General features: G+C 70.4%; 66 protein-coding genes and 2 tRNA genes (2 of these 68 only partly in view). 29 read left to right on the forward strand and 39 right to left on the reverse strand.

What is annotated here, in order from left to right:
• From ACIGXW_RS06775 to ACIGXW_RS06785, 3 genes are all read right to left on the reverse strand, one after another.
• Positions 1 to 536 carry the 5' portion of a hypothetical protein gene (locus ACIGXW_RS06775; RefSeq protein ID WP_399570597.1) on the reverse strand. It extends 34 nt beyond the left edge of the window, so 536 of the gene's 570 nt are visible here — the first part of the coding sequence; the start codon lies at positions 534 to 536; its stop codon lies off the left edge, out of view.
• A gap of 169 nt (positions 537 to 705) precedes the next feature.
• A complete protein-coding gene (locus ACIGXW_RS06780) occupies positions 706 to 1476 on the reverse strand; it encodes a hypothetical protein (protein WP_399570599.1) in 771 nt (256 codons plus the stop codon).
• On the reverse strand, positions 1473 to 2450 hold the full coding sequence (locus ACIGXW_RS06785; RefSeq protein WP_399570602.1) for a mucin-2: 978 nt from the start codon (positions 2448 to 2450) through the stop codon (positions 1473 to 1475). The genes ACIGXW_RS06780 and ACIGXW_RS06785 overlap by 4 nt, the downstream gene beginning before the upstream one ends.
• Before the next feature lie 144 nt (positions 2451 to 2594).
• On the opposite strand from ACIGXW_RS06785, the gene ACIGXW_RS06790 reads away from it, so the two are divergent.
• Positions 2595 to 2810, forward strand: a complete 216-nt coding sequence (locus ACIGXW_RS06790) for a type II toxin-antitoxin system prevent-host-death family antitoxin (protein WP_399570604.1) — start codon at positions 2595 to 2597, stop codon at positions 2808 to 2810.
• A gap of 68 nt (positions 2811 to 2878) precedes the next feature.
• Here ACIGXW_RS06790 and ACIGXW_RS06795 read toward each other — a convergent pair whose 3' ends face one another.
• The 15 genes from ACIGXW_RS06795 to ACIGXW_RS06865 form a co-directional block, all read right to left on the reverse strand.
• The gene (locus ACIGXW_RS06795) at positions 2879 to 3250 is read right to left on the reverse strand and encodes a helix-turn-helix domain-containing protein (RefSeq protein WP_399570606.1); all 372 of its coding nucleotides are present in this window, start codon (positions 3248 to 3250) and stop codon (positions 2879 to 2881) included.
• A gap of 25 nt (positions 3251 to 3275) precedes the next feature.
• Positions 3276 to 3350, reverse strand: a tRNA-Leu gene (locus ACIGXW_RS06800).
• 10 nt (positions 3351 to 3360) lie between these two features.
• On the reverse strand, positions 3361 to 4086 hold the full coding sequence (locus ACIGXW_RS06805; protein WP_399570608.1) for a helix-turn-helix domain-containing protein: 726 nt from the start codon (positions 4084 to 4086) through the stop codon (positions 3361 to 3363).
• A gap of 102 nt (positions 4087 to 4188) precedes the next feature.
• On the reverse strand, positions 4189 to 4386 hold the full coding sequence (locus ACIGXW_RS06810; RefSeq protein ID WP_399570612.1) for a hypothetical protein: 198 nt from the start codon (positions 4384 to 4386) through the stop codon (positions 4189 to 4191).
• Positions 4383 to 4865: a WhiB family transcriptional regulator gene (locus ACIGXW_RS06815; protein ID WP_399570614.1), complete on the reverse strand. Its 483-nt coding sequence runs from the start codon at positions 4863 to 4865 to the stop codon at positions 4383 to 4385. Before ACIGXW_RS06815 ends, ACIGXW_RS06810 begins: the two co-directional genes overlap by 4 nt.
• Positions 4865 to 5386 (reverse strand): hypothetical protein, encoded by a 522-nt coding sequence (locus ACIGXW_RS06820; RefSeq protein WP_399570616.1) that lies wholly within the window; start codon positions 5384 to 5386, stop codon positions 4865 to 4867. The genes ACIGXW_RS06815 and ACIGXW_RS06820 overlap by 1 nt, the downstream gene beginning before the upstream one ends.
• Before the next feature lie 624 nt (positions 5387 to 6010).
• Entirely contained in the window at positions 6011 to 6517 is a 507-nt protein-coding gene (locus ACIGXW_RS06825) for a hypothetical protein (RefSeq protein WP_399570618.1), read from the reverse strand.
• On the reverse strand, positions 6507 to 7058 hold the full coding sequence (locus tag ACIGXW_RS06830) for a hypothetical protein (protein ID WP_399570620.1): 552 nt from the start codon (positions 7056 to 7058) through the stop codon (positions 6507 to 6509). Before ACIGXW_RS06830 ends, ACIGXW_RS06825 begins: the two co-directional genes overlap by 11 nt.
• Positions 7055 to 7879, reverse strand: coding sequence for a Rad52/Rad22 family DNA repair protein (locus ACIGXW_RS06835; RefSeq protein ID WP_399570622.1), 825 nt, complete (start codon positions 7877 to 7879; stop codon positions 7055 to 7057). Before ACIGXW_RS06835 ends, ACIGXW_RS06830 begins: the two co-directional genes overlap by 4 nt.
• Before the next feature lie 115 nt (positions 7880 to 7994).
• Complete coding sequence (locus ACIGXW_RS06840; RefSeq protein WP_399570625.1) at positions 7995 to 8243, reverse strand: hypothetical protein; 249 nt, start codon at positions 8241 to 8243, stop codon at positions 7995 to 7997.
• On the reverse strand, positions 8236 to 8436 hold the full coding sequence (locus ACIGXW_RS06845; protein WP_399570628.1) for a hypothetical protein: 201 nt from the start codon (positions 8434 to 8436) through the stop codon (positions 8236 to 8238). Before ACIGXW_RS06845 ends, ACIGXW_RS06840 begins: the two co-directional genes overlap by 8 nt.
• On the reverse strand, positions 8433 to 8816 hold the full coding sequence (locus ACIGXW_RS06850) for a hypothetical protein (RefSeq protein ID WP_399570629.1): 384 nt from the start codon (positions 8814 to 8816) through the stop codon (positions 8433 to 8435). Before ACIGXW_RS06850 ends, ACIGXW_RS06845 begins: the two co-directional genes overlap by 4 nt.
• A complete protein-coding gene (locus tag ACIGXW_RS06855) occupies positions 8813 to 9049 on the reverse strand; it encodes a hypothetical protein (RefSeq protein ID WP_399570632.1) in 237 nt (78 codons plus the stop codon). The genes ACIGXW_RS06850 and ACIGXW_RS06855 overlap by 4 nt, the downstream gene beginning before the upstream one ends.
• A gap of 434 nt (positions 9050 to 9483) precedes the next feature.
• Complete coding sequence (locus tag ACIGXW_RS06860) at positions 9484 to 9753, reverse strand: helix-turn-helix domain-containing protein (protein WP_399570634.1); 270 nt, start codon at positions 9751 to 9753, stop codon at positions 9484 to 9486.
• A complete protein-coding gene (locus ACIGXW_RS06865) occupies positions 9750 to 9986 on the reverse strand; it encodes a helix-turn-helix domain-containing protein (protein ID WP_399570850.1) in 237 nt (78 codons plus the stop codon). Before ACIGXW_RS06865 ends, ACIGXW_RS06860 begins: the two co-directional genes overlap by 4 nt.
• A gap of 314 nt (positions 9987 to 10300) precedes the next feature.
• On the opposite strand from ACIGXW_RS06865, the gene ACIGXW_RS06870 reads away from it, so the two are divergent.
• Entirely contained in the window at positions 10301 to 10720 is a 420-nt protein-coding gene (locus tag ACIGXW_RS06870) for an XRE family transcriptional regulator (protein ID WP_399570636.1), read from the forward strand.
• 166 nt (positions 10721 to 10886) lie between these two features.
• Positions 10887 to 11138 carry a hypothetical protein gene (locus ACIGXW_RS06875; protein ID WP_399570639.1) on the forward strand — a complete coding sequence of 84 codons (252 nt, stop codon included), beginning with the start codon at positions 10887 to 10889 and terminating at the stop codon, positions 11136 to 11138.
• On the opposite strand, the gene ACIGXW_RS06880 is transcribed toward ACIGXW_RS06875, so the two are convergent.
• The 3 genes from ACIGXW_RS06880 to ACIGXW_RS06890 all read right to left on the reverse strand — a co-directional run bounded on the left by ACIGXW_RS06880 (position 11135) and on the right by ACIGXW_RS06890 (position 13793).
• On the reverse strand, positions 11135 to 12397 hold the full coding sequence (locus ACIGXW_RS06880) for a tyrosine-type recombinase/integrase (protein WP_399570641.1): 1263 nt from the start codon (positions 12395 to 12397) through the stop codon (positions 11135 to 11137). The genes ACIGXW_RS06875 and ACIGXW_RS06880 overlap by 4 nt on opposite strands.
• A 153-nt stretch (positions 12398 to 12550) precedes the next feature.
• A tRNA-Trp gene (locus ACIGXW_RS06885) sits at positions 12551 to 12625 on the reverse strand.
• Positions 12626 to 12803: 178 nt separating this feature from the next.
• A complete protein-coding gene (locus ACIGXW_RS06890) occupies positions 12804 to 13793 on the reverse strand; it encodes an ornithine cyclodeaminase family protein (protein ID WP_399570644.1) in 990 nt (329 codons plus the stop codon).
• Between the two features lie 502 nt (positions 13794 to 14295).
• Here ACIGXW_RS06890 and ACIGXW_RS06895 point away from each other — a divergent pair.
• Positions 14296 to 14418, forward strand: coding sequence for a hypothetical protein (locus ACIGXW_RS06895; RefSeq protein ID WP_399570647.1), 123 nt, complete (start codon positions 14296 to 14298; stop codon positions 14416 to 14418).
• A 66-nt stretch (positions 14419 to 14484) separates the two neighbouring features.
• Here ACIGXW_RS06895 and ACIGXW_RS06900 read toward each other — a convergent pair whose 3' ends face one another.
• Positions 14485 to 14691, reverse strand: coding sequence for a hypothetical protein (locus ACIGXW_RS06900; RefSeq protein ID WP_399570649.1), 207 nt, complete (start codon positions 14689 to 14691; stop codon positions 14485 to 14487).
• 101 nt (positions 14692 to 14792) lie between these two features.
• A complete protein-coding gene (locus ACIGXW_RS06905) occupies positions 14793 to 15014 on the reverse strand; it encodes a hypothetical protein (RefSeq protein ID WP_399570652.1) in 222 nt (73 codons plus the stop codon).
• A 313-nt stretch (positions 15015 to 15327) separates the two neighbouring features.
• Between ACIGXW_RS06905 and ACIGXW_RS06910 the strand changes: the two genes are divergently transcribed.
• The 3 genes from ACIGXW_RS06910 to ACIGXW_RS06920 all read left to right on the forward strand — a co-directional run bounded on the left by ACIGXW_RS06910 (position 15328) and on the right by ACIGXW_RS06920 (position 17786).
• On the forward strand, positions 15328 to 16425 hold the full coding sequence (locus tag ACIGXW_RS06910) for a mechanosensitive ion channel family protein (RefSeq protein WP_399570654.1): 1098 nt from the start codon (positions 15328 to 15330) through the stop codon (positions 16423 to 16425).
• Between the two features lie 155 nt (positions 16426 to 16580).
• Entirely contained in the window at positions 16581 to 17135 is a 555-nt protein-coding gene (locus ACIGXW_RS06915; protein WP_399570656.1) for an SRPBCC family protein, read from the forward strand.
• A 3-nt stretch (positions 17136 to 17138) separates the two neighbouring features.
• Positions 17139 to 17786, forward strand: coding sequence for a DUF3592 domain-containing protein (locus tag ACIGXW_RS06920; protein WP_399570658.1), 648 nt, complete (start codon positions 17139 to 17141; stop codon positions 17784 to 17786).
• A gap of 30 nt (positions 17787 to 17816) precedes the next feature.
• Here ACIGXW_RS06920 and ACIGXW_RS06925 read toward each other — a convergent pair whose 3' ends face one another.
• The gene (locus tag ACIGXW_RS06925; RefSeq protein WP_399570660.1) at positions 17817 to 18470 is read right to left on the reverse strand and encodes an HAD-IA family hydrolase; all 654 of its coding nucleotides are present in this window, start codon (positions 18468 to 18470) and stop codon (positions 17817 to 17819) included.
• Positions 18471 to 18609: 139 nt separating this feature from the next.
• Here ACIGXW_RS06925 and ACIGXW_RS06930 point away from each other — a divergent pair, with 139 nt between their 5' ends.
• Positions 18610 to 19053, forward strand: a complete 444-nt coding sequence (locus ACIGXW_RS06930) for a GNAT family N-acetyltransferase (RefSeq protein WP_399570852.1) — start codon at positions 18610 to 18612, stop codon at positions 19051 to 19053.
• A gap of 44 nt (positions 19054 to 19097) precedes the next feature.
• Here the strand turns inward: ACIGXW_RS06930 and ACIGXW_RS06935 are convergent, their stop codons facing one another.
• Complete coding sequence (locus ACIGXW_RS06935) at positions 19098 to 19775, reverse strand: HNH endonuclease family protein (RefSeq protein WP_399570661.1); 678 nt, start codon at positions 19773 to 19775, stop codon at positions 19098 to 19100.
• A gap of 388 nt (positions 19776 to 20163) precedes the next feature.
• Between ACIGXW_RS06935 and ACIGXW_RS06940 the strand changes: the two genes are divergently transcribed.
• The 15 genes from ACIGXW_RS06940 to ACIGXW_RS07010 all read left to right on the forward strand — a co-directional run bounded on the left by ACIGXW_RS06940 (position 20164) and on the right by ACIGXW_RS07010 (position 37525).
• Complete coding sequence (locus ACIGXW_RS06940) at positions 20164 to 21066, forward strand: helix-turn-helix domain-containing protein (protein ID WP_399570663.1); 903 nt, start codon at positions 20164 to 20166, stop codon at positions 21064 to 21066.
• Positions 21067 to 21079: 13 nt separating this feature from the next.
• A complete protein-coding gene (locus ACIGXW_RS06945; protein WP_399570665.1) occupies positions 21080 to 21877 on the forward strand; it encodes a helix-turn-helix domain-containing protein in 798 nt (265 codons plus the stop codon).
• A gap of 781 nt (positions 21878 to 22658) precedes the next feature.
• Positions 22659 to 23807, forward strand: coding sequence for an acyl-CoA dehydrogenase family protein (locus ACIGXW_RS06950; protein ID WP_399570667.1), 1149 nt, complete (start codon positions 22659 to 22661; stop codon positions 23805 to 23807).
• Positions 23808 to 23879: 72 nt separating this feature from the next.
• Complete coding sequence (locus ACIGXW_RS06955; protein WP_399570669.1) at positions 23880 to 25394, forward strand: DUF6002 family protein; 1515 nt, start codon at positions 23880 to 23882, stop codon at positions 25392 to 25394.
• Positions 25395 to 25480: 86 nt separating this feature from the next.
• Positions 25481 to 25876: an aspartate 1-decarboxylase gene (panD, locus tag ACIGXW_RS06960; RefSeq protein WP_071962977.1), complete on the forward strand. Its 396-nt coding sequence runs from the start codon at positions 25481 to 25483 to the stop codon at positions 25874 to 25876.
• A 101-nt stretch (positions 25877 to 25977) separates the two neighbouring features.
• A complete protein-coding gene (locus ACIGXW_RS06965; protein WP_399570671.1) occupies positions 25978 to 27156 on the forward strand; it encodes a GNAT family N-acetyltransferase in 1179 nt (392 codons plus the stop codon).
• Positions 27153 to 28481, forward strand: coding sequence for a hypothetical protein (locus ACIGXW_RS06970; protein ID WP_399570674.1), 1329 nt, complete (start codon positions 27153 to 27155; stop codon positions 28479 to 28481). The genes ACIGXW_RS06965 and ACIGXW_RS06970 overlap by 4 nt, the downstream gene beginning before the upstream one ends.
• Complete coding sequence (locus ACIGXW_RS06975; protein ID WP_399570677.1) at positions 28478 to 29461, forward strand: LLM class flavin-dependent oxidoreductase; 984 nt, start codon at positions 28478 to 28480, stop codon at positions 29459 to 29461. The genes ACIGXW_RS06970 and ACIGXW_RS06975 overlap by 4 nt, the downstream gene beginning before the upstream one ends.
• Positions 29458 to 30531, forward strand: a complete 1074-nt coding sequence (hppD, locus tag ACIGXW_RS06980) for a 4-hydroxyphenylpyruvate dioxygenase (protein ID WP_399570679.1) — start codon at positions 29458 to 29460, stop codon at positions 30529 to 30531. The genes ACIGXW_RS06975 and hppD overlap by 4 nt, the downstream gene beginning before the upstream one ends.
• A gap of 1 nt (position 30532) precedes the next feature.
• On the forward strand, positions 30533 to 31657 hold the full coding sequence (locus tag ACIGXW_RS06985) for an alpha-hydroxy acid oxidase (protein WP_399570681.1): 1125 nt from the start codon (positions 30533 to 30535) through the stop codon (positions 31655 to 31657).
• The gene (locus ACIGXW_RS06990) at positions 31654 to 33012 is read left to right on the forward strand and encodes a PLP-dependent aminotransferase family protein (RefSeq protein ID WP_399570683.1); all 1359 of its coding nucleotides are present in this window, start codon (positions 31654 to 31656) and stop codon (positions 33010 to 33012) included. Before ACIGXW_RS06985 ends, ACIGXW_RS06990 begins: the two co-directional genes overlap by 4 nt.
• The gene (locus tag ACIGXW_RS06995) at positions 33009 to 34421 is read left to right on the forward strand and encodes a hypothetical protein (RefSeq protein ID WP_399570685.1); all 1413 of its coding nucleotides are present in this window, start codon (positions 33009 to 33011) and stop codon (positions 34419 to 34421) included. The genes ACIGXW_RS06990 and ACIGXW_RS06995 overlap by 4 nt, the downstream gene beginning before the upstream one ends.
• A 64-nt stretch (positions 34422 to 34485) precedes the next feature.
• On the forward strand, positions 34486 to 35763 hold the full coding sequence (locus tag ACIGXW_RS07000; protein ID WP_399570687.1) for an ATP-grasp domain-containing protein: 1278 nt from the start codon (positions 34486 to 34488) through the stop codon (positions 35761 to 35763).
• A gap of 5 nt (positions 35764 to 35768) precedes the next feature.
• Positions 35769 to 37031 (forward strand): MFS transporter, encoded by a 1263-nt coding sequence (locus ACIGXW_RS07005; protein WP_399570689.1) that lies wholly within the window; start codon positions 35769 to 35771, stop codon positions 37029 to 37031.
• On the forward strand, positions 37028 to 37525 hold the full coding sequence (locus ACIGXW_RS07010) for a flavin reductase family protein (RefSeq protein WP_399570691.1): 498 nt from the start codon (positions 37028 to 37030) through the stop codon (positions 37523 to 37525). Before ACIGXW_RS07005 ends, ACIGXW_RS07010 begins: the two co-directional genes overlap by 4 nt.
• A 31-nt stretch (positions 37526 to 37556) precedes the next feature.
• On the opposite strand, the gene ACIGXW_RS07015 is transcribed toward ACIGXW_RS07010, so the two are convergent.
• Entirely contained in the window at positions 37557 to 38045 is a 489-nt protein-coding gene (locus ACIGXW_RS07015) for a MarR family winged helix-turn-helix transcriptional regulator (protein ID WP_399570854.1), read from the reverse strand.
• A gap of 93 nt (positions 38046 to 38138) precedes the next feature.
• Here ACIGXW_RS07015 and ACIGXW_RS07020 point away from each other — a divergent pair, with 93 nt between their 5' ends.
• On the forward strand, positions 38139 to 39020 hold the full coding sequence (locus ACIGXW_RS07020; RefSeq protein ID WP_399570693.1) for an NmrA/HSCARG family protein: 882 nt from the start codon (positions 38139 to 38141) through the stop codon (positions 39018 to 39020).
• Between the two features lie 37 nt (positions 39021 to 39057).
• Entirely contained in the window at positions 39058 to 39483 is a 426-nt protein-coding gene (locus tag ACIGXW_RS07025; protein ID WP_399570695.1) for a MarR family winged helix-turn-helix transcriptional regulator, read from the forward strand.
• A gap of 33 nt (positions 39484 to 39516) precedes the next feature.
• Here the strand turns inward: ACIGXW_RS07025 and ACIGXW_RS07030 are convergent, their stop codons facing one another.
• Both ACIGXW_RS07030 and ACIGXW_RS07035 read right to left on the reverse strand, forming a co-directional pair.
• Positions 39517 to 40266, reverse strand: a complete 750-nt coding sequence (locus tag ACIGXW_RS07030; protein WP_399570697.1) for a nucleotidyltransferase domain-containing protein — start codon at positions 40264 to 40266, stop codon at positions 39517 to 39519.
• A gap of 43 nt (positions 40267 to 40309) precedes the next feature.
• Complete coding sequence (locus tag ACIGXW_RS07035; protein ID WP_399570700.1) at positions 40310 to 41353, reverse strand: CorA family divalent cation transporter; 1044 nt, start codon at positions 41351 to 41353, stop codon at positions 40310 to 40312.
• A 144-nt stretch (positions 41354 to 41497) separates the two neighbouring features.
• On the opposite strand from ACIGXW_RS07035, the gene ACIGXW_RS07040 reads away from it, so the two are divergent.
• On the forward strand, positions 41498 to 41830 hold the full coding sequence (locus ACIGXW_RS07040; protein ID WP_399570702.1) for a hypothetical protein: 333 nt from the start codon (positions 41498 to 41500) through the stop codon (positions 41828 to 41830).
• A gap of 44 nt (positions 41831 to 41874) precedes the next feature.
• Positions 41875 to 43416 carry an alkaline phosphatase D family protein gene (locus tag ACIGXW_RS07045; RefSeq protein WP_399570704.1) on the forward strand — a complete coding sequence of 514 codons (1542 nt, stop codon included), beginning with the start codon at positions 41875 to 41877 and terminating at the stop codon, positions 43414 to 43416.
• Positions 43417 to 43427: 11 nt separating this feature from the next.
• Here ACIGXW_RS07045 and ACIGXW_RS07050 read toward each other — a convergent pair whose 3' ends face one another.
• The 4 genes from ACIGXW_RS07050 to ACIGXW_RS07065 all read right to left on the reverse strand — a co-directional run bounded on the left by ACIGXW_RS07050 (position 43428) and on the right by ACIGXW_RS07065 (position 46504).
• Positions 43428 to 44027: an ATP-binding protein gene (locus ACIGXW_RS07050; RefSeq protein WP_399570706.1), complete on the reverse strand. Its 600-nt coding sequence runs from the start codon at positions 44025 to 44027 to the stop codon at positions 43428 to 43430.
• A 56-nt stretch (positions 44028 to 44083) separates the two neighbouring features.
• Positions 44084 to 44674 (reverse strand): GNAT family N-acetyltransferase, encoded by a 591-nt coding sequence (locus tag ACIGXW_RS07055; protein WP_399570708.1) that lies wholly within the window; start codon positions 44672 to 44674, stop codon positions 44084 to 44086.
• Between the two features lie 61 nt (positions 44675 to 44735).
• Positions 44736 to 45647: a hypothetical protein gene (locus tag ACIGXW_RS07060; RefSeq protein WP_399570710.1), complete on the reverse strand. Its 912-nt coding sequence runs from the start codon at positions 45645 to 45647 to the stop codon at positions 44736 to 44738.
• 17 nt (positions 45648 to 45664) lie between these two features.
• Positions 45665 to 46504, reverse strand: coding sequence for a transcriptional regulator (locus tag ACIGXW_RS07065; RefSeq protein ID WP_399570712.1), 840 nt, complete (start codon positions 46502 to 46504; stop codon positions 45665 to 45667).
• Between the two features lie 167 nt (positions 46505 to 46671).
• Between ACIGXW_RS07065 and ACIGXW_RS07070 the strand changes: the two genes are divergently transcribed.
• On the forward strand, positions 46672 to 47046 hold the full coding sequence (locus ACIGXW_RS07070; protein ID WP_399570715.1) for a peptidoglycan-binding protein: 375 nt from the start codon (positions 46672 to 46674) through the stop codon (positions 47044 to 47046).
• A gap of 170 nt (positions 47047 to 47216) precedes the next feature.
• On the opposite strand, the gene ACIGXW_RS07075 is transcribed toward ACIGXW_RS07070, so the two are convergent.
• The 3 genes from ACIGXW_RS07075 to ACIGXW_RS07085 all read right to left on the reverse strand — a co-directional run bounded on the left by ACIGXW_RS07075 (position 47217) and on the right by ACIGXW_RS07085 (position 49785).
• Positions 47217 to 47753, reverse strand: a complete 537-nt coding sequence (locus tag ACIGXW_RS07075) for a hypothetical protein (protein ID WP_399570717.1) — start codon at positions 47751 to 47753, stop codon at positions 47217 to 47219.
• 206 nt (positions 47754 to 47959) lie between these two features.
• Entirely contained in the window at positions 47960 to 48445 is a 486-nt protein-coding gene (locus ACIGXW_RS07080) for a hypothetical protein (RefSeq protein WP_399570718.1), read from the reverse strand.
• Between the two features lie 269 nt (positions 48446 to 48714).
• Positions 48715 to 49785 carry a helix-turn-helix domain-containing protein gene (locus ACIGXW_RS07085; protein ID WP_399570720.1) on the reverse strand — a complete coding sequence of 357 codons (1071 nt, stop codon included), beginning with the start codon at positions 49783 to 49785 and terminating at the stop codon, positions 48715 to 48717.
• A gap of 321 nt (positions 49786 to 50106) precedes the next feature.
• Here ACIGXW_RS07085 and ACIGXW_RS07090 point away from each other — a divergent pair, with 321 nt between their 5' ends.
• Positions 50107 to 50526 (forward strand): ricin-type beta-trefoil lectin domain protein, encoded by a 420-nt coding sequence (locus ACIGXW_RS07090; RefSeq protein ID WP_177337792.1) that lies wholly within the window; start codon positions 50107 to 50109, stop codon positions 50524 to 50526.
• An 80-nt stretch (positions 50527 to 50606) separates the two neighbouring features.
• On the opposite strand, the gene ACIGXW_RS07095 is transcribed toward ACIGXW_RS07090, so the two are convergent.
• The 4 genes from ACIGXW_RS07095 to ACIGXW_RS07110 form a co-directional block, all read right to left on the reverse strand.
• A complete protein-coding gene (locus tag ACIGXW_RS07095; RefSeq protein WP_399570722.1) occupies positions 50607 to 51647 on the reverse strand; it encodes a vWA domain-containing protein in 1041 nt (346 codons plus the stop codon).
• Positions 51648 to 51772: 125 nt separating this feature from the next.
• Positions 51773 to 52219, reverse strand: a complete 447-nt coding sequence (locus tag ACIGXW_RS07100) for a lasso peptide biosynthesis B2 protein (protein WP_399570725.1) — start codon at positions 52217 to 52219, stop codon at positions 51773 to 51775.
• A complete protein-coding gene (locus ACIGXW_RS07105) occupies positions 52216 to 52470 on the reverse strand; it encodes a lasso peptide biosynthesis PqqD family chaperone (protein WP_399570727.1) in 255 nt (84 codons plus the stop codon). The genes ACIGXW_RS07100 and ACIGXW_RS07105 overlap by 4 nt, the downstream gene beginning before the upstream one ends.
• A protein-coding gene (locus ACIGXW_RS07110) for an asparagine synthase-related protein (RefSeq protein WP_399570729.1) crosses the window boundary here: on the reverse strand, positions 52464 to 52909 show its end. 1390 nt of this gene lie beyond the right edge of the window; only the last 446 of its 1836 coding nucleotides appear in the window; its start codon lies beyond the right edge, outside the window — the gene reads right to left on this strand; it ends in the stop codon at positions 52464 to 52466. The genes ACIGXW_RS07105 and ACIGXW_RS07110 overlap by 7 nt, the downstream gene beginning before the upstream one ends.

A 52909-nucleotide genomic window follows, 5' to 3' on the forward strand; every position in this document is an offset into this window, starting at 1 on the left:
GCGAGTTCGTGGCGGATGAGTTTGGGGCTGATGACGGGGTGCCAGTTCTCGAGCTCGAGGGAGACGACGTCGGTGAAGCCTTCGAGGTCGTCGAGTCGGTTGTAGAGCTGGTCGAGGTCGGTGTCGGTGAGGTTGTCGAGGCGGATGCGGCTCGGCTTTGGTTCGTCGGCCTGGGTGGCAGGCTTCGACATCAGGTCGTTGGCGAGGTGCTCGGCGAGGTACCACCGTGTCTGCGGGAGTTGAAGGGCTGCCCAGCGGGCGACGGCGTTGAAGGAGGCGAGCGAGTCGTGGATCGCGCTGGTGAGGTCGTCGAGGCGGATGCGGTTTGGCGTGGGCTGCTGGCCTGCAGCTCGGGCGGCTTCGTGGAGCGCGTAGACGAGCTGCTCGATGTCGGCGGCTCGGAGCTCGACGGAGACGGCGATGTCTTGACGGGGCGAGTCGGCGTGCACGGTGACGTATGGGCCGCCTTCGGTATCCGGGCCGGGGATGACGGCGAGTTCGTCGCCGGAGGCGTCGGTGAAGCGGGTGATGGTCATGCGTTCGACTCCTGCGACTGTGTGGCGGGTTGGTTGTTCCAGGCGGTGATGCGGGCGTCGTGACTTGGGATGCGGATGGGGCGGCCGCGTGGGCTGGTGCAGCGTTGGCCGGCGGGGGCTTGGCACCAGGGGCAGCGGATGGCGTGCTCGGGGTAGAGCGGCTGGACGGTCATGAGGCCTCGGCTTCCTCGTCCGCTGACGGTTCCTGGACGGCAGAGTGCGGCTGGAAGCCGTCGTCCGGCTCGATGACGGTGCCGGGCGGGAGGGCGGCGAGCGCGGTACGGGAGGTTTCGCGGCGGCGCTCCAGTTCACGCTCGGCTTCCGCGCGGGCGTCGAGGGACTGGCCGGCGGCGAGATGGCGGCTGGCCTCGATGCGGCTGGGGTGGGCGTCCCGCCTCCGCTGGTGGCGGCCGTTGTGGCACGGGACTCCGACCTCGGCACCGCAGTGGGGGCAGGGGGCGGCGAGTTCAGGCCGGCGGCTGAGGGCTTCCCGGCCGATCGCGTTGAGAATGGCCCTGCCCCGGCCGTCAGCGTCGACGCTCTGGCCGCTGGTGATCGCGGCTCGGGATGCCTGTGGTGGGGTCTGTCCGCTTGCGGCGGCGCGGGTGAGGGCGCGCATGTTCTGGATCGACTGGGCGCCGGTCTCGCCCGGGACGCCGTCGTAGAGGGCATTGGCGTCGGCGAGGCGGGCGTTGCGGATCTGCTGGCGGTGGTGGCGGACGTGGTGGGGTTCGAGCCACCGGCGCTTGGTGGGATCGAACTTGGCGGCGCCGTCGAGGGTGGTGCTGCCGTAGAAGGCGGCGACGGCGTCGAGGGTGTCCTGGTCGAGGGGGATGTCCCGGAGGGCGGAGGCCCAGGCTTTCGCGGCGATCGTGCTGGGCTGGCGGTTGTCGAAGGCGGCGGCGTGGGCGAGGAGTTGCCCGGCTTCCGTGGGGGTCACTGGTCCTCCTTGGCGAGTTCTTCGGCGACGGCGAGCCAGCCGGCGACCTTGGCGTCAGTGCCGCTCAGCTGGCCGGGCGGCTGGAAAGGCAGCACGGCGGCCCCAACGGCGGCCGGTAGATGCTCGGTGGTCTGTGGCTGGGCTGGGGCGTCGGGGAGGGCGCGCCAGGCAGGGACGAAGTAGCGGGCGGAGCGGGGTTGGCTGCGGGCGCCGTGCCAGCTGGCGGTCGCCGAGGTGACGAGCACAGGGATGCCGCATCGCTTGACGAGAGCTTCGATCAAGAACCACTCGTCTGGCTTCAGGTCCCAGCCGACGATGAGTCGGGCGGTGGTGAGGGCCTCGACAAGCGGGCGGCAGGAGTTAGGGATTCGGGGCCGGTCACCGATGAACGGAGGTGGGCCGTCGCAGCTAGCTAGCTCTTCCTTCTCTTCCAGAGGAAGAGAAGGAGGGAGAGGGTTAGGGCGCGGGCGCGCGCGAGTCTGAAGTTCGTCCCCGAGGGACGCATCTCGTTGACCTGCGGTGTCTTGAAAAACGGGGGTATCTTTCGAGGGCGAAACATCTTCTTTTCCGCTTCGATTCGCCCTTGAATCGTCGGCGAAAAGAGGACGGTTTTCCTGCGCTTCCTGGCCCGCGCGCTGGGCTCGCTTCTTGTCGGCAGCCTTCTCGCGGCGCTTCTCGACGACGGCACGGGTTGCGTTCGGGCCGATGTAGTCATGGAGGACGTAGTCGCCCGGCTCGGGCTGGGCGCACCGTGCGCAGGTGTGGCCGGCGCCGTGGAGCATGCCGACGGCCGTGAGCTTCTTGAGCTGCGGCAGTGTGCCATAGAGGGCTGCGATTTCGGCAGGGATGACGCCGTCGGTGAGGTGGTCGCAGGCGTAGGAGCCGAAGCGGGTCCACAGTCCCAGGGCTGCGTTTCCGACGCGCACGACTTTGCGGTGTGCGTGAACGCTGGTGTCGACGGCGAAGTGGGGCATGTGGTGCTTCTTCCTGGTCGTGCCGATGGCGTGGAGGCAGGGAAGAACTGCTGATCAGGGCGGCTTTGAGGCCCGCCCCTTCACGTGTCCATCATAGCGCTCATGTACATCAAGTACACAAGAGTGCTGAGGTACACTCCGGGCATGACCGCGCCGAAGATTGAGCACGAGGAACGCATCGCGGACGTACGCAACGCGCTCGCCGATGCGATCGGCCGCGCCCGCTACGGCGACGAGGTGACCGTCCTGACCAGCCGCGGGAAGCGAGTAGCGGCCCTGGTCTCCATGGACTTCTACGAGCGCGCCCAGGCGGCCTTGGGCGAGAAGCGTGTGCCGGCAGCGCCCGACACCAGCTCCTGACCAAGAGGGTTGGGTGAAGCGGGCTCCAGCCGCGCGGATGGGCGTGCTGTTCCCCGACAGCTGCGCAGTCACCGCGCGCTCCCGCGCTTCGTGCCCTTGAGAGTGCCCTTCGGTCGCATCGTCACGCCGACCTCGAGCAGCAGCGCTCGCGCCAGGGTGTACGACCGGCCCATCTCTGCGGCGAGCCCCTGCACCGTGGCCCCGGCCTCGTACCGGCGGGCGAGGTGAGCGGCGAGTTCGACTCGCGCTTGCACGTCAAGGCGTTGGTGGCCGCGGGGCCGAGGCTTCATGCCGGCGTGAAGGAGCAGGCTGTGGGTGGTGCCATACGAGCGCCCTGTCCGCTTGGCGATCAAGCCGATGGTCTCGCCGGCCGCGTACCTGGCAGCAACCTCGGCGGCCACCCTGTCACGGGCGGCGCCGGTAAGATAGGTCCTCGGCATGAGGGTTCCTTTCTGCTGGTCGAGGTGCCCGGAACGGGATTCGAACCCGCACTTGATCCGCTTTTAAGGCGGCTGCGTCTACCAGTTGCGCGACCCGGGCTTTCAACGGATCAAGCCGCTTTATGGGCGGGGCGTCTTTTGCCCGTGAGGAGGTTGCCGAGGCCGCTCGTGCTGTAGCCGACTTCCTTGGCGAGATCGCGGATAGTCGCACCTTCGGCACGCCGATCCCGGATCGCCTCAAGGTCTTGCTCAGTCAGCATTCGGCGGCCGCGGTGCTCCCCTGATCGGTTGCCTATCCGTTGGTCCTTCGGGAGGGGGCGAGGGGTCTCGTGCTCGTGCCACAGGGCGATAGCCTGCTTCCGGGCGTTCGCCAGGTGATAGGCGAACCCGGAGGGCGACAGTCCCAGTTGCACCGCGGCTGCTTGGTGGTCCTCGGTGAGGGCGAGTGACATGATTGCCTGTTGTTGGGCGAGGGTGAGCCGCGGCCAGATTTGAGCAAGTGCCACGCATTCCACGAGCTTCTCTTCCCACGGGACGTGACCGGTGGTCTGCCAGTAACGCGCGAATCCGATCGGACCCTGAAAGCCGTGGGTCTGAAATTCCGCTTGGACGTATAGGTCGGCGGCGCGCAGACCGGTGTTGATGAGGTCGTTCCTGGTTGGTGGGGCCTCCGCAGTGAGCAGGCGCTCGGTGATAGCGAACTGGGCCGCCTGGTATCGATCAGGGGTACCCATGGCATGAGACCAGCGATCGATTGCGATGACGAGACGAGCGATCTGTTCAATGTCACGGAAGGTATAGCCGTGCCAGAGGGGGACGGCCGCGGGGTCGGTCACTGGTTACCTCCGTCGGATGTCGATCTGGTTAGCTCGGACCAGCGAGGGGGTTTGTGCGCCCGGGGCGGGGGATGTGGAGGTCACCCCGCCCCGGGCCGTTGTTCATTCAGTTGTGCATTCGTGAGCAGCGATGGCCTTGCTGATGCTGGGCACGCCGTCTCCCGACGCGCTGGCCGTCCAGCCGCAGCGGCACCGGTAGTCGGCGGTGGGAATGCGGAGCCACTCGCCGGAGGAGTAGTTCCAGTGGCCCATGTCGACGTGGAGACCGGGGAGTTCGGCCGGCGGCCAGCGCACGGTCATGCCGATTGCTGCTGGGTACGGGTGGTCTCGTCCTGCATGTGGCTGGGCTCTACACATCCGTCCTGGCCGCATGACGAGGTGACGTAGCCCCGCGGGTGACGACCGTGGTGGAGGTAGAAGGCGATGCGGTATGCCGACTTGTTGCGTGTTCCGTGTCGCACCTGGGGAGTTCCGCGCCTGGAGACGTAACCCGTCCACAGGAGATGACTGCCGTCGATGGCCTCGGTACGGGAGCGGAACAGGCGTTCAAGGTCGCCTTCATCCTGGGGGCAGCGCTGGTCCGCTTCCACTCCGCCCCAAATCCCGTACTGCTCGCCCGACGTCAGCGCATAGTCGAGGCACTGGAGACGTACGGGACAGCGACGGCAGATGTTCTTGGCGTCACCGGCCTGCTGCATGGCGTCGGCGTCCTTGCCGACGGGAAAGAACAAGTCCACGTCGGAGCCTTGACATGCGGCGTATGGGAACCAGTCGAGCATCAGAGCACCCCCGCTCGAGGCTCAGGCCACCGCACCTTGTCCAGTCGTGCGCGCTGCGCGTCCGGCAGGGTGAACTCGGGGTGGCCGTAGTGGTCGAGGCCGGCGGCCCGCAGCCACCACGCGTCGCACTGATCACCACCGGGGTCGTGCGTGAACCGGCGGCCGGCTGCGAGGTAAGCAGCGGCGGCCATGCGCTCCTTGGTGGCCTTGCCGTAGTCCGAGGCGTAACACTTGAGCGTGGCCGGGACGACGAGCGCGTACGGGACACCAAAGTCCAGGAGCTCGGCCTTCACAACGCCGTGGACTTGAGCGGTGATCCCGGATCCCATGGCGTGCTTGGGCAGGTCCTCGAGCACCGCGACGTGCGGTTGTTGTGCCGCGAGGATGCGGCGGATCTCCGACCGGATGATGAGCAGACGGTGGTCTCCGTCCCGGCGCTGCGTCGGGATCAGGTATGTCGTCCCGTCCGGCAGCGCTACGCCCGTGGAGGTGAGCGAGAGATCAAGGCCCAGAACGTTCACGACTCGCCCCCCGCCTCAGCGGGAGTGCCACAAGAGCAGCAGCGCAGGACGCCGTCGATCCCAACGACGTGGAGCCGCTCACAGCCTTCGACTGCACAGTAGGCAGCCTCGACCGTTCCGCCATGCTCGGCGAGTGCCGCCTCATCCTGCTCGGCGGTGCCCACGTGGACGGTTGCCGGCCGGTACCGGTGACGCCCCCGCTCACGGCCGGACCGAGCGTGCAGCCGCTGCCAGACCCACATGGCACCCTTGCCCACGCCGATCAGGAGGAGGAGTAGCCCAGCGAGCCAGGCCACGAGGCCAGTGAGGAGCAAGGTCAGGATGAGGGGGGTCCCCATAAAGGTCATCCGGCCACCTCCCACACGGCCAGGCGGCGGCGCCGGCTGCAGGTGCAGCAGGTGACTGTGCCGTCCTGGTGGTCGATGTGCTTCTCGTGGTATCTCCCGCACGGGCGGCAGTGCAGCCACCGGAACGGCCGAGAGGACGGCGCAGCAAAGACCGCGTAGGGCGGGGCCGGTGCGAGCCTGCGACGCAGACGGACAGCGACGAACACGAGCCGGGCATTGGCCGCCCACAAGGTGGCGAGCGCCCCGCCTGCAGCTGTAACACCGAGGAGGATGCCCATCACGGCTTCGCCTCCAGACCGGGCTCCCGCCCCGTCGGCTGCGCGACCTTCAAGATCCCGGACCGGTCGACGAGCTCACGGGACATCGCCTCGTTCGACGCCTGCAAGACCGCGATCTGCTCGTCCAACGACTTACGGGCCCGCTCCGACAGATCCAGCTGGGTGATGTTGCCCGGCGGCAATAGCCGCGGCCGACGAGCCTCCGCCAACGCCTTGCGCAACTGGTTGACCTCGGCCTCATGCGCCGTCGTCAGCTGCGCAACCTCTGCGCCCTGATCCTGCTGCGCGGTCTTCATCAGACCCGAAAGCCGTTCGTTCTGCCCGGTCAGCCGCTCGATCTCTGCCTCGGCGTTGACCAGCGCACGCCGAGTATCGGCATGTGCTGCCCGCTCGCCCTTGATGTCCGTCTCCAGCCGTTCCGCCTTGCGCTCGGCTGCGTTCCGCCTGATCAGCGCGTCCCGGTATCGGAAACGGAGATCGTCATGCGTTTTGCGGCTAACGGGCATCTCTGCCCACCTCCTTCACTGGGGCAGTGACGCCGGGAAGAGCCAGCTCGCCGGACCGCCAAGCGGCTGCGATACGGTCGCGCCCGACGATTCCCTTCGGGCCCACGAACCGCACTTCATGGGTCCGCTTTCGGTTCGCCTCGACGCTCACGCCAGGCACACGGTGAATGACACCGGTATTGGGGTCCGCCCATTCCGTGCTGTTCGCCGCTGTCAACTCAGCGAGCAGCTTCTTCAGGAAGGCCGGCCGGACCAGCGTCACGAACTTCCGCTCGACCTCGGCCGGGAACTGCGCGAGCACCCACGCCAGCAAAGCATCGGCATCGTGGACTACCGCTTCCGCGCTGCCAGGCTTGAGATTGACCGTGGCCACCTGCTCACCGCCAGGCGCCTCGACTACGACATTGCGCTGCCCGTTGGCCTTCACCGCCTCTTCGAGCAGACGCTGGACCTCGGCGCGCTTGTCCTTGTACGCCTGGTCGACGCTGTCGAGAAGAGCCTTCAGGAAAGCTTCCTCAGCGGCCGCGTTCTTAAGGCTCATGGGGCCACGCTCCCCAGCAACAAATCACGCGCCTGCTGGAACTCGGCGATGGTGCCTTGCTCGATGTCGTGGCCGAATGAGGAGCGGAACTGTGCGGCCAGTCCGTCGGTAAAGTTCGCCTCGCCGGCGGCCTCCAACATCGCGGCGAGTGCTGACGCGCGGTCTCCAGGTTCCTCAGCTGAGCCGGGGCCCTGAGGAACAGGTGGGGGAGCGGGGCGCTTCGGCGCAGCAGCCGGCGCCTCGGGCGGCGTGCCGGGCTCCGGCAGGACAGGCGGATCCTCAGGAACGGCGGCCGCCGGTGAGTCACCCGCACGCTTCCGAAGGTGCGCGGCGGACCAGATGACAACCGCATTGGTCTCGCCACCGTTGTACAGGGACAACCCGAAAGCATCCCCGAGATTCACCGCAGCGCGCTTGAGGGACTGGGAGTCAGCTTCCTTCACCGCACCGTCATGGGCATCGCCGAGGGAGGGCTGATTCCGGGCGTCACCGGTGGCCACACCGTCGTACGTGGCAATCGGGTTACCCGCGATGTCCTTGACGGTGAGCCGCTGGTGGACCCGGTAGACCACAGTCCACCGGAACTTGTCGTTGCCGTTGGCGTCCTTACCCGCAGGCAAAGAGATCTCACGGACACAGTCGATGGACACGAGCTCGGTGTCATAACCACCGAAGCCGAACACCCGGATCAAGAAGCGGCGGACGTCCCATTGGTGGAGGTGGGCGAATCCCTTCGGGTTGAAGCCAACACGGGACTGGTGCATCTCGGCGAAGAGAACCTGAAGTTGCTCTTCGGTCAGCCTGCTGGTGAGGTCGGTCATCGATGGGCTCCAGTGCCGTGCATGCGGGGAGTCGCTGACGCGATGAGGAAGATGCGGCCGGCGGTCGCGCGCCGACCGGCGGCCGGGGCCGAAGCCCCGGCCTGCGCGGTCTCATTCATGGGCGATCGACCCCCGCCTCGTTGAGGGTGTAGCGGAGGCGATCCGGGTTCTCGTAGTGCCGACGCAGGTATCCGGCACGGGTGAGCAGGTCGAGATCCCGACGGGCAGTGACCCGCTTCGGCGCGTTGTAGCCGTTGACCCGGTGGGTACGGACGACACGGTGTGTGGTCCACGAACCGCCCTGACGCCGGATGGACGTCAGGAGGTCGACGACCCGGGGGCAGAAGGGCGGGAGATCAGACATCGTCGACCACCCCCTCGTTGAGCCCCAGCGCGTCCAGCAACTCCGCTGCGTCGCGGTTGTCGCGCGCTTCCCGCTGCACCAAGCGCCGGGCAGCAGCGCTCTCATCCGACGAGTTGGGGTGCACACCAAGCACGTCACCGGGGCGCCCGAGCTTCTCGACGCGGGGAATTCCGCTGGTCCGACGGGCGCTCACGCCACGTCCCCCTCACGCTGATGAGGCACGCCACCGGACACAGACCCGGACCGAAGCGCACGCCGCCGGATGATCTGGTCCAGCACGTCCCGCAGCCGGACTGCCTCAGCGAAGGGAATCTCCATCTCGGCGTAGCCCATGCAGGCCGCGCCTTCCACGGCCTCGACCAGCGCATCCACCTCAGCCGGATGCACGTCAGCACCGGGGCGGCAGACCTCAGCCAAGGCCTCCAGGGCACCTTCGACGTCGTCCTGCGCACCAAGCTCCTGCCACTCCTGCACGAGGCCGGTGATCGTGTCGTGCCGGATCTGATCCGCCCGCAACACCACACACAGCCCGTCAGCACGGAGAGAGAAGGACAACCCCGGCTTCCGACTCATCGCCCCTCACCACCCTCGGGCGAGGCAAGGATCGTGCGCAGACTCTCCGCCACTTCGGCGACCCCGGCACGCAGGCGCGCCAGCTCGGCCGCCCTCTCCGGCGACTGCAGCAGTCCCGCGTCCTCCAGCGCCTGCGCCGCCTCGGACGCGAGATCCACCGTCGGATCCTGGCGGCGCTCCATCACCGCGACGATCACGTTCCGAGCGACACGCGCCCGCTGCTCGCCGCTCACCGAGCCTCCTCAGCAGCGTCGTCGAGGAGTGACCAGGCACGGACTGGGATGCCGGACACAACCAGCTGCGCCGATACGTACAGCCGAGGGTCCGACTCCGAGTGCGGGCAGGAAATCGCCGTCCCGCCCAGCTTCGTGGCCAGCTCTTCGACGCCCGCCGCACACTGGTGGAAGTACACATCCACGGACGGGTCGCCAGCCGCGAAAGTCGGGCAGCTCGTTCGCACGTCAGTCGGGGGCAGAGGGCTGGTGCTCACGATCTGTTCCGCCACGGACAGGGCAGCCATATGCCCCCTGCGCTGCGCGTCCTCGACAGCGCGCTGGTGGTCGGTAGCATGTTCGTTCACGGTGATCCTCTTTCGTTGGTGTGAGAGGTGATCCGCATGGGGTCGCTCAGCCGCCAAGCTCAGAGCGGCCCCGTTCTTTGCTTTTGGTCAGGCGCGACGCAGGGAGCTACGGCCGGGCAGCGGCTTCAGGTGCGCCAGGGGATGCGCGCCAGCCGAGGGAGCCGCGGCGATAGCGAGGGGCCCGGTGACGGGCGTGTGGTGAAACATCGCGTCGATGGCGTCGAGGTCGGCGTCCGAAAACGTGACGACCTCACCCTTCTTCGAGTGCGGCAGGCCTTTGATGTTCCGCCGAAGCCACCGCTCCTTAACCCGGAGCTTCTCCGCCGCTTCGGGGTAGGTGTAGCGGTTGGCTGTCATACCGCCACCTGCTCGCCTGCTGTCTCGTCCGCCGATGCCGACACTGATCTGCCGACGGGGGAGAAGAGGATGAGAACGTCAACCCCTATGACCCGTGACAGTTCGTAGGCCGTTGTAGCGCTCACGCAGTCCTGAGCGCCGCTCAGCAGATTTCCGACTGTGGTCCTGGCGCATCCGGCGCTCTCGGCGAGCCCCCGAACGGTGATCTTCTGACCTGATCCAGTGCGCCGCATGAGCCGCCTCAGCAGGCTCTGGTCCAGCAGCCGGTATGTCGGAACGCGATCCAATCTGTCCACCTCCTTGGGCGGGCTGTCCAATTATTTGGACACTCGAAGCATGGCATGGTCGTGGACAGCCTGTCCATAGATTTGGACAGGCGTTTTCTTCCGGTCAAAAAACGGCTGCGCACTACCGCGCACCGTCTTCACTGCTGGACACTTCGTCCAGCGAGTGAGTCAGGCGTGGCCCTTGATCAGGGAAAATGACACGGGACCATCACTGGCAACATGGACACCCGCAACCCATACCCCCACATGGAGTGGACAGGATGACCGGCATGGTCGAACAGGGCGACACCACGCGCGCGCGGACGGACCTGTCCGATCTCGTGCGAGAGCGACGATCCGAGCTGCGCCTCAGCCTCCGCAACATCGAGGAACACCCCGGCAACCGTGACAACGATGGCAAGCCCATCGTCAAACGCGGCTGGCTGGAACGATTCGAGAAGGGCGAAGCCGCCAGCGCACCACCCGTCTCCACCCTGAAGGCTCTCGCAACTGCACTCGACCTCCCCCTGGGCCGCGTCAAGGACGCCGCCGGCGCCCAGTTCCTCGACCTCGACACCGTATGGAGCGAATCCGGCGAGGCGCGAGCCATCGTCGAGCGGCTGGAAAGGTACACCCCAGAACAACGGGAGCAGCTGTTCCGCTTGCTGGAAACCTTCGATCAGTCCCCCCGAAGCTCCTGAGGGCTACCTAACCTGCGATCTTTATGCGCAGAACCAGTAGTTCAATTCTGTCCGAGCTGGCACCATGAGGGTCCGCCTGGGGGGCGTGAAGGTCACAATCCCTGTACCGGGCTGGTCCGCCGTGCCATGTGATCAGCCTGGGTGCACCCATGCCGATGGGGGACACATGGCAGATGAGGCATCGGATGGATCAAGAGCAACAGCACGCTTCGAACTGAGTGATCTTCTCCCTGATGGCGAGGTCGCCATGCCCGTAGAACGTGCCGGAGAGTTCGTCATGCTGGTCCGCCGAGGGCACATGTCTCCCGAAGCGGTCGCAGAGATCAACAAGCAACTTGAACACATCGTCGGCGACGGCCTCTGGGAACAAAGGTGGGACGGCCCATGCGAGCCGCCCCACCCTGACGAGGATGACTAAGCCTCACGCACCACCCGCAACCCCTGCTGCGCAGGGACCGCCAGCACGGCCTCGACGGCGATACTGATCTCGTCGTCGAGGGCGTGCACCAGATGACCGTACCGATCCACCGTCGTCGAGATCGACTCGTGCCCCAGACGAAACTGGATGGCAGGCAGAGGGATGCGCGCGGCGATCAACCACGCCACATGCGTATGACGCAAGTCATGGATCCTCGGGCGCTTCGTCAAGCCTTTGGCCACAGCAGCTTCGACAGCCGGCCGCCACCGACGGTTGTAAAAATTAGCGTGATGCCAGACAGCCCCCTGACCAGTCCGGAAGACGAAGTCCTCAGGCCTGAGCCCTACGATGCGACGCCGCAACATCACGACCTGGGTCGGGGTCAGGCGTAGCGTCCGGCGCCCCCGCTTCGTCTTCGGCGGCCCGAGGTAGAAACGCTCGCTCTCGCCCTTTGCCGCCTTCTTCCAGGCGCGTGTGATCGTCGCGGTCGGTGTCGCCCCGTTGAGATTGAGGTCACGCTTCTGGAGTGCTGTGGCCTCGCCCCAGCGTGTACCTGAGCCGACCAGCCATTCGACGAGATCGACAGCGTCCGGGTCTGTGAACTCCACACGGACGCGCGTGTACTCGTCCCGCTCGAGGAAACACATCTCCTCCTCGATGTGATCATCAGTCCGGGGGAGATGTGTCCCCTTGCACGGGTTCTTCGGGCGCAGTGGCGGATCGGCCTCGATGGCAGCCTGAAAGACGGAGAACAGCAGCCCGTGGCGGGTACGGATTGACTTAGGGTCAGCCTTTCGGCGAAGCCACTTCTCCGAGTCGTCCGGATCGGGCAGCCCTTTCTGTTCGGCGCGTACCCAGTCGGTGACATCCTCCGACGTCACGTTACAGACGGTTGCCGGGACGACCAGCCCGCTGTGCGTGGTGTGGCTGAGCAGCGAGAGGTGAAGACGGATTTCTCGCTCGTAGTCGTCACGCGTGCGGTCGTCGATTCCGGTGAGGCGACTGACGTATCTCAAGGCCCAGTCGATCAATGGCTGATCGCCGGGCACGGGTGGCTCCTCCGCGAAGCCCTGGCCGCGCACCCAGCCGTGCGGCCAGTTCTGGCCGTGAGCGTTGACGAGGTCTCTGAACTGCTCGGCGGCCGGCAGGGTGTCAAAGTTCTCGGTCTCGACTTTGCTGGCGCGGCCCCCGCCATCGCGCCAGCGCACTTGATAGGTGATCGATCCGTCGACCTTGGGTCGCTCCACGATGCTTGCCATGGCGTGACGATAGGGCTCTGATGGCCGGTTGTGTTCCCTCTGTGTTCCCAAAGTTTGATGACGGGAACGGCAGTGGGGCCGTCGCGCTCCTTGCGACAGCCCCACTCTGCCTGTTCGTGCAGGTCAGACATACTGAGCCTGACGACTTATCAGCAGGGGTGACAGGATTCGAACCTGCGACTAGCGGGTTTGGAGTCCGCTGCTCTGGCCGGGCTGAGCTACACCCCTTCGGCTTTCGCCAAGATCAGTTTGCCATGACCACGCCCGCCGCTTCCACAGAATTATTTGCACAAGCGTGAGCGCTGCCCCCGGCGGCGCCGTTCGCGCCCGGACGCTCAAGGCCCGAAGACCGGCCAGCCCCCAGCACGCCGCCCGACCTGCGCACACGGCGGGCCCTTCCCTCACCTCACCCCAGCGTGATCTCCTCGCCGACCATCCGCTCGCGGGCGGCGGCGACGACCAGGGCCGCGGCCGCCGCGTCCTGCACGGCCACCCCGACCGACTTGTAGAGGGTGATCTGCCCGGGCGAGGTACGGCCGCTCTTCGTGCCGGCCAGGAGTTCGCCCAGCTCGGCGTGGACGTGGTCGGCCGTGATGAGGCCGTCGCGGATCGGCAGGAGCAGGTCGTTGCTGCCGGCGGGGAAGGGGGCGAGCGCGGCCTGCCGCGACTCGACGCAGACCAGGGCCTGGGCGATGGTGGCGTCGTCGATCTCGCGGCCGTCCGGGTTGTAGCCGACCGAGGTGACGTGCACTCCGGGGGTGAGCCAGGGGCGGCGGACGACGGGTTCGAGGCAGTGGGTGGTCGCGGCGGCGATGTCCGCGCCGTCGAGCGCCGCCGCGTAGGTGGGGGCCGCCCGCACGTCCGCCTCCAGGGCGTCGGACAGTTCCCCGGCCAGGGCGGCGGCCTTGGCCGAATCCCGGCCGGCCACGCGGATCTGCCGGATGGGCCGGACCCGGCTGATCGCATGGGCATGGGAGCGGGCCTGCGCGCCCGTGCCCAGGACCGCCAGCACGGTGGCGTCCTCGCGCGCCAGCAGCCGCGCGGACAGCGCCGAACAGGCGGCGGTCCGTGCCGCGGTGATGGCCGTACCGTCCAGCAGGGCCGTGGGCTCGCCGGTGTCCGGGTCGAACACCATGATGACGGCCTGGTGGGTCGGCAGCGCTGTCCCGGCGTTGCGCGGGAAGAGGGAGACCAGCTTGCTCATCAGCACCGGGGCCGAGGGCACGTAGCCGGGCATGGCGGCCAGGAGCCCCTGGCGTTCGGGTACGAGCGCGGCGACGCGGTCGGGCGCCGAGGCGCGGCCCGCGCTGAGGTCGGCCATCGCGACGGCCAGGGCATCGATCAGCGCGTCCATCTCGAGCAAACCCTCGACCTGCGAGCGTCCGAGCACCAGCATCCGCCACACCCTTCCTCGAAGACCGCTCCGAAGCATCGCCCCGACGACCTCGTCACCCCCGGCCGCGACACACCACCCCACTGGGCACATCCATTCGTACACGACGCGGCGGATCCACGTGAACGCCGCCAGGCGGCCCACCCGGCCCACCGGCTCGCCCGGCAGCTCCGCAGCGGCCAGGCGCGGTGGCCGCGCCGTGGCCGGCGGCCCCTGTCGGCCGGACTGCGGCTTACCAACCGGCCCGGGGCGAGGAAGGCTGCCGCCAGACGTCTTTCGAGGCCAGGGAGAATGCCGTGCCCCCTCAACTTCCCTCCAGACGCACGCTACTCAAAGGCGCAGGCGGCACCTCACTGCTGGCCGCCGGCCCCCTGGGCCTGGCCACCCCGGCCGCCGCCGGCCCCTCACCCGCGCCGGGCAGTTCCACGGCGCACCCCTCACCCACCCCTTCAGCCCACCGGGGCGTGCGGATGCTGAGGGCGGGTGTCTACGACAAGATGACCTGGTGGGAGGCGACGAGCACGCCCCCGCCTTCCTGCCCCACCTGACGGGCGGAGCCGCCGCCCAGCTCGCCTGGACCGGCTACGACGGTACGGGCGCCCTCAACGCCTGCGCCATCAGCGTCTAACGCCGCAGCCCCGCCCCCTGCCCGCCCCCGCCCGCCGTACCTGTCGCACCTACCCAGCAGGGGCGCTCACGACCAGATGCCGGGACCGCCGCCACGCCAGTCGATCACCTCTGGATCGTCGAGCGGCACATCGGCACTGACACCGGCCCGCACGAGGAACTCCAGCAGATCCACGACCCCGTACGCCACGCCCAGACTCTCCGCGCCGATGCTCACCCGCCGGCCGCCTGAGGGCGCCGGCGGGTGGACCACGATCCGCGGAACTCCGGACACGCCTCCAGCCTGCCCCCGAAACCCCCCGGACGCATCCGGACCAGCCCCGGGCCGGTACCGCGGGCCCCACACCCCGCACCCCTGCCGCCACCCCCCAGGGGTCAGGAGGCCGTCCATTCGTGGGGCCGGCCTCCCGCCCATTCCACCGCGTCGGGGTCGTCCAGCAGGGCTTCGGCGTCCGGCAGCCCGGCCCGGCGCAGGAATTCCACGACATCGGCGTCGCTGTAGGCCATGCCGAGAATGTGGTCGGTGCCCTCACGGCGGACGGTCACACGCCGTCCGCCCGCGGCGTCGAGCCTGTGCACGGATACGGGCGCCACCATGGCACCAGAGTGCGTCCCGGCGCCGCCCCACGCCACTCACCACCCACCAGCCAGGCCCCGGCCCCCGCCCCCCGGCGGCCACCGGCCGGCCGGCCATCCCCGCAATCCCCCTCCTCCGCGCAGCGCCGAAACAGCCGTGTTGGAGGATGACTTCGCGCGCCAAGCCACCCCGTGACCTGGCGCGATCACGATCCGTCAGGACAGACAGGTAAAAGGTGACGATTCATTACTCCGGTCATTACTCCGGCCTCCCGGCGACCGCGGCAGCGTGCGACCTGGCAGCCCAGCTCTCCGTAACGGCGGGGGAACGCCGATGACCCGGGCCCTGACACTCCACGACATCATCGTCGCCGGCATCGCCATCGCCGCCGGCCTGGCCGTGGCCCTGCTGCTGCGCGTGATCCTGCGCTGGCTCGCTGAGCGGGCCCGCAGGACCAAGTGGGCCGGGGACGACATCATCGTCGACGTGCTGCGCACGCTCGCCCCCTGGTCGTCGGTGGCGATCGGCGTCGCGGCGGCGGCAGCTGCCCTCCCGCTGACCCGCCAGGTCGGACACACCGTCAACCAGGTACTGACGACGCTCGTCATACTGACCGCGACGTTCACCGCCGCCCGGGTGATCAGCGGTCTGGTGCAGACCGTGGCACAGTCCCGGTCCGGCGTCGCCGCATCGGCCACGATATTCGTCAACATCACGCGCATCGCGGTCCTGGCGATGGGCTTCCTCATCGTCCTGGAAACCCTCGGCATATCCATCGCCCCGCTGCTCACCGCCCTCGGCGTGGGCGGTCTGGCGATCGCCCTGGCGATGAAGGACACCCTGGCCAACCTCTTCGCGGGCGTGCACATCCTCGTCTCCAAGACGGTCCAGCCCGGCGACTACATCCGGCTCAGCAGCGGCGAGGAGGGCTACGTCCGCGACATCAACTGGCGCATCACGGTGGTGGAGGACCTCTCGAACAACCTCGTCATCATCCCCAACGCCCAGCTCGCCGGCACCAACATGACCAACTTCAGCCGGCCCGAGCAGAACCTGACCGTCACGGTCCAGGTGGGCGTCGCCTACGACAGCGACCTGGAACACGTCGAACAGGTCACCAACGAGGTCGTCGACAGCGTGATGAAGGACATCAACGGCGCTGTCCCCGACCACGAGCCGGCCATCCGCTTCCACACCTTCGGCGACTCCCGCATCGGCTTCACCGTGATTCTCGGGGTCGGCGAGTACAGCGACAAGTACCGCATCAAGCACGAGTTCATCAAGCGCCTGCACCACCGCTACCGCACCGAGGGCATCCGCATCCCCGCCCCCGCCCGGACCGTGGCCTTGCAGCACAGCGGCCAGCCCGAGATCCCGCACCCCCGCACCTGCCCCGACACCCTGCCGGACCGCCCCGGTACGGCTGTCTGAAGCCCCCTTGACCGCCCCGGGCCGTGTCAGGGCCGGGGCGGCCGGGGACGTGAAATCGAGCCACGCCACCTGGATATCCCTTGATACGGGCCGCGCGAGACAGCAAGATCACCAAGTGTCCGGCAAGCGCCGAAACCCACCGTGGAGTCCCTGTCATGCGCATTGAAGTCACCCTGCCCGTCAATGACCCCGCTCATCCCGAGCAGCCCCGCCTCGACCGTGCCCAGGTCTGGGAGGGGCTGCTGCGCAAGGCCGAGAACGCCGTGCCGTTCGTCCCCGGCATGAGCCAGTGCACGGTGATCGAGCGGCGTGAGAACGGGCTGCTGCGCGAGGTCGTCGTCAACGGTGAGCGCGTGCGGGAGGAGGTCACCTTCGAGGCCCCTCTCCTGGTCAGCTTCTTCCGGCGCGACGACCGGGACAGCTGGGTCATCCGCAACCGCATAGGCGAGGATGCCTCCGGCGCCCTGACGCTGACCTTCATCGGCGACATGCCGCAGCTGCCCTCCGCGGGCACGCGGGCGGCCGACGGCCGGAGCAAGGAGGAGGTCCTCGAGGAGATGCGCGCCCGCACGCTGGAGACGGTCCGCAACACCCTGGACGTCATCCGCCGGACGGCCACAGCCACAGCCACAGCGACGACCACAGCCACGGCGACGGCCACGGCCACGGCCACGGCCACGGAGAAGATGATCACGAAGGGCGACTCCTAGCCCGTGATCGAGTACGTTCTGCCGGCGATACCCGGCTTCATGACCCTCGGCGCCCTGGTCCTGCTGACGGCGGCACTGCGGCGGCGACGGTGCCTGAAGGCGGCCTGGACCGACGGGAGGGTGGTCGAGGGCCGCTGCGTACGCACGTACGTGACCACGACGGTGTGGCGGCGCGGCCTGCACCGCGGTACGTCGAGATCCCTCAGCCACGTGTACGAGTTCACCGACGAGGACGGCAGGACGAGGCGTTTCGAGGAGGAGGGGCGCGCGACGGTCTTCGAGGGGGAGACGGTTGTGATCCGCTACCCGGCCGGGCGCCCCGGCCGGGCGACGGCGTATCCGCCGGGTGACCCGCAGGCGAGGGCGAAGACCGGCTGGCAGATCGGCTTCGCGGTGTTCGCCACCCTGCTCTGCCTGGGAGCGACGGCCGTCTTCGCCACTGTCACCAGCGTTTTCACGGAGGTGAAGGACAAGGTGGGCGAGGTGAGGGAACACCCCCTCCCGCCGCGACAGGACCCGCCCCCGCGACAGGACCCGCCCCCGCGACAGGACCCGCCGGCCGGCTGGCCCACCGACCTCCCCAGGCCGCCGGATCTGCCCGCCCCGCCGGAGGTTCCGATGCCGTCGGGGTTCCCACCACTGAACCCCTGACGAGCCTGACGACCCCTGACAGGGCTGCCGTCAGCCGGCGACGGAGATCTCCAGCCGCCCGTCTTCCATGACCTGAACGGACAGGGCGGTGAGGTCGGCGACCGTCACGTCCGCTTCCAGCTCCTGCGCGCGGTGCGTGGTCGTCAGGGCGATGGTCGCCATGCCGGCCGCCCGCCCGGCGGCCAGCCCGGCGGGCGCGTCCTCGACGACCACGCAGCGGGCCGGATCGACGCCCAACTGCCCGGCGGCCACCAGGAACGGCTCGGGGTGGGGCTTGTGGTGGGTGATGTCGTCGACGGTGACCAGGAACTTGGGATGGATGCCGGCCCGGCCCAGCCGGGCCCCGGCCACCCGCCGGTTCGCGGACGTCACCACGGCCCACCGGTCCACCGGCAGCGAAGCCAGCAGCTCCACGGCACCGGGAACCGGTACGGCACCGCCCGCGGCCGCGTCGGCGACCTCGGCCTCCTCCAGGCGCACCAGCGCCTGCGCGACCTGCTCGGCCGGCAGGAGTTCGGCGACGATCGCGGCAGCCGGCCGGCCGTGCACCTCGACGCGCGCCACGTCCGCCGGGGTCAGCCCGTAGGACTGGGCCCACCGGGTCCACACGCGCACGACCGAGTGCAGGCAGGAGACCAGCGTTTCATCGCTGTCGAACAAGAGGGCGTCGGCCGGAAGTCGCATGGCGGGGAGCGTACATGGCCCTGCCAGCCAGTCGGCACGCCGGGCCGGATCACCTCAGCCGGCAGCGCCCCGGAAATCCGGCTGCGCCGCGATCCCTCATCTGTGACAGTCACGCCTTGTGAACACCGATACCGATGACATGGTGCTGCGGCGCGCCGACGACAACGATGCGCCGGGCATGGCGGATGTGTGGCTGCGCTCCTTCGGCGCCGCGCTGCCGACCGTGCGCCGCGCACACGACGACGCCGCCGTACGGGAGTGGTTCTCCTACGTGGTCGTGCCGCAGTGCGAGAGCTGGGTGGCGGTCACCGGGGACGGCGCCGTGGCCGGGCTCCTGGTGCTGGAGGGTACGGAGCTGGAGCAGCTCTACCTCGATCCGCCGTGGCGCGGCCGGGGGCTGGGCGACCGGTTCGTGGACCTGGCCAAGCGTCAGCGGCCGCAGGGGCTGGGCCTGTGGACGTTCCAGGTCAACGCGGGGGCGCGGCGGTTCTACGAGCGGCACGGCTTCGTGGAGGCCGAGCGGACCGACGGAGAGCGCAACGAGGAACGCGAGCCGGACGTCCGCTACCTCTGGCGGCCCTGAGACCCTCCGGCAGACCCCTGCCGCCCACCGGCGTCAACCGCCGCTCAGCGCTCGCACGTGTCCAGCATGGCCACCAGGGTCTCCTGCTCCCTGTGCGTGACGCTCAGCTTGTACAGGTGCTTCACGTGGGTCCAGGCGCGGGAGTACGTGCACCAGTAGGAGGTCAGCGGCGGCCGCCACTGGTCCGGGCTCTGGTCGCCCTTCGAGCGGTTGGAGGCTGCGGAGACGGCGATCAGCTGGGGGTTGGTCAGGTCGTTGGCGAACCGCTTGCGCTGGTCGGTGCTCCAGGTGTCGGCCCCGGAGCGCCAGGCGTTGGCCAGCGGGACCATGTGGTCGATGTCCAGCTGGCCGGCCGAGGCGAACACCTTGCCGTCGTAGGCGCTGACCCACGTCCCGGAGACGGCCCGGCACTGGTCGTCGAGCCTCACGTCCCTGCCGTCGCGCACGAGGGTCGTCTCGCGGGTGTCGCAGGCGCCTTGCTGCTTGACCCAGTGCGGGAACTTCGCGCGGCTGTAGCCGGTCATCGAGTGCGGCGGCTCGACGGTGAGGTCGGCGAGTTCCACCCGGGCGACGTCCGTGGAGGGCGGCTCGGGCAGGTCCCGGCGGACGGCCGGCGCGGCGACGGGCGCCTGGGCCGATACGGGGGCGGTGGTCGCGGCGAGGGCGGACAGGCACAGGGCGGCGGCAGTGGCGGCGCGACGCCACCGGAAACGTGTGAGCACATACCGACAGATATCGGCCCTAAGGAGCAAAGCCCGCGCATGCCACTCGGCCGTAGGCATGCCGGAGACGGAAGTTGACGCCCCGTCCGATGCGCCCAGGCACTCACCACGGGCGGGACCGGCCCCCCCCCCGGGGACCGGCCTCCCACCCGGGAGAGACCTCCACCGGTTTCGCACCGCAAGCCCCCTAGCTGCGCTTATGTGTCGATCAGGGACGCTTATGTGATCGTTATGACACTGGCCGGTTGGGGTGATTTCACACCTTCGTCGATTACAGTCCACTCAACGCGGCGCCAGCTTCTCCGGCAGCCACCCGTGTGATGACGGGACGTCATCGGAGCACCGGCCGTGACCCGGAAGCGAAAGAAGGGGACGGATCGTGGGGGCGATGCGGCAGCGTCTCGACGAGGAATCCGCCGAGGCCAGACGACGGCTCGTCACCGAGCTGCTCCGGCTCAAGGAGTGCTCGGGCCTCAGCTACGAGGCCCTGGCCGAGCGGACCGGCTACAGCCGCTCGTCCTGGCAGCGGTTCCTCAACGGGGGCAAGCCCCCCACCCGGGCAGCGGTCGAGCAGCTCGCCGACGTCGCCGGGGGAGACCGGGACCGCCTCCTGGCACTGTGGGAGTACGCCCGGGAAACCGACGACCACCTCCCCACCCCAAACCCGCAGCCCGAACCGGCCACAGCCCCGCCGACCACCCCGCCCACCGGGACCGACGCCGCCTGCCCGGCCTGCCGGCGCCCGGCGCAACGCCTGCGCCCGTCCTCGCCGATACGCGCCGCCCGCTGGGCGGCCGCAGCCCTCGTCCTGGCGGCCGTGGCCGCCGTCTCGGTCTTCCTCACCGCCCGGCACCTGCACCGTCCCGACCCCGCGGACCACGCCGCCATCGCCGCCGCGACCGCCACCAAGGCGCCGGCCGCCCCCGAACCTCCGGCCACCCCGCAATGCCGCGGCAAGAGCTGCGAGGGACAGGAACCCACCGCGATGGGATGCGGCCGCGACGCCACGACCCTCCGCACGACCTGGCTCGTCGGACTCGTCGTCACCCTGCGGCACAGCCCCGGCTGTTCGGCGGTGTGGGCACGGATCGACAACGGCACCGTCGGCTACCAGGTCCGCGTGAGCACCCCGGACGGACGCTCCCGCACCGCGGAGATCACCTGGGGACAGGACGTCTACACCCGCATGCTGGCCACCGACACCCCCGGCGAGGCGATCGCGTGCGGGGTGATCCCCCGCCACGACGAGGAATGCACCGGCAAGGGCACACCCGCGCCCACGGCCCCGTGAACGACCTGCCGTGATGGACCGTGACCGGCGCCGGCTCGTCACCGAACTCCGCTGCCTGCGGGCCCGCACCGGGCTGAGCTACGCCCGCCTGGGCTGCCGCACCGGCTACAGCCGCTCGTCCTGGGAACGGTTCCTCAACGGCAAGCAGCTCCCTCCCCGTTCCGCCGTGGAAGCCCTCGCGCGGCTCGCGGGAGCGGACCCGGCCCCGGCGGTGCGCTGCTGGGAACTGGCCAACGGCCGCATCGCGGCACCCGCCCCCGGCCCCGCCGCCCGGCCACCTGCCGCCCCGGCCCCACCACCCAGCGCCCCGCCCACGCCTCCCACCCTCTCCCGGGGCCGCTTCCGCCTGCCCCGCACCGCCCCGTCCTCCTGGCTGATCCTGCCGGCAGCGGTCCTGCTCGTCACCGTGACCGCCGTCCTCTACGCCGCGCCCGGCACCGCGACACACCGCCCGGCCACGGCCGGCCACCGGGCCCCGGCAGGAGGCCTCCCGCCCGCCGAGTGCGGCGCGGACGCGACCGTCCTGCACGCGGCGTGGATCGGCCATGCCCGGGTGCAGGTGCGTCACAGCCCGACCTGCCGCACCGTGTGGGCCCATGCCGAGCGCTTGCTCGAAGGCGACGTGCTCACCGTGTTCAACGGCGGACACCGCGCGGACACCACGGGCCTTCCCACCGCGAGCTCCCACGACTCGCCCATGCTGCCCGTCGATCCCGGCGATGCGGTGGGCGCCTGCCTGGACCTGCTCCATCCCGCGGTCGCCGACCGCACCTGCACGGGCGCGGTACGGATCCCGGACCGCCGCCCGTAACGCGCCTCCCACCCCTCCCGGCCCGTCGCCGGACACCGTGCCTGTGAGACGGCCCCACCACGCGAATCCGCCCTCCGGCCACACCCCGTGATGCTCCGCCACGCCCGTACGCGGTGCGCGGCGTCGGCGACGCCACGGCCCAGCGGCCGGGCGTACGGACCACCCCGCCCCGTCCCACCCCTTCCCACCCATCCCACGCCCCTGGGCAAGGGCAGGGCCATGACCACCGACCTCTGCCCGACCGCGGCGCCCGCCGCACTGCGCGGCCGTCCTGCCCGCCACCCACCTCCCGTGGACGATTCCCCAGCCCGTCCGGGCAGGCTGCTCCCGCCCGCCGGGCATCCGCACCCCGGTACCCCGGCACGCCGGATCAGGGGAGCAGCGCGGACGCGGGGGAGGGGCCGCGGAACGGCCTGCAGATGCGCTGCGCCCCGGGTGGAAGAGCGGCCCGTGGCCGGTTCAGGACCGGCCCGTGGTCCCGTTCCGGCCGTGGGCCATCTCGTTTGCTCCCGCTCTCCCCGAAGGGGAGGGAGGGGAAGGTGCAGGCCAGGGCCGCCTCATCACCATCCCCCGTCCCATTTTCTCCCACGGGGCCGCTGGGCCGCCCCGGCGGCCTGAAATGGCGTGTGAGGCTCTGCCCATCGCACCGCGTCGCTGCGGCGCCCGGCTTGCGGCAGCACCCGAACAGCCCCCGCACCGCATCCGCCGACGCGCGCCCCGCCCCCTCCCTCGAAGGACCGAGGGGCACCGCCACCCTTCTGAAAGGCAATGGTCTGCACCCATGCGAGCTGTAGAACACGCGCTCCCGGCATCCGACGCGCTCGCTCTGCTGCCGGACCTCGCCCCCGCCCTCGAGGAGTTCCGGGCCCGGGCGGCGGCCTCCGACGAGCAGGGCCGCCCGGACCCGCGCAGCCTTGAGGCCCTGCGCACCTCGGGTCTGCTCTCGCTCGCCGTGCCCAGGGAGTACGGCGGCATGGGCGCCGGCGCCGGCGCGGTCAATGACGCCGTCAGGCTGGTGGCAGGAGCCGACGCCTCGCTCGCGATCGTCCTCTTCCTGCACTGCGCGGTGACGGCGCGGATCGCCCGCTGGGGAACGGAGCGGCAAAAACAGCGCTACCTGACCGCGACCGCCGCGGGCGAATGCCTGGCGGCCTCCGTGTGGAGCGAGCAGAAGGCCGGCGCCTCGAAGGCGCAGCTCGGCACCCAGGCCACCTCGTGCGGCCCGGACACCTGGCGGATCCAGGGCAACAAGACCTTCGCGACCGGCGCCGGCATCGCCGACGTCTACCTCGTCCTCGCCCAGACCTCAGCTGGGGGAGAGGGCGGTTACGGCAGCACCGCGCAGAGCCTCTTCCTCGTCGACGCCGGCACCCCCGGGGCCCACGCCCATCCCGGCCCCGGCCTGGTGGGCATGCGCTCCTCCGCCACCGGCTTCGTCTCCTTCGAGGACTGCCGCCTCCCCAGGGACGCCGGGCTCGGCCGGCCCTCGCAGACCCCCGAGATCATCGCGCACCCCCACCACCTGGGGTACACGCTGGGCGCGGTGAGCACCGGCATCGCCAGGGCCGCCCTGGACACCGCCCTGAGGGAGTCGGCCGACCGGGGCCTGCTCGCACACCAGGCGATGCGGCACACGCTGGCCGAGGTGGAGGCCTCGGTCGAAGCCGCCCACGCCCTGGTCGACCGGGCCGGTGCCCGGGCCGCGTCCGGCGGGGCGCTGCGCCTGGCCCTCCACGCCAAGGCCTACGGCTCGACGGTGGCGGAGTCGGCCTGCACCCGTATCCAGCAGGTCCTGGGGAGCGCGGCGTTCGTCGCCACCCATCCCGTCAACCGGCTGGCACGGGACGCGCGGGCCATCGCCCACATGGGTCCTCCCACCTACCTGTGCCGCGAGATGGCCGCCGACACCTGGGCCCCCACAGCGCCCTGAACCCCCGCCCCCGCCTCCTTTCTCTTTCCGCCGTTCCGCCTCCTGCGCACCCACCCTTGCGGGTTCCGCCCCGTGCCCGCCCTTTTCCTCCGTGCTTCCGCGCAGCGCCACTTCCCCGACGAGCCCTTCGACGACGAGGACGCCCGCATGACGACCACCCACCCCTCTGCGATCCGGCTGACCCGCGACAACGCGATCGCGCACTACTACCAGGGCCTCGAACTCGCGGCCGCCACCATCCGCGCCGAACGCGCCGAACGCGCCGAACATGCAGAACGTGCCGGGCAGGGCGAGGGCCCGCAGGGCTCCTTCAGCCCCGCCTTCACCCTGCCGCCCCTGACCCCGGAGCTGACCGCCTACTTCGGCACGTCCGGCATGTCGATGCAGGACCTGGCAACCCACCGGGGACGCCGGCTGCTCTTCCTCGACCTGATGGGCAACCCGGGCACCCTGACCACCAAGACCTTCGCCTCCCTGGTGATGGTGGCCCGCGCCGTCGAGCACATCCGCACCACCGGTGAGCGGATCCTCATCCTCACCCCGACCTCCGGCAACAAGGGCACCGCCCTGCGCGACGCCGTCGCCCGGGCCCACGCCCACGGCCTGGTCGGCGCCGACCAGCTGCGCATCGTCACGGTCGTTCCCCGGCAGTCACTGACCAAGCTGCGCGAGAGCGCCCTGTCCGCGGACGAGGACACCCGGCGCGCCAACCCCGTCGCCCTGGCCGACGTCGACAGCCCGGCCGCGGTGAAGGACCTGGCCTCCCAGGCGGCGGCCCTGGCCCGCCAGGCCGGCCTCGAAGAAGGAGGGTGGCGGCTGTGGTACTCGCTGGACCTGGACAACTACCGGCTCGCCGACGCCGCCCGCGCCTTCGTCGAGGCCGACGCCTTCCCCCTCGAGGCCGACGGCGCCCCCCGGCTGCACGCCCACGCCGTCTCCAGCGCCTACGGCCTGCTCGGCTACCACCTGGGCCACCGCACGCTCACCTCACAGACCGTGCCCGGCCTGCCCGTGCCCGCCCGGCACCCCGGGTTCTTCCTCATCCAGCAACTGGCCACCCCCGACATGGTGCTCAGCCTCCTCAAGGGCTCGCCCGCGCACGAACTGCTGCCGCCCTACGCCCTCGACCCCACCACCGGGCTCTACCACCGCGGCGACGACGACGGCGCCTTCCCGGCCGTCACCCACGACCCCAACGAGCAGATCGACCCCACCTTCTACACCCGGGCCCCCGTCACCTCCGCCCAGGTCAACGAGCTGATCGGCCGTCACGGCGGCGGGGGCATCGTGGTCTCCCTCCACGAATGCCTCGCCTTCTACCCCCGGCTGCGCCGCCTTCTTGCCCCCCTGGGCCACGAACTGCCCGCCGACCCCCGCGACCTGCGGGAGTGGTCGCTGGTCAAGGCGGTCACCGGCGTCCATCTCGCCATCGAGCGTGATCTTGTCCCCGAGCACGCCGAGATCGTCATCCACGGCTCGGGGCTCTACACCGACCGTCTCCTCGCACCCCTGCCGCAGGCGCACACCACCCAGGTGAGCACCGCGGGCGATGTGAGCCGGTTGCTGCTGGCGGCGGCCTCCGCCTGAGACCGCCGCCGGCAGCCCCCTCTCCCCACCCCCCCCACCCCCCTTTTTTCCGTTATCGAAGCATTGCGAGGAAACCCCAGATGACCATGTACAAGACCCTCGTCCACTCCAAGATCCACCGCGCCCGGGTGACCGCGGCCGACCTGCACTACGTCGGCAGCATCACCATCGACGCCGACCTCCTCGACGAAGCCGGCATCAGCGACTTCGAGCGGGTCCAGGTCGTCGACGTCACCAACGGCGCCCGCCTGGAGACCTACGCCATCCCCGGTGAGCGGGGCAGCGGCACGATCCAGCTCAACGGCGCCGCGGCCCACCTGGTGGACGTGGACGACATCGTCATCATCATGGCCTACGCCCAGGTGCCCGAGCCGCTTCCGGCCGGCTGGCACCCCGTCGTCCTGCTGATGGACGAGAACACCAACCAGGTGCGCGAGATCGTGCGCGGCCGCGAGCACACCGAAGCGATGCCGACCCGCTGACCCTGACGGCACCCCCACTACCCCCCCCCTTTCTCCGGGCTGGGCACGACGCCCGGCCCGGGGCAGGGGGCGGCCCCCTGCACCCACTTGAGGAGAGTCCCGTGCCCCTGGCAGCCACCGCGGCGGGCCGATACGTCCGGCCGTTGCGCGCGCGGGCCGGCTACGCCTGGCGTCATCTGGAGAACCCGCTGGTCAACACGGTCCGGGCCTGGGCGCAGGACCGCAGCGCGAACACCACGCTGTGGGTCTGCCGCACCGCCGGCGGCCTGACCCTGGCCTACGCGGGCGTCGGCGACGGCCTGACCTACCTCACCGCGTTCCTGCAGGACCGGGCCCTGAGCCTCCCGGGCGCCACGGGCCCGGCCACCACCCACGTGCTGCGGGTGGCGCGGCCCCAGGTACTGACGGCGTGTGAGCGCCTGGGCGCGGACCTGGTCCTGGTCGGCGGTTCACCGGCCACGGTGGCCCGCCTGCCGCGCGAGCGTTCCTTCGTCCTGCCCTTCCGCGTCCACCAGGTGGTGCGCACGGATGACGGGCAAGGCTGGCGCGGGCGCGTCTCGGCCTCCGAGCGCCGCCAGCACCAGCGCAACGTCCGCCGGTACGGCTACCGGCTCGAAGTCTCCCGCAGCGCCGCCGACTTCGCCTACTTCTACGACCGCATGCACGCGCCCACCATGCGCGAGCGGCACGGCGGGTCCGCCCGCAGCATGGACCGGGACACCGCCTACCACAGCCTCTTTTGCCCCGGCGGCCTGCTGTTCTTCGTCCACGACGGCCACCAGCGCGTCGCGGGGGCCCTGGCCGCCGTCGACCGGGACAGGCGGCGCCTGACCGGCCGGCTCATCGGAGTGCTGGACGGCGAGGACCAGCACCGCCGCCAGGGCGCCCTGGCAGCCGTCTACCACCTGCAACTGCAATGGGCGGCGGCCAAGGGCATCGACTGCGTCGACCTTTCGGGAAGCGAGCCGTTCCTGTCCAAGGGCACCTGGCAGTTCAAACGGAAACTGGGCGCCGCCGTCGTGCCGCCGCCCGACCTGCACCGCGAACGACGGCTGTGGCTGCACGTCGCCCACGACACCCCCCAGGTCCGTGACTTCCTGCACCGCAACCCCCTGCTGGCCGTGCACGGCCCCCACACCTTCGAAGCCCTCTACTTCCACGACGAGGCCAGGCCGCCCCTGACCGACTCCCTCGCCGCCACCTGCCCCGGCCTGACCGGCATCCGCCTGGTCGACCTGGACGGCCTGTGCGACGCCGACGCCCCCGCGGAGACGACGTGAGACCACCCAGCAACCCCCGCACACCCCCCGCGCCCTGGCGCCCCGTCATGCCCGACGCCGACGCCGCGGACCTGCTGCTGCACGAGATGCGGGGCGTGCCCTTCGTCCGCTCCTCCCACGTCCCCTTGCACCCCATCGCCGTCCCCCGGCCATGGATGGCAGAACTCCACCAGGCCTCCCGCGACCTCCTGGCCATCCTCCACACCACCTTGCGCGCCCACGCCACCACCCCCGAGGGCCAGATCGCCGCACTGGGCCAGAGCACCCGCTCCCACCCCTACTTCGCCGACCCCGGCACCGAAGCCGAGTGGGCCACCTCCATCGCCCGGCCCGACGTCGTCTTCAGCGGCGGCACACCACGCTTTTTGGAATTCAACATCGGCGGCGCCGTCGGCGGCGTGGTCACCACCGACCAGATCCTCACCGTCTACGACCGCCTCTACCGCCACCGGCCCGTCCCCTACACCACCCCCCGGCCCTTCGCCGTGCGGGCCGACCTCTACGAGCGGGCCGCCCGCAGCCTCGGACGGCGCCCCGGCGTCGCGATCCTCGGCTCGAGCCGGGAATCGGGCTTCGCCGACGACCGCTACTTCCGCCTGGAAGTCGACTACCTGCGCCACCGGCGCGCCATCCCCGCGCAATTCTTCGAACCCGAAGACCTCCTCGACGGCCTGGGCGAGGGCCTCCCGCGCTACCCGGTGGGCCTGCGCCACCTGATGATCGACGCCTGGCACGAGCTGGGCATCGACCCCGCCCCCCTGGGCCAGGCGCAGCGCCGCGGCTGCCTGATGCTCGCGCCGCAGAGCGCCTTCCTCATCTCCAACAAGCTCGTCCTGGCCTGGGCCTCGGCCGGCGGCCCCTGGCTGAGCAGCCGCCAGCGCGAGGTGATCGACCGCTACCTGCCGTGGACCCGCGTCGTGCGGGAGGGCCCCGTCGACCACCACGGCCGCCGCCAGGACCTGCCCGCCCTGCTCAGGGCCGAACAGCGGCGCCTGGTCCTCAAACCGTCCGCCGGCAACTGCGGCACCGCCGTGTCCATCGGCGCCCGCCTGGAGCCGGCCGCCTGGAACGCGCAGTGCGAGCGCGCCCTGCGGGAGGGCACCTGGGTGGTGCAGGAATACGTCGAACCCGACCGCTTCCCCTGCCGCTTCTGGGACCGCTCGGCCGCCCGTACGGCCGAGCACCACGTGGCACCGGTCATCAGCCCCCTGCTCTTCGACGGCCGCCCGGGCGGCTGCTTCGCCCGGCACGACCCCTTCGACCGGACCGGAGTGATCTCCACGACCTTCACCGGGGCCTCCTTCAACGCGGTGGTCGGCACATGAGCCCGAGCTACCCGCCGCACCCCCCCGCGCCGGCGCGGGTGCCGCTGCGCGTGGGCGTGCTGATCCTGCCCACCGGCCCATGGCGCGAGAGCGAACACGCCTGGCGCCTGGCGGAAGACCTCGGCCTCGCCCACGCCTGGACCTTCGACCACATCGCCTGGCGCGACCTGAGCGACGCCCCCTGGTACGCGGCCGTCCCCACCCTGGCCGCCGCCGCACGGGCCACCTCCCGCATCGCCCTGGGCACGCTCGTCAGCTCACCCAACTTCCGCCACCCCGTCACCCTCGCCAAAGACTTCATCGCCCTCGACGACCTCTCCGACGGCCGCATGGTGCTCGGCCTGGGCGCCGGCGCGCCCGCCGGCACCGACGCCACCGTCCTGGGCCCCGGCGTCGAGGACCCCCGCCTGCGCCACGAGCGTTTCGCCGAGTTCGTCGAGCTGACCGACCGCCTCCTGACCCAGCACCGCACCACCCACCACGGCCGCCACTACACCGCACAGGACGCCCGCATGACACCCGGCTGCCGCCAGCAGCCGCGCATGCCCCTGGCGGTGGCCGCGGCCGGCCCCCGCGCCCTGCGCGTGGCGGCCCGGCACGCCGACATCTGGGTGACCAACGGCCACTCACCCGGCGGCGGACGCCTGGCACCCGTCGCCGAGGACACCACCTTGGCCCGGCAGATCACCGCCTTCACCCGCGCCTGCGCACACGAGGACCGCCCGCCCTCCGCCATGCGCCGCCTGCTCCTCGACGTCAACCGCGCCGAGCCCCCGCTGCGCTCGGCCGCCGCCTTCGAGGAACGGGCCCACCGCTGCGCCGCGCTGGGCTTCACCGACCTCGTCATCCCCTTCCCGCGCACCCAAGCGCCCTTCAAGGCCGACCTGCGGGTCCTGGAACGCATCGCCTGCCAGGTCCTGCCGCACCTGCCCCCGCCGGCCCCCCTTCCGCAACTCCCGCCCGTGAAAGGCACCCCATGATCGTCAAGGGCATCGACCACCTCCACCTGCACGCCGAGGACTGCTTCGCCCAGGCCGCCCTCCTGAGCGACGCCTACGGCTTCACCCTGACCGCCCGCACCGCACCCGAAGCCCCCCACCAGGCCGCCCTCGTGACCCAGGGCAGCATCCGGCTGCTCATCAGCTCCGCCCCCCACGGGCCCGCACGGGACTTCGTCACCCGGCACGGCGACGGCGTCGCCGACATCGCCCTGAGCGTCGACGACGCCGCCCACGCCTTCCGCACCCTGACCGCCCGCGGCGCCGAGCCCCTCAGCGCCCCCATGCGGCTGCCCGGCAAAACCGTCGCCCGCATCCGCGCCTTCGGCGACGTCACCCACTCCCTGATCGAACGCGACGACCCCACCGACCCCCTGCCCCCCACCGAACACACCCTGCACCCCACCACACACACCCACCCCACCACCCCCCTGCTGCACACCGTGGACCACCTCGCCATCTGCCTGCCCCACGGCCACCTCGCCACCACCGCCGACCACTACCGCCACGCCCTGGGCTTCGACGTCACCTACGAGGAGTACGTCACCGTCGGCGGCCAGGCCATGGACTCCAAGGTCGTCCAGGACCCTGCCGGCCACCTCGTCCTGACCCTCATCGAACCCGACCCCCGGCGCGAACCAGGCCAGATCGACCGCTTCCTCACCGACCACGGTGGCCCCGGCGTCCAGCACATCGCCTTCCGTACCGACGACATCGCCCACGCCGCCGACACCCTGCGCTCCAGTGGCGTGGACTTCCTGGCCACCCCCCACACCTACTACGACACCCTCGAACAGCGCGTCGGCCCCCTGCACCCGCCCCTGGACACCCAAGCCCTGCGCTCCCGCTCACTCCTGGCCGACCAGGACCGCTGGGGCCGCCTCTTCCAGATCTTCACCCGCTCCACCCACCCCCGCCGCACCCTCTTCTTCGAACTCATCCAGCGCGACCGCGCCAAAACCTTCGGCAGCGGCAACATCCGCGCCCTCTACGAAGCCGTACGCCGCACCGAAACCCCCCACCCCGCCCCCGCCACCACCGGCGGAGCCTGACATGCAACCCCTCCGGGTCCAGGACTACGAGAGCCTCGCCCACACCCGCCTGCCCCGCGCCGCATGGGACTTCATCGCCGGCGGCAGCGGCGACGAAATCACCCTCCGCGAGAACACCGCCGCCCTCAAACGCCTGCGCCTGCGCCCCAACGTCCTGACCGGCACCGGCACACCCGACACCACCACCACCGTCCTGGGCACCACCCTGGCCACCCCCATCGCCGTCGCCCCCGTCGCCTACCACACCCTGGCCCACCCCGAAGGAGAGATCGCCACCGCCCGGGCCGCAGCCGACACCGGCGCCCTCACCATCCTCAGCACCTTCTCCGGACACAGCCTGGAAGCCACAGCACAAGCCGCCAACGGCCCCCTGTGGCTCCAGCTCTACTGCTTCCGCGACCGCCACCTCACCCAGATGCTCGTACACCGCGCCCAACAGGCCGGCTACACCGCCCTGGTCCTCACCGTCGACACCCCCGTCCTCGGCCGCCGCTACCGCGACGCACGCAACGCCTTCGCCCTGCCCCCCGGCATCCACCCCGGCAACTTCACCCCCGACACCCACACCGGCCTCCGCCAAGCCTCCCCGGGCCACTCCGCGATCGCCCAGCACACCACCGACACCCTCGAACCCGCCCTGGCCTGGTCCGACATCGCCTGGCTGCGCCGCATCACCGACCTGCCGATCGTCCTCAAAGGCGTCCTGGCCCCCGCCGACGCCGCCCGCGCGGCCACCGAAGGCATCGACGCCGTGATCGTCTCCAACCACGGCGGCCGCCAGCTCGACACCACCGCCGCCACCATCGACCTCCTGCCCGACGTTGCGCAGGCGGCCGGCGAACGCTGCGAAGTGCTCTTCGACGGCGGAGTACGCGATGGCACCGACGCCCTCAAGGCCCTCGCCCTCGGCGCCCGCGCCGTCCTGATCGGCCGCCCCGTCCTGTGGTCCCTGGCCGTGGGCGGACACCAAGCCGTCCGTCACCTGCTGACCCTGCTGACCTCGGAACTGGCCGACGCCATGGCCCTGTGCGGCCGCCCCACCCTCGCCGACCTCGACCCCACCCTCCTCGCCCCCCACCCCCCGGCAGCCGCCCTACCCGCCACCACCCGGCAGGAGGCCCCGTGACCACCGGCCCCCACCCCTTCACCCTCGACAAAGCCACCCTCCACCCCTCGCTGTGCGACCCGCTGCTCGACGTGATGAACTTCCTCAACGAGATCGTCGACCGCTTCCCCCACGCGATCTCCTTCGCCCCCGGACGCCCCCACGAAGGCCTGTTCACCCCCGGCGACACCGAACGCCTCATCACCCGCTACCGCCAGTACCTGCGCGACGAACGCGGGCTGAGCGAGGAACAGATCACCACCACCCTCCTGCAGTACGGGCCGACCAGCGGCATCATCCGCGAACTCCTCGTGCGCACCCTGCACAACGACGAAGGCATCCACGCCCGCCCCGACGACGTCGTCATCACCGTCGGATTCCAGGAAGCCCTCTTCACCACCCTGCGCGCCCTCTTCGCCGGCCCCGACGACGTCCTGCTCGTCCCCGAACCCTGCTACACCGGCGTCACCGGCGCCGCCGCCGTCCTCGGCATCCCCCTCCAGCCCGTCCCCGAAGGGCAAAACGGCCTGGATGCGGACGCGGTGGCCCGGGCCGCCGACGCCGCACGCGAGGCCGGCAAACGCCCCCGCGCCTGCTATGCGGTGCCCGACTTCGCCAACCCCTCCGGCCACACCCTGACCCTGACCGACCGCCACCGCCTGCTGGCCGTCGCCCACCACCACGACCTGCTCCTCCTGGAGGACAACCCCTACGGCTTCTTCACCCGCGACGGCCACCGCCACCCCACACTGCACAGCCTGGACACCCGCGGCCACGTCATCTACCTCGGCTCGTTCGCCAAGTCCTGCTTCCCCGGCGCCCGCGTCGGCTACGTCGTGGCCGGCCAGCCGGTACACGACGTAGCCACCGGCACCAGCACCCCGCTCGCCGCGGAACTGGCCAAGATCAAAAGCATGATCACGGTCAACACCCCCGCCGTCAGCCAGGCCGTGATCGGCGGCATGCTCGTCGAACACGACTGCAGCCTGGCCACCGCCAACGACCCCGCGGCCCGCTTCTACCGCCGCAACATGGACGTGCTGCTCGACGCACTCGCCACCGCCCTGCCCGACGCCGCACAGCGCGGCGTGCGCTGGAACAACCCCGGCGGCGGATTCTTCGCCTGCCTCGAGGTGCCCTTCACCGCCGACGAGGCCCTGCTGGAAATCTCCGCCGAACGCTTCGGCGTGATCTGGACCCCCATGAGCTCCTTCCACACCGGCCCCGGCGGCCGCAACGCCCTGCGCCTGTCCATCAGCTACCTCGACCCCCACCAGATCCGCGACGGCGTACGCCGCCTCGCCCGCCTGATCACCTGGCGCCTGGCCCACCCCACCCCCACCCCCACCCCCACTCTCAAGGAGGCCGCACAGTGAAGCTCCACGACCAGTGGGAGAACCTGCCCGCCGCCCACCGCACCCGGTTCCTCAACACCCGCATCGCCGCCACCGACCAGTGGCCCGCCCACGAACTGCCCGGCTGGCAACAGCCCTGGCAGCCCCTGCGCCCCCTGATCCTGACCGAAGACGCCGCGAGCGCGCTCGGCCGCCTGGCCGCCCGCATGATCCACCTCGCCGTCGACGCCTGCCTGCGCCGCGCCCGCACCGCCGGCGACCTCTACGACCTCCTGCGCTACCCCCGCCGGCTGCCCCTGCTCGACCGCGACCGGCCGCTGGACCACGCCGAACTCACCGCCTGCGCCCGCCCCGACATCCTCCTGAGCGACGGCACCCCCCGCTTCCTCGAGCTCAACATCAGCACCGCGGTCGCGGCCACCCGCGCCGTCGACGTCCTGGCCGCCGCCTACCACGACCTGTGGGACGGCCCCCACCTCATCCCCCCGCCCTCCGTCATCGAAGCCCGCTCCGCCCACCTGGCCGCGACACTGCCCCACCCCGACGACGGACCGCCACGCCTGCTCATCCCGACCTGGACGGCCGGCGGCCGCCTCCCGGGCCTGGACGGCGAAGCGGCACTACGCGCCTACCTGCGCCCCTCGGCCGACAGCGCCACCCGCGCCGGCCTGCGCGTCATCCAGGCAAGCCTGTCCGAACTGCGCACCGACCACACCGCACTCCTCTACGCCGGCACCGACCGCGTGGACGCGATGCTGTGCCCCTTCCTCAGCGACGAGGTCAGCGACGACAACGGCGGCCTGGCCGCGATAGCCCGCGCCCAGAGCGCCGGCACCGTCCGCCTCTTCCAAAGTGACGCCACCAGCCTGCTCTCCGCCAAGGCCGTCCTGGCCTGGATCCACCAGGACATCGACCTGCTCGACCCCGCCGACCGCCAACTGGTCCGCGACCACCTGCCGTTCACCCTCCACCTGCCACGCCACCACAGCGCCGCCCAACGCCGCGCCCCGCTCTCGCACGCCGCCCAGGCCCGCGAACGCCTCGTCCTCAAACCCTCCTGCGGCCACGGCGGCCACGGCGTGGTCTTCGGCCGCGACCTCAGCCCCACCCAGTGGCTGCGCATCCTGCACGAAGAACTCGAACACGACGACGTCGTCCTGCAAGAACTCGTCGACGCCGACACCCTGCGGATGCCGTTCTTCTCACCCGCAGCGGACCGCGTGCACCACGAAGACGTCGCCTTCGTGCTGTCCCCCTACCTGATCGGCGGCCGCTCCTGCGGCCTGCTCGTACGCCACGACGCCCCCACCCGCACCACGAACAGCGCCGCCGAGAGCGCCTTGAACCCCATCAACATGGCCAACTCGGCCTTCTGCAACACCGCGATGCTCATCCGGCCACCCCACGCGGCCCCCACCGCGACCCCGTGACCGACCCCTTCCCGCACCACCACCCCCCGGCCCGGGGCCCGACCCCGCACAAGGAGTCCCACACGTGACCGACCCCCGCCCCCTCCACCCCACCACCACCCCGACTGTCGTCCTGCTCGAAGCACCGCCCACCGGAGCGGGCGAAGCCGCCGTACGCCTCATCCGCGAAAGAGGCCACCAGCCGCTGGTCCTCACCCACCCCGATGGGCGCATGCCCGCCGCCGGCGCCGCCCGGCTGCGCGAGGCGGGCGCACAGATCCACCACTGCCGCACCGACGACACCGACGCCGTGACCGCCCACTGCCGCACCATCGATCACCTGGCCGCCCTCACCACCCTCTACGAGTTCTCCGTCCAGGTCGCCGCCGATGCCGCCGCCCGCCTCCACCTGCCCGGCCCCGACCCCCACGCCGTACGCCGCTGCCGCTCCAAAGCACTGCTGCGCACCACCTTGGAGCCCCACCCCGGCCTCAACGCCGCCTTCGGACGCGCCGAGACGCCCCAGGAGGCGCTCGCCCACGCCGAACGGATCGGCTACCCCGTCGTCGTCAAGGCCACCACCCTCGCCGGCAGCGCCCACATCACCTTGTGCGCCACCCCCGACGACGTCGTCCGCGACGCCGGCCGCATCCTGTCCCTGGCCGACTACCTCGGCTTCGAAGTGCCCCGGGAAGTCCTCGTCGAGGAGTACCTCGCCGGCGAGGAATTCTCGGTGGAGATCTTCCACGGCCGGGGGATCGGCGTGAACGCCAAGCTCCTGGGCCCGCCACCGCACTTCATCGAGCTCGGACACCACTACCCGGCACAGATCCCCGCCCCCCTGGCCGCCGAACTCCTGCGCACCGCCGAACGGGCCGTGGCCGCCACCGGCCTGACCTGGGGCCCGGCCCACGTGGAGCTGCGCTGCCGCTTCGGCCGCAGCCAGCCGCGCGTGGTCGAGATCAACCCCCGCGTCGCCGGCGACCGCATCGCCGAACTGGTCCGCCTCGCCGACGGCGTCGACCTCTTCGGCGCCCAGCTCGACGCCCTCCTGGGCCGGCGGCCCGACGTACGCCCCAGGGCCCTGGGCGGCGCCGCCGTACGGTTCATCCCCTCACCCGGCCACGGCGTCATCACCCACCTCACCGACCCCGCCCACCTCGCCGCCCTGCCCGGCGTACGGGAGGTCCGCTTCCAGCGCGCCGTCGGCGACCGCGCCCCGCGCATGCTCTCCAACCTCGAGCGGCTGGGCCACGTCATCGCCACCGGAACCGACACCGCCCAGGCCGTCGAACGCGCCCAGGAAGCGCTGGGCCACTGCACCGTCCAGGTCACCGACCCCACTCCCACGAAAGGCCCCTGAAGGCGATGCCCCACCCGCCCCACCCGGCCCGTACAGCCCCTGGCCGTATCGGGCCCCGGCGCCTGCCCACGGAGTTCTGGTGGCTGTGGGGCGGCGCGTTCGTCAACCGGGCCTGCGGATTCCTGCTGCCCTTCCTGCTCCTGTACCTCACCGGCGCCCGCGGCCTCGACCTGGCGGACGCCGCACTGCTCACCGCCTGCTACGGCGCCGGCAACCTGCTGAGCCAGCCCCTGGGCGGCCACCTCGCCGACACCGCCGGGCGGCGCGCCACCGCGGTTGGCGGACTTGTGGCCACCGCCGTCCTGGTCCTGGCCATGGTCACCGTGCCCGCCCCCGCCCTGCCGGCCGTCCTGGTCCTGCTGGGGCTGGCCGGCGACCTCTTCCGCCCCGCGACCGGCGCGCTGATCGGCGACATCGTCCCCGGCCGGGACCGGCCTGTGGCCTTCTCCCTGATGTTCTGGGCGGTCAACCTCGCCTTCGCCCTCTCGGGCATGCTCGCCGGATACCTGGCCGCCCGCTCCTACCGGCTGCTGTTCTGCGTGGACGCGGCGGCCACCGCCCTGTACGCCCTGGGCCTGGCCTACGGCTGGCGCCACCTGCCGCGCCACCGGCCCAAGCCCCCGGCCGGCCCCGGCGGGGGATACCGCGCCCTGCTCACCGACCGCCTCTTCCTCGCCTTCTGCCTCCTGGGACTTGCGCAGTCACTGATCTACATGCAGGCCTTCTCCACCCTCCCCCTGACCGTCCGCGACCACGACCTGCCCCAGAGCGCCTACGGGCTCCTGCTGACCGTCAACGGCCTGGTGATCGTGCTGGTCCAGCCCCTGCTCTTCCGCCGCCTCAAAGCCGTAGGGGGCCCGGGCCGCTGCCGCCTGCTGGCCCTGTCCCAGCTGCTGCTGGGACTCGGCTTCGGCGCCACCGCACTGTGCCGCTCCACGACCGAACTCGCCCTGAGCGTCACCCTGTGGACGCTGGGGGAGATCCTGTGCGCCTCCTACCTCCTGGCCACCGTCGCCGACCTCGCCCCCGCCCACCTGCGCGGCCGCTACGCCGGCTTCTACGGCTTCGCGACCGCCCTGGGCACGGCGGCCGGCCCGCCGGCGGGCACCGCCCTCTACCTGAGGGCCGGCCCCACCGCCCTGTGGGGCACCTGCCTGTTCCTGGCCACCGCCGCCGCCCTGGGCCACCTGGCCATCGGCCCCCGCTGCACCACCCGCACCACCGCCGCGGCCCAAAAGCCCACCTTTCGAACGGAGCGCAGTCCATGACACCCGCCACCCCCACCCCGCACGGGCAGTTCCGCCGCTGCGCGGGGAAGTTCGCCACCGGGGTCGCCGTCGTGCTGTCGCCGGGGGCCGGGCAGCCGGCGGGCATGACGGTCAACTCCTTCACGCCCGTTTCCCTGGACCCCCTGATCGTCCTGGTCTCGCTGGGCCACGGCACCCGCACCCTGGCCGCGATCGCCCGTGACGGCCGTTTCAGCATCAGCGTCCTGCACACGGGCCACACCGGCCTCGCCACCGCCCTGGCCGCCCCCGGCGCGCCCTTGCCCGGTTCCTCCCTCTCCCGCAGCCAGGACGGCCATCTGCTCGTACCGGATGCCCTGGCCACCATGACCTGCCGCCTCACCCGCCTGATCCCCGTCGGGGACCACGTCCTGGTCCTGGGCGCGGTCGCATCGCATGCCACCGGCGGCGGTGAGCACCTGCTCTTCCTGGAAGGGGCCTTGCTGGGCTCGGGCCGGTGCGCCCCCGCCTCCTGATGCCGGCCGCGGTGAGGTGCCGTAAAGGTGTTCAGTGCGGTTTGGGCAGGGAGCGCAGGTGCCGCATCTGGGCGTGGCTGAGGTCCTGCACCCGTCGCATGTGCTCGGTGATCACCTCGAGTTCGTCCTCGGTGTGGCTCTCGAGGAGCGCGTGCCAGGCGGGGCCGAGGTCGTCCCAGACCGCGGTGACCCGGGCGATGCGCTCGGGCACCGGGGTGACCAGGACCCGGCGGCGGTCCTGCCGGTCGGGTGTGCGGACCACGTAGCCGTCGCGTTCGAGCCGGTCCACCAGGCGGGTGGCCGATCCTGTGGTCAGGCCGGTCAGGTCGGCGATCTGCCGGACGGTGAGCGGCTCGGGTTCGGCCGTCAGCAGGCTCAGGCACTGCATGTCCGTCGGATGCAGGCCGAGGTGATCGGCGACAGCCTGGTTGAAGAGCGCGTACGCCGCCAGGTAGCGGCGGGACTCAGACGACAACTCCTCATACAGCCGGGCCCGGCGCGGGTCTGTCACGTGGATCACACTCCCTATCGCTGCGCGGCGCAGCAATTCCTCGTAGTCTGCTGCGTGACGCATCAACTGCGTCACGCAGCAATTCTACTCCTGGGGAGAACCATGCTCACCATCGCCGTCACCGGAGCCACCGGAGCCCAGGGCGGAGCCACCGCCCGCGCCCTGATCGCCGCCGGCCACCACGTCCGCGCCCTCACCCGCCACCCCCACTCACCCGCCGCCGACACCCTGCGCCACCTCGGCGCCGACATCCACCACGCGGACTTCGACGACCCCACCACCCTCACCGCCGCCCTCGCCCACGCCGACTCCCTCTTCGCGGTCACCACCCCCTTCGGCACCGACACCACCACCGAAACCCGCCAGGGCAAAACCCTCATCGACGCCGCCGCAGCCGCCCGCCTCGGCCACATCGTGTTCACCTCCGCGGCCCACGCCGACCGCAACACCGGCATCCCGCACTACGAGAGCAAGCACGCCATCGAAGCGCACCTGCGCACCTCCCGCATCCCCTGGACGGTCATCGCCCCGGCGGCCTTCATGGACAACTACGCCGCCGGCTGGACCCTGGACTCCCTGCGCGAAGGCACCTTCGCCTGGCCCATGCCCGCCGATGCACCCCTGACCCTCATCCCCGCCACCGACATCGGCACCTTCGCCGCCCTGATCCTCGGGCACCGCGAGGACTTCCACACCCAGCGCATCGACATCGCCTCCGACGAACTCACCCCCGCCCAGATCGCCCACACCCTCACCACCGCCACCGGCCGCCCCATCACCCACCACCAGGTCCCCCTGACCTACGTCCGCAACCACTCCACCGACCTGGCAGCGATGTTCGAGTACTTCACCACCACCGGCCTCGACGTCGACGTCGCCGCACTGCGCCGCGACTACCCCGAAGCCGGCTGGCACACCTTCACCGACTGGGCCACGGGCCAGGACTGGACCACCCTGCTGTCCACCGAGCCCGCACACCACTGACACCCCCAGCGGCCCCACCACGGGAGAAAACACCGTCATGAAGCCCATCGGCTACTGGCTCAACCGCACCGACCAGGCCCTCACCCGCCACATGAACGACATGCTGGCGCAGTTCGGCCTCACCCGGACCGCCTGGCAGGTCCTCAACGTCCTCCACGACACCGGCCCGACCACCGACACCGACGTCCACACCACGCTCCGCGCCAACGCCGGCACCCCCGCACTGACCACCGCCATCGACACCGTCCTCACCGACGGCTGGGCCACCCGCCCCTGCCCCCACCACCTCGCCCTCACCCCCGAAGGCCACCAACGCCTGGGCAGCGTCGCCGAACGCGTCGAAGCGTTCCGCGCACTGGCCACCACCGGCATCCCGCCGCAGGAGTACCGCACCGCCGTCCACGTCCTGCAGCGCATGACCCACAACCTCGAAGGGGCACCCACCGGCCACAGCCGGCCATGAAAACCCCAGGTGCCGGGGACCGGACCCACCACCTCACACAGCGGCCTCGAACAACTCCCCGGCCCCGGCGACGGCCCGCGCCAGGGCCCCGGGCTCCGGCCGCAGAGCGCCGACGATCGCGTCGATGCCGCGCAGACCCGCCCGCTCCACAAGCCGCTTCTCATTGGTCACCCACTCACCACGCCCCGCCAGCACCGCGTGCGCCGTCTGCATGGCGGCGGTGGCCAACGCCCCCGCGACCTCGACCACCTGCCCACGCCGGACATACGCCCCCTGCGCGTACCGCAGCGTCGCGGCCGCCCGGTCCCGCCACACCGCCGGGGCCGCCTCACGCAGCGCCCGCGGATACCCGGGACGCGGCAGACAGCCGCGCAGCACCTGGTTGACGGCGAGTTCGGCGACCACCAGGTAGCTGGGGATGCCCGCGAGGTGGAACATCAGCGGCTCCCAGTGGAAGCGTCCCTGCCGGGCCTCGGCCAGTTGGTGCTCGACGACGTCGAGGTCGCGGTAATGCACGTCGACCTGCCGGCCCTCGATCGTCAGCCACGCCCCGCCGTTGAAGACCCCACCGCCCCAGGCGCCGACGTCGAAGACCTCGCCCTCCCAGCCGATGCCGCGCAGACGATCCGGGTCGAAACCGCCCCGGTAGTACACGGCCAAGTCCCAGTCGCTGTCGGCACTATGGGTGCCCTGAGCGCGCGAGCCACCGAGGGTGACGGCACATACGGCTGGCAGGGCGGCGAGCCGCTCGGCGACAAAGTCCACAAAGATGGCGTCGGTCATGGGGGATCCGATCGGACGTGTCATCACTTCAGGACACAAGACCCTACCGGCGGCGAGGCAGGAGGGTGTTGCCGGCTTCCGGCACCGGAGGTGAGGTGTGGTGACGCCGCCGGCGCAGCCAGAGGTACAGCAGCAGGCAGGGCAGCAGCAGCCCGCCGAGGCTGAGGACGAGGAACGCGGTGAAGCTGCTGATGTGCGTGACCAGCCAGTCGAAGTTCTGCCCGAAGAAGCCGACGACGAAGGACAGCGGGAGAAACACCGACGCCAGGATCGTCAGCCGCTCCATCGAGGCGCTCTGCCGCAGACTGATCTTGTTCTGTTCGACGGAGATCACCGCGATGTTCGCCTCGAGAACGGTGGTCAACAGATCCCGCTGGGCGGCGACCTCCTCGTTGACCAGCAGCAGATGGTCGTGCACGTCACGGAAATACGGCAGCAGCCCGGCCGGAGCCCTGCCCGGCTGCAGCCGCCGGCCGAGCACGGCGAGCAACGGGTGCACGGCGCGGTAGAAGTCGGTGACCTCGCGGCGCAGGGAGTAGATCCGTTCGGTCGGGGCAACCGCCCCGGAGAACACCGTGGCCTCGATCTGCTCGATATCACGTTCGAGCTCCGCGACGACCGGCGCGTAACTGTCGACCACCTGATCGAGAATCGCCCACAACGTGGACACACTGCCGGCCTGCAACAGCTCAGGGCGCCGCTCAAGCCTGCTGCGAGCCCCGTGCAGCTCACTGGCGATACCGTGCCGGACCGTGATCACGAAATGCTCGGCGAGGAACACACTGATCTCGCCGGTGTCGACCTCCTCGCGCTCGTCGTCATAACGCGCGGTACGCAAGATGATCAGCTCGGTACCGTCCTCGTACTGCTCGGCCTTCGGCCGCAAATGAAACGCCGTGGCATCCTCCACCGCGAGCTCATGCAGCCCGAAGCACTCACGCACCCGCGCCAGTTCCTCCGCACCCGGCTCGAACATCCCCAGCCACACAAACCCGCCCTGCCTGCAGCGCGCGGCCGCCTGCTCCAACGGCATCGCCCCCTCGTGCTGCCGACGCCCGTCCCGATAGTGAGCGCAGTCGACAATCACGACACACCTCCTCACACCCGGCCGACGCCCCCACCCTGCCGCCCACCACCACGCCACGCCCCCGTACACGTCCCACCACAGGCGAACCTCCTCCGAACAGGCCATCACAAGCCGCCGCCCGACCCCCCGCCATAGGATCGCCACATGCCCAAGCACGCTGCGCACTCACCACTGTCCCTCTGCTCCAGGGACTCCGTGCTCTCCATCGGCTCGGTGGGATCAGTGCTCTCCATCGGATCGGTCGGATCCGTCCTGTCCATCGGCTCGGTCGGCAGCGCCCTGTCGATCGCTTCGATCGGCTCCGCGCTCTCGGCCCTCTCGGCCGGCTCCTGGCTGAGCACCGGCTCACTGCTCTCCGCCCAGTCGCGATGGTCCGTACTGTCCTGGCGGTCCCACCGCGGCTTCCTGGCCGCAGGAGCCGCGGCAGCCCTCGCCTGCGCGGCCCTGACGTGCGAACACCGACGCCGGGCCACATGAGCGCTTGCCACCATGCGCGACGCCGGTTCCTCACCCTTACGGCCATGGCATCGGCAGGAGCATTCGCCCCAGCGCCGCGCGCTCACGCCCAGCGGCATCGTGTCAGACGCATCAACGAGTTCCCCTTCACCCTGGGCGTCGCCTCCGGCGACCCGTTGCCCGGCTCCGTCGTCCTGTGGACGAGACTGGCTCCCCGGCCGTACGAGGCGGGCGGCGGGCTACCGCCCGCCGGATCCGTCGACGTCCAGTGGGACATCGCCCGCGACGAGCAGTTCCACCACATCGAACGCAGCGGCCTGACCCCCGCCACCGCCGACCTCGGCTACAGCGTGCACGTGGACGTACAGGGCCTGGAACCCGACAGAACCTACTGGTACAGATTCCGCACCGGGACATGGTCCAGCCCCACCGGCCGCACCCGCACCGCCCCCGCCCCACAGGCCCCGGTCAGCCAGATGCGACTGGGCCTGGCCTCATGCCAGCAGTACGACGGCGGCTACTACACCGCCCACGCACACCTGGCTCGCGAAGACCTCCACGCCGTGTTCTTCGTCGGCGACTACATCTACGAAAACGCCATCGACCCGCAAGCCGGAGCACGCCGGCTCCCCGCCGGCCACCAGCTGCCCGGCGTCTTCGGCCACAAACCGACGACCCTGGCCGACTACCGCCTGCGCTACGCCCTCGCCAAGAGCGACGCCGACCTCCAGTCGGCCCACGCGGCACACCCGTGGTGCGTCACCTGGGACGACCACGAAGTGGTCAACAACTACGCGGCCGACATCCCCCCGGCCGGCGAGCCCACGGGCCCATTCCTGCAACGCAGGGCCGCCGCCTACCGCGCCTACTGGGAGAACATGCCGCTACGGCCCGCCCAGTACCCCCAGGGAGCGCACATGCTCCTGTACCGGCGCCTGCGCTTCGGCCGGCTGGCACAGTTCGACGTGCTCGACACCCGCCAGTACCGATCGGACCAGGCCTACGGCGACGGCTGGCAGCACCCGGGCCCCGACTCGGAGAACGCCTCGCGCACCATCACCGGCCACGCACAGGAACGCTGGCTGCTCGACGGATTCGGCGCATCGCCGGCCACATGGAATGTCATCCCGCAGCAGGTGGCCTTCTGCCGGCGCCGGCTCACCACCACCAAACCCTCGCCTTTGTCCATGGACGCCTGGGACGGCTACCCCGCCTCCCGCAACCGCGTCCTCGACGCAGTCCAGGCAGCCGGCATCAACAATCTGATCGTGCTGTCCGGCGACTCCCACATCCACCTCGCCATGGACATCAAGAAGAACTTCGACGACCCCCGCTCCGCCACACTGGGCGTCGAAATCCTGGGCACCTCGATCTCCAGCGGAGGCGACGGCATGAACAGGCCCGAGGACCGGACCGAGATCCTCGCCGCCAACCCCCACATGTCCTACTACGCCAAACAGCGCGGGTACGTCGTCATCACACTCACCCCCACCCACGCACGCGCCGACTACCGCACCCTTCCACACGTCACCCGCCCCGGCGCACCCCTGACCACCGGCGCCAGTCTCGTCACGGAAGCAGGACACCCCGGATTCAGACCCGCCTGACCCCGGCCACGTCAGTCAGCGCGCCGGTCATCGACCTGAATCTCCAGATGCGGCCAGGCCGTGACCAGGCGCGCAAGGCCGTCGGCCGGCACGGTCACCGCACCCAACAGCCCGTCCGGCTGGAAGTGGACCAGCGTCCCCCTCGTGCCGTCGACCTCGACGGGCTCAAGAGCGGTGACAGGGACGCCGTGCTCGTAGCGCTGGGTCCAGGCCCCGTCGAGGCGCCGGTTGGTATGGACGAGCCACTGGCTGAGCGCCGCCACCACGGACATGCCGCGCCGGGGATGGCCGTCAGGCAGCACCTCGGCCTGCGGGAAGTCGAAGAACCGGAGATCCTTCGTAGCCATGACCGGCTTCTTCACACTCCGCCCGTGCTCGTCCACGCGGGTGTCCGTGCCCCGCTCGTCATCCCGGACGGACAGCGAACCGTCGGGATGCAGGACGACGACGCAGCGCCCCCTTCCCTTGCTTGCCGCTTCATCGGCAGCGTAGGCAAGTACCTCAAGGACGAGGTGCCAGGGCCCACCCGGAGCGAAGTCCGAGGGACCCTGCCGGATACGCGCCAGATGATCCACGTCAACGACGCCCAACCAGTCGTGCGTCGTGTTCACCCAGGAAGCCCTCGATACGTCCACCAGGCAAGTATCACGCCCTGACGACAGCCGTCTCAGCGCGCCTCCCGCCACATCGACCACAGCGTCGGGCCGCCCCCGGGTACGCGGATCTCGTCCCGCACGGTGAACCCGAACCGCTCGTAGAAGCCGATGTTGGCGTCCTTCGACGATTCCAGGTGCGTTGGCAGTCCGGCCGCGTCCGCCTTGGCCAGGCCCGAAAGCAGCAGGGCAGCACCGTGGCCGCTGCCCTGGGCCGCCGGATCGGCGCCGAGCACCGCCAGATACCAGTGCGGCTCCCGGGGCGCCGCCTCGCCGACCAGTTCCAGCATCTCTCCCAGCCGGGCCACACGCTCGCCCAACAGCCCGTTGATACGGGCCAGCGTGTCCTGGTCCGGGTGCTGCTCGGCCGTGCCCGGCGGCGTCCAGAAGGCCGCTGCCGCGTCGGTGCGTTCACAGTGACCCAGCGGGCCGTACTTGTGCGTGAGCATGACGTCGAACCACTGGGCGAGGCGCTCCTGGCGCCCTTCCGCGTCAGGGAAGAGCCACAGCATCATCGGGTCGTTCCCGAAGGCACGGGCCAGGATGCGGGTGATCGCAGGGGCGTCGCCGGTCTCGACCGGCGTGGGTGTGTTCGGTGACTGCATGCGGCCAACGTAGGTTCCAAGATCTTCCAGCACATCGGTCGTTCTGCCGATGACCCAGGCCTCAGCGGTCCTCGCGATGGCTTTCCGGCTCACAGATCCACTCGGACCAGTCCACACCGAGCGTCCCGGCCAGCCGTCGCAGCGCCTGCTCGGTGCGCCCGTAGGCGACGAGCCCGAAGTCGCCGTAACCGGTGTTGTGGGCCACGATGACGTCCGGCCCACCGAAGAACTCGGTACGGGCCCCCAGCTCACGCCACGGCAGCAGCCCCATCGGACGCAACCGCTCCCGCAACCGGGCCACGTCCTGCGGGCCGAGGTCCCCCTCCTCGACGGTCCATCCGTAGTGGGCGGGCAGCCGTGTGACGGCCAGGTGCAGGAAGAACTCCGAGACCGAGTGGCTCTGCAACAGCCACGCCGGCCTCTCGTCGTCGTCCCGGGCGGAGACCAGCACCGGCGGGTCGGCGAGGTGACTACGGGCTGCGGGATAACCCCACTCGTTGCAGTACTGGTTCTCGGCCATGAACACGCACACCCGCAAGTCCTCCTCCGGGCCGACGAAGACGTTCTCCCGCGACAGACCGTCGCAGACGCCGTAGCCGGTGGGGTCCGGACGAACGGTGGGCGGCCAGACCGGATTCGTCTCGTACAGCTCCGCCCGCTCGGCGAAGGAGTTGAACGGCAGGTCCCACCACTGCTCCAGCGCGGCGGGTATCGCCGGCGAACGGTCGACGTCGCCGCACCCGTCGTCCACGACGGCATCGCACAGCTCGGCCTTCAGCCCGGACACATACTCCTTGTGGGCATCGGCTTCCTCCCGCTCCCACCGCTGTGCGCCCGCGCTCTCGTACCCCCACTCCCGCTGGAACCGGCGCAACAGCTCCCAGCGCGCATCACCCTCCACAGCGCGGCCCATGCTCGCACTGCGCGCCTCGTGCAGCCACTGGTGGAAACGTCCGTAGTCGATCTCTCTCACGCCGGCGATCCTACGATTCACGGACCGAGGGGCTCGGCTGTGCCCGCTCCAGCAGCGAGGTTCCCAAAGGCGTGATCCGGTGGACCGAGCAAGGAACCCAGCCCGCCGCCACGGCCGGCCCCAGAAGGCGTGGCCGCCCATCCCACACTGTGCTCGATCGGATAGACCAGCACCGGGGCCAGACTTGGGTCCCTGAAGGCGGTGGGAGCGTGCAGACAGAAGAAAGAAGGCTGCAGTACGAGTCCCCGGCCGCGCAGATCGATGTCCCCACTGGTGGGGTAGTCCAGCTGCAGGACCGGAAAGCTCCAGCGTGCCGAGGGGTGAAGAGTCTCGAACACCGCCCCCCAGCCCCGATCCGCGACAAGCCGGTGGCCGCTGATGCGGAGGCGGTCTATCTGCGCCTGGATGCGGGACCAGTACGGCCCCAGGCAGGAATGGAAGTACCCGGCCGCCGCCGACGCGACGGCGGCGACCGCATCAGTCCCGCCGTCGGCCAGCGAGCCGACCCACGCCGGCAGACGACGGCGCGGGTGCAACTGCGCCAGCAGCCTCAGATCCCCGCGCAGCGTCGACTGCGGCGTCCTGCGCAACGCCTCGAGCTGGGCGGAAAGGGTCCGGACTGGCGTGGTCGGTGTGAGGAAGTCGACGGAGTAGCCCTTGGCCGGCGCCAGCGCGGTCAACAGCGCGGTCGACGGTGGCACGCAGGGAAGCACCTGACGTTTCCAATCACCGAAAAGCACAGCGGCATCGCGCCCGCGCAGCCGGTGCAGGCTGATGAGCACCTCCCACAGAGGATCGGCTCCCGGAGCAATGGTGGTCCGCGCCAGATCCTCTCCCGTGAAATGAATCCTGAGCATCCGGCCTCCACTGTCTTCGGGCCTCGCAGCTGGGCTATTGCACCTCGGTGGAAGGGTTTAACGCCTCCTCCAGCACAGGAGCCAGACTCTTTCCGGCACATCAAGCCGCCGGAACCACAGCGGCTTCCTGCTGATGACGACGTTCCGTCCGAATGACCGGAGGAAGCATGAAGTCCACCCACGCCCGCCCGATAGCCGCCTTCGCCGTCTCCGCAGCGACACTGCTCGCCCTCACCGCCGCCTCGTCACCGGCCGCGGCACAGACGGAGCAGTCCACTGCCCCGACGACGATGAGCCCCCTCGCTTGCGGCCGCTACAACGGCACAGCGATCACCACATACGGACAGCGCAACATCCGGGTCTGGGAAGTCCAGTGCCTCCTCAACAACTACAGCGCCTATCCCGAGAGCCTGAACCAGGATTCCGACTTCGGACCGGCCACCCTCACAGGCGTGAAGTGGCTGCAGCGCTGCGCCGGCATCGACGTCGACGGCGAGGTCGGCCCCGACACCTGGCACGCCCTGCGCACCAGCCCCTGCTGATCCCGAAAAGGGCAGGAGGACCTAACGCTGACCGCAGGCCGGGGGCCAGGGTCTCCGGGGGTGTCCCCACCGCATCCCCGGGGACCGGACCGGACCGTACCGCCCCGTCGACGGCGCCGCCGCGAGTAGACCAGCGACGCGGTCCCGGCCTCGACCCCTCAGCCGGACCCCTACTGAACCGGACCAGCCATCGTCTCGATGGGCACAAGCGGCCACTTCGGCTCCTTCCGGGTAAGGACCGCCAGCTCTTCCGGTGGTTCGGCGCCCTCCCGAACGGCCGTGACGTAGGCCTTGGCTTCCCGCAGGCTCAGTCGCGGGGCCTGCCTGCGCAGGTGGCTCATCGCGGCTACGACCCCGGCGGAGCGCACGAGCGCGCGAACAGCACAGGCCAGCGGATCAGGCGGCCTGATGCCCTTGGTCTGCAGGAGGTACTGCTCCTCCCAGTCCTCGTCCTCCCACCAGACGGCGGGCACGTAGTGGATGCTCCCGTCGTGCCGGTCCACCAGGTAGTGGCCGCCGACAAAGCTGCCGCGCACGTCACGGGCGCGGGCCTGCTCCGCCGAGCGCCAGAAGACGAGCCAGCCGACCGCGCGTTCCTGCACGTGGTAGACGTCCGGCGTGGGGGCAGGCCCCCGCCATGGCCAGGTCGGCAGCTCTCTGGCCAGCAAGGACTCGACGAGCTCGACGGCGCGTTCCTTGGAGATCACGACCTCATCATTCACCACAGGCCAACCGGCCTTCCGGGCATGCCGACACCGCCCCCGGCGGAACCCCGCACGGCGGCCCTGCGCCACCCACCCCGGCCGCCCGGCAGCGGACTTGCTCGACAAGCCCCTCGTCCGACCCGCGTCAGCGACCGCCTCGGCGCAGGCGCGGTGCGGCAGCTCCTGGAGCCCGGACTACGTGGTGTCCGTCATCGCCCGCCCTCCACCGCAATGTGCTCGTCGTCGCCGAGCCCGGTCAGGGCCACAACGGCGGCGTGCTGCCCGGCACTGAGGCCCAGTGGCTGCTCGCCGCGTTCCTCGGACGCGGCGTACAGGTGGCGCTGGCCGTCCGCCCAGGCGCGCAGCAGCGCACGGGCCTCGTCGCAGGTCAGGTCGACGGCGGCGGCGACCTGACCCCAGCTGGCGCCCAGCTGCAGGGCGTCGCGGATGTGGGCGCCGCGGCCGTACTCCATCTCGCGGCGGACGGCTTCGCGCAGCGCGAGCACGGCGAGGGCGTCGGCGGCGGTGGCCCGCTCGCCCCCGTGCGCGGAGTCGGCGGGAAGCAGCCGGTCGGTCAGCCGGTCGGCGTGCTCCTGGTGCTTCTCGGCCAGCCACATCAGCGGCGTGGCCGGCGGGACGTCGCCGGGGCAGTGGACCTGGAGGTCCAGCCAGTGCCTATGCGCGTCCGTGCTCATGGGGCCGCCAACTTCCCTCCGTCGCGGGCGCCGGCCATGACGCTTCACCACGTCCGGTCTTATCGCCTCGTATGGCACGTCATCCGAGGCGATAAGACCAGGCAGGCGGCTTCGAACGGAACGGCACGCGGACAGACCACCGCCGGGACCACCGGAACGGCCGATGGCGGCAAGTACGTCCGTGTCATGACCGCCCACCACCTGGGCGGACAGGATCAGCTCGGTCATCCCCTCACAGCCACCCTCGGCAGCTCCGTCACGTACGCCCGCTACGGCGCCCCGGGCCCCAAGCCACATGCTGTGGGGGCGGTAGCTTCCCCAGGTTCTGATACATGTCGACACCTCGGCGCCTCGACGCCTACCCCATACGGCACGCGATCTTGATGCACAGCGGCCGCGCGGTGTTCGGTGGGGGTGATGCCGTACGCGTCGCGAAAGGCCCGGCTGAACGCCGTGGCACTGGAGAAGCCCCAGCGGAACGCGATCGTCTGCACGGGCTGGCGGCTTGACTCCGGACGCGCAAGGTCGGCACGAGCGCGTTCCAGCCGCCCTTGGCGGATACGGGCCGCCACGCTCACGGGCTGGTCACGGAAGAGGCCGTAGAGGCAGCGCAGGGAGATGTTGTGCCGGTCGGCGACTGTCTGGGGCGTCAGGTCCGGGTCGCCGAGGTTGTTGTCGATGAAACGCATGACGCGGCGCGTCATCTCCTGGGCCCGCGCCTCGGCCGGCGCCCGGTGAGGGCTGCCGAGCTGTTGCGCGAGGCAAGCGGTCGCCAGGTCCAGAGCGATGGACCCCAGTCCGGCCAGTTCTGAGCGCCGGCAGCTCGGGGCCTGGGCGATCAGCGTGCTCAGAAAGTCGCCGAGGACCGCCGGTGTTCCGCTGTCGGCTGGAATGCGCCGCGCAAGGAGACTGTCGACCCTCTCGGGCCGCAGCGCCAGGGCCGAACGGGGAATCTGCAGCACGACCGCCTCGACCTGCCCGTCGATGCCGACGCCTTCGTTCTCCACCGGACATGAGGTGTCCGTCAGCACCAGGTCCCTCGCGATTCCGCTCTCGCGGCCCCCTTGGGAGATCCTGAAAGAACCTCGTGTGACCAACGCCAGCTGGTACTGCCCGGGATCGCCCCTGCGAAGGTGAGCCGAGGTGCGGCGAGAGAGCACCGGCGGGAAAGTGAAGCGCGACAACCGCACCGCGCCGAGGTCCAGGTCAGTGATCTTCGTCTGGAAGCCGTCCGTGTGCCGGGTCCTGAGACTGACCGGCATCAGGTCACTGGACACCGTGTCACAGAACCACTCGAACCTGTCTCTACAGGACACGGCGGCAGCCGATACATCCAACATCCCCTGAAATTCCCCCCATACACACATACTCCGTGGCATCGATTATCAGCCACGGCTGACGGAGTTCCCCCGGGCAGGAGCACGCCCGGCTCCGCCCCCGGCCTCGAGGGCCTGCACACCGCGATGCATGAAGTGTTGAGAAATCCTGCACGCCCCGCACATCCCCCCGCGCTGCCGGGGGCCTAGCGTCAGCGTCAGACCAAGTGATCATCTCCAGGGGGACGTGTACTCATGCGCACTCGCGCCATTCGCGCTGCTGCTACGGCCGCAATGCTGCTCGGTTTCTCTCTGCCAGGCATCTCGTCGGCTCAGGCCAGCACCATGCCCGGCGCCCCGTTGTTCAACGTCACGCCGTCCGGGGCATGGAAGTGCGCGACCCCTACGGGAAACAGCACGGCCAACGGAACGCGCCTGACCCTGTGGGACTGCAACGGCAGTGACCTCCAGAACTGGGTCTGGCGCGGCGACAGGATCGTGCACGAGGTCAGCGGAAAGTGCCTGACCCCGGAAGGCGACCGGATCTACTCCAACGGCGCGGTCCTGACGCTGTGGCCCTGCACCGGTGCCGAAAGCCAGGACTTCGACCAGTCCGCGGTGGCCGAGCACAGAAACATCAAGACCTCGCACTCCAACAAGTGCCTGACCAACTACGGCGGAAACTTCGGCAACGGCACCTGGATGACCCTTTGGACGTGCGCCGGCGGAGACCCCGCGGAGCAGAACTGGCACCTCGAGCAGTGACCTCCGGCAACAGCCGGGAGCTTTGACCGCCCCACGCCAAGGGAGCCCCACCAGCCGGACCGGCGGGACTCCCAAGGGCGTCAGCTCATCAGCAGAAGCCGCGTGTTCGGCATCAGCTTCCGGTTCACACTGGTGCTCTGCACGAAGATCGTAAAGTCGTCGTTGTGGTCCGGCTTGACGCGAACCTCCACATCCGGCAGGCCGAGCAGAGCCCGGGCCTCCGGACCCGTATACACCCGGTCCGTCTTCTTCTCCAGCACCGCAATCTGCTTCCGCGCCTGGACTTTCTCCGACTTGCTCAACTGATAGAACGCACAACCAGTACGGTACGTGTGCCCGCATTCGACGACCCACTCCCGGATAGCCGCATCGCGGGCCACCGGAATCAGCTGGTACGCCGACGGATCCACTGGGGCGAGACCGGCTGCCTTGATGGTGTCCTTGTTGACCGCCTCTGCCCCCGTGGAGAACACCGCCCGCGATCCCCGGATGCCCTGGGAGCGGCCCACCATAAACTTTTCGGTGGCGTCCTGGATGACCTGCCCGGCGTCTTCCAGACCCTGTGTGCTCGTGGCGTCCCAGATGGCGATGTTGTCCTTCGGGAAACCGCACTGCATGGCCTCGCGCTTGCCCATCTGGTCCGGCACAAGAACAGCCAGCGTCCAGTTGTCGTCCTGCGTCTCGATCATCTCGGCCACGGCCCGCACCAGTTCACGCTGATCCCTGTGGGGGGCATCGAGACAGCGGTGACTGGCGTTCTCCTGTCCGTCGGTCAGAACGAACGTCAGGAAGCTGTGGTCACCGTACAGCTGAGCCGTCTGCGCCAGCTCCCGCTGCGACTTCAGCGCGGCCGCCAGCAGAGCCGTCATTCCACCGACCCGGTACAGCTGCTTCAAGGACGGCATCCGCAGCACGTCCTTGTCGTAAATGACGCACTCCACCTTGTCCGCGAAGACATACACCGTGACGCGGGTTTCCTGATCCAGTTCCTGCGACCGGCGCGCCAGATAGGCGATCTGCTGGTCGGCGACCTCGACGACCTTACGGCTCAGGTGCGACATGGACGAACTGGCGTCCAGCACGAGAGCAACGTGATTGATGTAGTTCTGCTTACCGGACATGGCAGCCCCCTGTTTCCGACTCGATGCCCCGAGCTTCTCACCCACCACTGACAATCGGCCTTGGACGCAGGGCGGGACGCAGACCGCGGGGAGGACGGGACAGGCCGGGTGCGGTCCGCCGGCCCTCACCGCAGGCCGGTGCGCTCGTGTACGGGCCCGCGTCCTGGCGGGACGGTGAGGACCGGCCGCATCTGAGTGGTGGAGAGGGGCTCGTCCACGGGCCGGCCTTCTGCCTCGACCCATGCGTGGGCCCGGAAGGGAATCGTCCGTACTCCCGCGTGCCAGGTGGGCCACGAACCACGGACCCGGCAGAGCAGGGCGGTAGCGATGGAACGCGGCAGGCAGCCTTCTCCCGCGCAGCGCACACTGACCGCCATCACCGTCCGGCGCGCGCTGCTGGCTTGTGCGTATCCGGCCGGCCTGGCGCCACGTGCGAGGACGCCGAGCAGGCTGCGAATCCTGCGCGGTGGCAGCCGCCCGATCAGATGGCCGGCGGCGACCGCGACTGCCGGCAGCAAACGGCGGTGCACCGGGATGCGCAGCGGCCCGCCGGCGCAGGCCTGTGCGCTCATGGCGTCACCAGCCCGGTGGTACGCAACCGGCGGATGATCTCCGCGGCGTCGGCGAGCGCCCGCTCCCTGCAGACGTCGTAGCCCTCGGTGAGGGCATCGGCGGCTTCGTCCTCGCCGCCCCCCTCGAGCAGCACGCCGAGCACGACGGCACCGCTGCCGTTGACCTGGTAGTAGCGGCCGCTCCGTTCGTCGAGCAGCACCATGCCGTCTTCGACAGCAACCATCGAGATGTCCTGCCTGAGACTCAGCATCGAAACTGTCCGCCCTTCACTGCAGAGGTGGAGTGGGCGCGCAGCCACGTCTCCACCGCGAGCGTCATCTCCAGATAGGAGACGGACAGCTGGGGCGGATACAGCACGAGCGCCGCCCGGCGCAGAACGCCGGGGTCGACCAGTCCGAGGCGGCCCATGTGGGAGTCGGCGAGGAGCTCGGCGAGCTCCGGGCGCCGGGAGACGAGGCCGCTGTGGATCTCCCTGGAGAACTCGCTCTTGCTGCGCCGGGCAAGCAGCTCGTCGGGGACGATGCCGCGCATCGCGGTGACGGTGAGGGGTTTGAAGACGAACGGTGTGGTCCGCTCGTGCAGCCGTACGGCCAGGCAGGCTTCGATGACCTTGTCGTCGAGGAACGGATAGTGGAAGGGCAGGCCCGCGTGGGCGGTGAAGCGGGTGATCTGACGGCACATCCGCGTCG

Origin of the sequence: Streptomyces sp. NPDC053079, from assembly GCF_044546695.1 — a bacterium.
GTDB lineage: Bacteria > Actinomycetota > Actinomycetes > Streptomycetales > Streptomycetaceae > Streptomyces.

What these genes read in the sequence shown, in the direction of transcription:
- ACIGXW_RS07030 (WP_399570697.1), bottom strand. Translation starts at nt 40,266, where the DNA reads ATGACCGACGCCATCTTTGTGGACTTTGTCGCCGAGCGGCTCGCCGCC.
- ACIGXW_RS07010 (WP_399570691.1), top strand. Translation starts at nt 37,028, where the DNA reads ATGACACCCGCCACCCCCACCCCGCACGGGCAGTTCCGCCGCTGCGCG.
- ACIGXW_RS07100 (WP_399570725.1), bottom strand. Translation starts at nt 52,219, where the DNA reads ATGAGCGCACAGGCCTGCGCCGGCGGGCCGCTGCGCATCCCGGTGCAC.
- ACIGXW_RS06975 (WP_399570677.1), top strand. Translation starts at nt 28,478, where the DNA reads ATGAGCCCGAGCTACCCGCCGCACCCCCCCGCGCCGGCGCGGGTGCCG.
- ACIGXW_RS06785 (WP_399570602.1), bottom strand. Translation starts at nt 2,450, where the DNA reads ATGCCCCACTTCGCCGTCGACACCAGCGTTCACGCACACCGCAAAGTC.
- ACIGXW_RS06890 (WP_399570644.1), bottom strand. Translation starts at nt 13,793, where the DNA reads ATGCTGGTGCTCGGACGCTCGCAGGTCGAGGGTTTGCTCGAGATGGAC.
- ACIGXW_RS06810 (WP_399570612.1), bottom strand. Translation starts at nt 4,386, where the DNA reads ATGACCGTGCGCTGGCCGCCGGCCGAACTCCCCGGTCTCCACGTCGAC.
- ACIGXW_RS06850 (WP_399570629.1), bottom strand. Translation starts at nt 8,816, where the DNA reads ATGAGTCGGAAGCCGGGGTTGTCCTTCTCTCTCCGTGCTGACGGGCTG.
- ACIGXW_RS06835 (WP_399570622.1), bottom strand. Translation starts at nt 7,879, where the DNA reads ATGACCGACCTCACCAGCAGGCTGACCGAAGAGCAACTTCAGGTTCTC.
- ACIGXW_RS06880 (WP_399570641.1), bottom strand. Translation starts at nt 12,397, where the DNA reads ATGGCAAGCATCGTGGAGCGACCCAAGGTCGACGGATCGATCACCTAT.
- ACIGXW_RS06815 (WP_399570614.1), bottom strand. Translation starts at nt 4,865, where the DNA reads ATGCTCGACTGGTTCCCATACGCCGCATGTCAAGGCTCCGACGTGGAC.
- ACIGXW_RS07020 (WP_399570693.1), top strand. Translation starts at nt 38,139, where the DNA reads ATGCTCACCATCGCCGTCACCGGAGCCACCGGAGCCCAGGGCGGAGCC.
- ACIGXW_RS06905 (WP_399570652.1), bottom strand. Translation starts at nt 15,014, where the DNA reads ATGGTGGCGCCCGTATCCGTGCACAGGCTCGACGCCGCGGGCGGACGG.
- ACIGXW_RS06840 (WP_399570625.1), bottom strand. Translation starts at nt 8,243, where the DNA reads ATGTCTGATCTCCCGCCCTTCTGCCCCCGGGTCGTCGACCTCCTGACG.
- ACIGXW_RS06985 (WP_399570681.1), top strand. Translation starts at nt 30,533, where the DNA reads ATGCAACCCCTCCGGGTCCAGGACTACGAGAGCCTCGCCCACACCCGC.
- ACIGXW_RS06940 (WP_399570663.1), top strand. Translation starts at nt 20,164, where the DNA reads ATGCGGCAGCGTCTCGACGAGGAATCCGCCGAGGCCAGACGACGGCTC.
- ACIGXW_RS06910 (WP_399570654.1), top strand. Translation starts at nt 15,328, where the DNA reads ATGACCCGGGCCCTGACACTCCACGACATCATCGTCGCCGGCATCGCC.
- ACIGXW_RS07040 (WP_399570702.1), top strand. Translation starts at nt 41,498, where the DNA reads ATGCCCAAGCACGCTGCGCACTCACCACTGTCCCTCTGCTCCAGGGAC.
- panD (WP_071962977.1), top strand. Translation starts at nt 25,481, where the DNA reads ATGTACAAGACCCTCGTCCACTCCAAGATCCACCGCGCCCGGGTGACC.
- ACIGXW_RS06950 (WP_399570667.1), top strand. Translation starts at nt 22,659, where the DNA reads ATGCGAGCTGTAGAACACGCGCTCCCGGCATCCGACGCGCTCGCTCTG.
- ACIGXW_RS07005 (WP_399570689.1), top strand. Translation starts at nt 35,769, where the DNA reads ATGCCCCACCCGCCCCACCCGGCCCGTACAGCCCCTGGCCGTATCGGG.
- ACIGXW_RS06930 (WP_399570852.1), top strand. Translation starts at nt 18,610, where the DNA reads ATGGTGCTGCGGCGCGCCGACGACAACGATGCGCCGGGCATGGCGGAT.
- ACIGXW_RS06795 (WP_399570606.1), bottom strand. Translation starts at nt 3,250, where the DNA reads ATGCCGAGGACCTATCTTACCGGCGCCGCCCGTGACAGGGTGGCCGCC.
- ACIGXW_RS07080 (WP_399570718.1), bottom strand. Translation starts at nt 48,445, where the DNA reads ATGAGCACGGACGCGCATAGGCACTGGCTGGACCTCCAGGTCCACTGC.
- ACIGXW_RS06825 (WP_399570618.1), bottom strand. Translation starts at nt 6,517, where the DNA reads ATGCCCGTTAGCCGCAAAACGCATGACGATCTCCGTTTCCGATACCGG.
- ACIGXW_RS06925 (WP_399570660.1), bottom strand. Translation starts at nt 18,470, where the DNA reads ATGCGACTTCCGGCCGACGCCCTCTTGTTCGACAGCGATGAAACGCTG.
- ACIGXW_RS07025 (WP_399570695.1), top strand. Translation starts at nt 39,058, where the DNA reads ATGAAGCCCATCGGCTACTGGCTCAACCGCACCGACCAGGCCCTCACC.
- ACIGXW_RS07065 (WP_399570712.1), bottom strand. Translation starts at nt 46,504, where the DNA reads ATGCTCAGGATTCATTTCACGGGAGAGGATCTGGCGCGGACCACCATT.
- ACIGXW_RS07095 (WP_399570722.1), bottom strand. Translation starts at nt 51,647, where the DNA reads ATGTCCGGTAAGCAGAACTACATCAATCACGTTGCTCTCGTGCTGGAC.
- ACIGXW_RS06865 (WP_399570850.1), bottom strand. Translation starts at nt 9,986, where the DNA reads ATGCGGCGCACTGGATCAGGTCAGAAGATCACCGTTCGGGGGCTCGCC.
- ACIGXW_RS07085 (WP_399570720.1), bottom strand. Translation starts at nt 49,785, where the DNA reads ATGTTGGATGTATCGGCTGCCGCCGTGTCCTGTAGAGACAGGTTCGAG.
- ACIGXW_RS06870 (WP_399570636.1), top strand. Translation starts at nt 10,301, where the DNA reads ATGACCGGCATGGTCGAACAGGGCGACACCACGCGCGCGCGGACGGAC.
- ACIGXW_RS07105 (WP_399570727.1), bottom strand. Translation starts at nt 52,470, where the DNA reads ATGCTGAGTCTCAGGCAGGACATCTCGATGGTTGCTGTCGAAGACGGC.
- ACIGXW_RS07070 (WP_399570715.1), top strand. Translation starts at nt 46,672, where the DNA reads ATGAAGTCCACCCACGCCCGCCCGATAGCCGCCTTCGCCGTCTCCGCA.
- hppD (WP_399570679.1), top strand. Translation starts at nt 29,458, where the DNA reads ATGATCGTCAAGGGCATCGACCACCTCCACCTGCACGCCGAGGACTGC.
- ACIGXW_RS06790 (WP_399570604.1), top strand. Translation starts at nt 2,595, where the DNA reads ATGACCGCGCCGAAGATTGAGCACGAGGAACGCATCGCGGACGTACGC.
- ACIGXW_RS07055 (WP_399570708.1), bottom strand. Translation starts at nt 44,674, where the DNA reads ATGCAGTCACCGAACACACCCACGCCGGTCGAGACCGGCGACGCCCCT.
- ACIGXW_RS06945 (WP_399570665.1), top strand. Translation starts at nt 21,080, where the DNA reads ATGGACCGTGACCGGCGCCGGCTCGTCACCGAACTCCGCTGCCTGCGG.
- ACIGXW_RS07090 (WP_177337792.1), top strand. Translation starts at nt 50,107, where the DNA reads ATGCCCGGCGCCCCGTTGTTCAACGTCACGCCGTCCGGGGCATGGAAG.
- ACIGXW_RS07045 (WP_399570704.1), top strand. Translation starts at nt 41,875, where the DNA reads ATGGCATCGGCAGGAGCATTCGCCCCAGCGCCGCGCGCTCACGCCCAG.
- ACIGXW_RS06830 (WP_399570620.1), bottom strand. Translation starts at nt 7,058, where the DNA reads ATGAGCCTTAAGAACGCGGCCGCTGAGGAAGCTTTCCTGAAGGCTCTT.
- ACIGXW_RS06875 (WP_399570639.1), top strand. Translation starts at nt 10,887, where the DNA reads ATGGCAGATGAGGCATCGGATGGATCAAGAGCAACAGCACGCTTCGAA.
- ACIGXW_RS06915 (WP_399570656.1), top strand. Translation starts at nt 16,581, where the DNA reads ATGCGCATTGAAGTCACCCTGCCCGTCAATGACCCCGCTCATCCCGAG.
- ACIGXW_RS06860 (WP_399570634.1), bottom strand. Translation starts at nt 9,753, where the DNA reads ATGACAGCCAACCGCTACACCTACCCCGAAGCGGCGGAGAAGCTCCGG.